Annotated in this window: 43 protein-coding genes and 1 pseudogene (1 of these 44 only partly in view); 20 read left to right on the top strand and 24 right to left on the bottom strand. The window is 35.5% G+C overall.

From position 1 onward, the window contains the following. A pseudogene (locus tag GZ212_RS16080) lies at positions 1 to 2,243 on the bottom strand (hypothetical protein); the annotation flags it as partial. Between the two features lie 429 nt (positions 2,244 to 2,672). After that, positions 2,673 to 4,583 (bottom strand): molecular chaperone DnaK, encoded by a 1,911-nt coding sequence (dnaK, locus tag GZ212_RS07705; protein ID WP_166958721.1) that lies wholly within the window; start codon positions 4,581 to 4,583, stop codon positions 2,673 to 2,675. Positions 4,584 to 4,761: 178 nt separating this feature from the next. Here dnaK and GZ212_RS07710 point away from each other — a divergent pair, with 178 nt between their 5' ends. Next, the gene (locus GZ212_RS07710) at positions 4,762 to 5,271 is read left to right on the top strand and encodes a hypothetical protein (protein ID WP_166958723.1); all 510 of its coding nucleotides are present in this window, start codon (positions 4,762 to 4,764) and stop codon (positions 5,269 to 5,271) included. Between the two features lie 78 nt (positions 5,272 to 5,349). Next, positions 5,350 to 6,774, top strand: coding sequence for an L-serine ammonia-lyase (locus GZ212_RS07715; protein WP_166958725.1), 1,425 nt, complete (start codon positions 5,350 to 5,352; stop codon positions 6,772 to 6,774). Between the two features lie 28 nt (positions 6,775 to 6,802). On the opposite strand, the gene GZ212_RS07720 is transcribed toward GZ212_RS07715, so the two are convergent. Together GZ212_RS07720 and GZ212_RS07725 are read right to left on the bottom strand one after the other, a co-directional pair. Next, positions 6,803 to 7,999 (bottom strand): MFS transporter, encoded by a 1,197-nt coding sequence (locus tag GZ212_RS07720; protein ID WP_166958727.1) that lies wholly within the window; start codon positions 7,997 to 7,999, stop codon positions 6,803 to 6,805. Positions 8,000 to 8,146: 147 nt separating this feature from the next. Beyond that, a complete protein-coding gene (locus tag GZ212_RS07725; protein WP_166958729.1) occupies positions 8,147 to 8,608 on the bottom strand; it encodes a nuclear transport factor 2 family protein in 462 nt (153 codons plus the stop codon). A 122-nt stretch (positions 8,609 to 8,730) separates the two neighbouring features. On the opposite strand from GZ212_RS07725, the gene panB reads away from it, so the two are divergent. The 3 genes from panB to GZ212_RS07740 are packed head-to-tail and all read left to right on the top strand — an operon-like array spanning position 8,731 to position 10,697. Beyond that, a complete protein-coding gene (gene panB / locus GZ212_RS07730; RefSeq protein ID WP_053972027.1) occupies positions 8,731 to 9,549 on the top strand; it encodes a 3-methyl-2-oxobutanoate hydroxymethyltransferase in 819 nt (272 codons plus the stop codon). A 57-nt stretch (positions 9,550 to 9,606) separates the two neighbouring features. Next, entirely contained in the window at positions 9,607 to 9,963 is a 357-nt protein-coding gene (locus GZ212_RS07735; RefSeq protein WP_166958731.1) for a four helix bundle protein, read from the top strand. 26 nt (positions 9,964 to 9,989) lie between these two features. Then, on the top strand, positions 9,990 to 10,697 hold the full coding sequence (locus tag GZ212_RS07740; RefSeq protein WP_166958733.1) for an RluA family pseudouridine synthase: 708 nt from the start codon (positions 9,990 to 9,992) through the stop codon (positions 10,695 to 10,697). On the opposite strand, the gene GZ212_RS07745 is transcribed toward GZ212_RS07740, so the two are convergent. From GZ212_RS07745 to GZ212_RS07765, 5 genes are all read right to left on the bottom strand, one after another. Then, complete coding sequence (locus GZ212_RS07745; protein WP_240923784.1) at positions 10,660 to 11,550, bottom strand: sensor histidine kinase; 891 nt, start codon at positions 11,548 to 11,550, stop codon at positions 10,660 to 10,662. The genes GZ212_RS07740 and GZ212_RS07745 overlap by 38 nt on opposite strands. Before the next feature lie 663 nt (positions 11,551 to 12,213). Beyond that, on the bottom strand, positions 12,214 to 12,936 hold the full coding sequence (locus GZ212_RS07750; protein ID WP_166958735.1) for a hypothetical protein: 723 nt from the start codon (positions 12,934 to 12,936) through the stop codon (positions 12,214 to 12,216). 4 nt (positions 12,937 to 12,940) lie between these two features. Continuing rightward, on the bottom strand, positions 12,941 to 13,687 hold the full coding sequence (locus GZ212_RS07755; RefSeq protein WP_166958737.1) for a hypothetical protein: 747 nt from the start codon (positions 13,685 to 13,687) through the stop codon (positions 12,941 to 12,943). A gap of 9 nt (positions 13,688 to 13,696) precedes the next feature. Further along, positions 13,697 to 14,038, bottom strand: a complete 342-nt coding sequence (locus tag GZ212_RS07760) for a hypothetical protein (protein WP_166958739.1) — start codon at positions 14,036 to 14,038, stop codon at positions 13,697 to 13,699. Positions 14,039 to 14,083: 45 nt separating this feature from the next. Further along, on the bottom strand, positions 14,084 to 15,622 hold the full coding sequence (locus tag GZ212_RS07765; protein WP_166958741.1) for a YifB family Mg chelatase-like AAA ATPase: 1,539 nt from the start codon (positions 15,620 to 15,622) through the stop codon (positions 14,084 to 14,086). A 94-nt stretch (positions 15,623 to 15,716) separates the two neighbouring features. Here GZ212_RS07765 and GZ212_RS07770 point away from each other — a divergent pair, with 94 nt between their 5' ends. Continuing rightward, positions 15,717 to 17,186: a DASS family sodium-coupled anion symporter gene (locus tag GZ212_RS07770; protein WP_166958743.1), complete on the top strand. Its 1,470-nt coding sequence runs from the start codon at positions 15,717 to 15,719 to the stop codon at positions 17,184 to 17,186. Here the strand turns inward: GZ212_RS07770 and ade are convergent, their stop codons facing one another. The 4 genes from ade to pabB all read right to left on the bottom strand — a co-directional run bounded on the left by ade (position 17,187) and on the right by pabB (position 23,565). Beyond that, complete coding sequence (gene ade, locus GZ212_RS07775; RefSeq protein ID WP_166958745.1) at positions 17,187 to 18,809, bottom strand: adenine deaminase; 1,623 nt, start codon at positions 18,807 to 18,809, stop codon at positions 17,187 to 17,189. Between the two features lie 84 nt (positions 18,810 to 18,893). After that, on the bottom strand, positions 18,894 to 20,891 hold the full coding sequence (locus tag GZ212_RS07780; protein WP_166958747.1) for a thioredoxin family protein: 1,998 nt from the start codon (positions 20,889 to 20,891) through the stop codon (positions 18,894 to 18,896). Then, positions 20,891 to 22,219 carry a tRNA lysidine(34) synthetase TilS gene (gene tilS / locus GZ212_RS07785; protein ID WP_240923785.1) on the bottom strand — a complete coding sequence of 443 codons (1,329 nt, stop codon included), beginning with the start codon at positions 22,217 to 22,219 and terminating at the stop codon, positions 20,891 to 20,893. The genes GZ212_RS07780 and tilS overlap by 1 nt, the downstream gene beginning before the upstream one ends. 50 nt (positions 22,220 to 22,269) lie before the next feature. Next, on the bottom strand, positions 22,270 to 23,565 hold the full coding sequence (gene pabB, locus GZ212_RS07790; protein WP_166958749.1) for an aminodeoxychorismate synthase component I: 1,296 nt from the start codon (positions 23,563 to 23,565) through the stop codon (positions 22,270 to 22,272). Positions 23,566 to 23,913: 348 nt separating this feature from the next. Between pabB and GZ212_RS07795 the strand changes: the two genes are divergently transcribed. Then, on the top strand, positions 23,914 to 24,795 hold the full coding sequence (locus tag GZ212_RS07795; RefSeq protein WP_166958751.1) for an aldose 1-epimerase family protein: 882 nt from the start codon (positions 23,914 to 23,916) through the stop codon (positions 24,793 to 24,795). Between the two features lie 96 nt (positions 24,796 to 24,891). Then, on the top strand, positions 24,892 to 25,482 hold the full coding sequence (locus GZ212_RS07800) for a hypothetical protein (protein WP_166958753.1): 591 nt from the start codon (positions 24,892 to 24,894) through the stop codon (positions 25,480 to 25,482). Between the two features lie 32 nt (positions 25,483 to 25,514). Here GZ212_RS07800 and GZ212_RS07805 read toward each other — a convergent pair whose 3' ends face one another. Then, entirely contained in the window at positions 25,515 to 25,937 is a 423-nt protein-coding gene (locus tag GZ212_RS07805; RefSeq protein WP_053972013.1) for a MotA/TolQ/ExbB proton channel family protein, read from the bottom strand. A 185-nt stretch (positions 25,938 to 26,122) separates the two neighbouring features. Between GZ212_RS07805 and GZ212_RS07810 the strand changes: the two genes are divergently transcribed. Both GZ212_RS07810 and GZ212_RS07815 read left to right on the top strand, forming a co-directional pair. Then, positions 26,123 to 27,169, top strand: coding sequence for a sensor histidine kinase (locus tag GZ212_RS07810; protein ID WP_166958755.1), 1,047 nt, complete (start codon positions 26,123 to 26,125; stop codon positions 27,167 to 27,169). A 2-nt stretch (positions 27,170 to 27,171) separates the two neighbouring features. Continuing rightward, the gene (locus GZ212_RS07815; protein ID WP_166958757.1) at positions 27,172 to 27,888 is read left to right on the top strand and encodes a LytTR family DNA-binding domain-containing protein; all 717 of its coding nucleotides are present in this window, start codon (positions 27,172 to 27,174) and stop codon (positions 27,886 to 27,888) included. Between the two features lie 67 nt (positions 27,889 to 27,955). Here the strand turns inward: GZ212_RS07815 and lpdA are convergent, their stop codons facing one another. The 3 genes from lpdA to GZ212_RS07830 all read right to left on the bottom strand — a co-directional run bounded on the left by lpdA (position 27,956) and on the right by GZ212_RS07830 (position 30,540). Further along, the gene (lpdA, locus tag GZ212_RS07820; RefSeq protein WP_166958759.1) at positions 27,956 to 29,356 is read right to left on the bottom strand and encodes a dihydrolipoyl dehydrogenase; all 1,401 of its coding nucleotides are present in this window, start codon (positions 29,354 to 29,356) and stop codon (positions 27,956 to 27,958) included. A gap of 95 nt (positions 29,357 to 29,451) precedes the next feature. Continuing rightward, positions 29,452 to 30,078, bottom strand: coding sequence for a CPBP family intramembrane glutamic endopeptidase (locus GZ212_RS07825; protein ID WP_166958761.1), 627 nt, complete (start codon positions 30,076 to 30,078; stop codon positions 29,452 to 29,454). A gap of 3 nt (positions 30,079 to 30,081) precedes the next feature. Continuing rightward, on the bottom strand, positions 30,082 to 30,540 hold the full coding sequence (locus GZ212_RS07830) for an Lrp/AsnC family transcriptional regulator (protein ID WP_166958763.1): 459 nt from the start codon (positions 30,538 to 30,540) through the stop codon (positions 30,082 to 30,084). A 158-nt stretch (positions 30,541 to 30,698) separates the two neighbouring features. Here GZ212_RS07830 and GZ212_RS07835 point away from each other — a divergent pair, with 158 nt between their 5' ends. From GZ212_RS07835 to ribB, 10 genes are all read left to right on the top strand, one after another. After that, positions 30,699 to 31,898: an aminotransferase class I/II-fold pyridoxal phosphate-dependent enzyme gene (locus GZ212_RS07835; RefSeq protein WP_166958765.1), complete on the top strand. Its 1,200-nt coding sequence runs from the start codon at positions 30,699 to 30,701 to the stop codon at positions 31,896 to 31,898. Positions 31,899 to 32,017: 119 nt separating this feature from the next. Then, positions 32,018 to 33,505 carry a Na+/H+ antiporter NhaC gene (gene nhaC / locus GZ212_RS07840; RefSeq protein ID WP_053972007.1) on the top strand — a complete coding sequence of 496 codons (1,488 nt, stop codon included), beginning with the start codon at positions 32,018 to 32,020 and terminating at the stop codon, positions 33,503 to 33,505. Positions 33,506 to 33,717: 212 nt separating this feature from the next. Then, on the top strand, positions 33,718 to 34,356 hold the full coding sequence (locus GZ212_RS07845; protein WP_053972006.1) for a peroxiredoxin: 639 nt from the start codon (positions 33,718 to 33,720) through the stop codon (positions 34,354 to 34,356). Positions 34,357 to 34,433: 77 nt separating this feature from the next. Further along, the gene (locus tag GZ212_RS07850) at positions 34,434 to 34,742 is read left to right on the top strand and encodes a co-chaperone YbbN (protein WP_166958767.1); all 309 of its coding nucleotides are present in this window, start codon (positions 34,434 to 34,436) and stop codon (positions 34,740 to 34,742) included. A gap of 2 nt (positions 34,743 to 34,744) precedes the next feature. After that, entirely contained in the window at positions 34,745 to 35,002 is a 258-nt protein-coding gene (locus tag GZ212_RS07855; RefSeq protein ID WP_053972004.1) for a hypothetical protein, read from the top strand. 178 nt (positions 35,003 to 35,180) lie between these two features. Then, positions 35,181 to 35,549: a diacylglycerol kinase gene (locus tag GZ212_RS07860; RefSeq protein WP_166958769.1), complete on the top strand. Its 369-nt coding sequence runs from the start codon at positions 35,181 to 35,183 to the stop codon at positions 35,547 to 35,549. 61 nt (positions 35,550 to 35,610) lie between these two features. Next, complete coding sequence (locus GZ212_RS07865; RefSeq protein ID WP_166958771.1) at positions 35,611 to 38,001, top strand: DNA translocase FtsK; 2,391 nt, start codon at positions 35,611 to 35,613, stop codon at positions 37,999 to 38,001. Between the two features lie 16 nt (positions 38,002 to 38,017). Further along, positions 38,018 to 38,656, top strand: a complete 639-nt coding sequence (locus tag GZ212_RS07870) for an outer membrane lipoprotein carrier protein LolA (protein ID WP_053972001.1) — start codon at positions 38,018 to 38,020, stop codon at positions 38,654 to 38,656. 8 nt (positions 38,657 to 38,664) lie between these two features. Continuing rightward, positions 38,665 to 40,527, top strand: coding sequence for an LptF/LptG family permease (locus tag GZ212_RS07875; protein WP_166958773.1), 1,863 nt, complete (start codon positions 38,665 to 38,667; stop codon positions 40,525 to 40,527). Between the two features lie 16 nt (positions 40,528 to 40,543). Next, positions 40,544 to 41,698, top strand: a complete 1,155-nt coding sequence (gene ribB / locus GZ212_RS07880) for a 3,4-dihydroxy-2-butanone-4-phosphate synthase (RefSeq protein ID WP_053971999.1) — start codon at positions 40,544 to 40,546, stop codon at positions 41,696 to 41,698. Between the two features lie 14 nt (positions 41,699 to 41,712). Here ribB and GZ212_RS07885 read toward each other — a convergent pair whose 3' ends face one another. From GZ212_RS07885 to GZ212_RS07915, 7 genes are all read right to left on the bottom strand, one after another. Next, positions 41,713 to 45,462, bottom strand: coding sequence for a transglutaminase domain-containing protein (locus GZ212_RS07885; protein WP_166958775.1), 3,750 nt, complete (start codon positions 45,460 to 45,462; stop codon positions 41,713 to 41,715). Between the two features lie 247 nt (positions 45,463 to 45,709). Next, positions 45,710 to 46,687, bottom strand: coding sequence for a hypothetical protein (locus GZ212_RS07890; RefSeq protein WP_240923786.1), 978 nt, complete (start codon positions 46,685 to 46,687; stop codon positions 45,710 to 45,712). Between the two features lie 135 nt (positions 46,688 to 46,822). After that, the gene (locus tag GZ212_RS07895; RefSeq protein WP_166958777.1) at positions 46,823 to 47,785 is read right to left on the bottom strand and encodes a hypothetical protein; all 963 of its coding nucleotides are present in this window, start codon (positions 47,783 to 47,785) and stop codon (positions 46,823 to 46,825) included. Between the two features lie 25 nt (positions 47,786 to 47,810). Then, positions 47,811 to 51,644 carry a choice-of-anchor tandem repeat GloVer-containing protein gene (locus GZ212_RS07900; protein ID WP_166958779.1) on the bottom strand — a complete coding sequence of 1,278 codons (3,834 nt, stop codon included), beginning with the start codon at positions 51,642 to 51,644 and terminating at the stop codon, positions 47,811 to 47,813. 92 nt (positions 51,645 to 51,736) lie between these two features. Then, entirely contained in the window at positions 51,737 to 52,933 is a 1,197-nt protein-coding gene (locus GZ212_RS07905; protein WP_166958781.1) for a ScyD/ScyE family protein, read from the bottom strand. 389 nt (positions 52,934 to 53,322) lie between these two features. Continuing rightward, positions 53,323 to 57,225: a two-component regulator propeller domain-containing protein gene (locus GZ212_RS07910; protein WP_166958783.1), complete on the bottom strand. Its 3,903-nt coding sequence runs from the start codon at positions 57,223 to 57,225 to the stop codon at positions 53,323 to 53,325. 138 nt (positions 57,226 to 57,363) lie between these two features. Further along, on the bottom strand, positions 57,364 to 57,671 hold the end of the coding sequence (locus GZ212_RS07915; RefSeq protein ID WP_166958785.1) for a DegT/DnrJ/EryC1/StrS aminotransferase family protein. Its footprint extends 889 nt past the window's final position; 308 of the gene's 1,197 nt are visible here — the last part of the coding sequence; its start codon lies beyond the right edge, outside the window; it ends in the stop codon at positions 57,364 to 57,366.

Consider the following 57,671-nt stretch of genomic DNA (forward strand, 5'->3'; position numbering starts at 1 on the left):
GTTATCGTTAAATCTTCGGAAGTTCCTACCTCGGAACCACCAAAACTCCAACTGTAACCTACATAACCGGAAGGACCATCCAAGGTGATGTCCTCGCCCTCACAGTCTGACGCATCTCCAACAGATGGCTCTGGGTTGTCGTTCACTGTAATATTGAATTCCGTAGTTCCGACGCATATATTACCGTCACCTTTGTCAGATTCACTACGCACATATATAATATCATCAGCAGATAAATAACTTGCTGGTGTACCAATAGCGCTTTCGTCATTTTGTGCATCCGCCAATGATAAATGGTAACTTAGAGTTCCCCCACCGTCGTTTGTAATGGCTGATGTAAGGTCGAAGGTCGCTTTGCCTTCTTCCTCCTCACAAAGTTCTAAGTTGTTTGCTTCGGGGAATGGATTTATATAAATAGTAAGATCGAACTCTGTTGTGCCATAGCAAACATTACCGTTACCATTGTCAACCTCGCTACGAACATAGATTGTTTTATTTTGAAAAACAGAAAAGAATACAGTAGGATTGCCTATCGGGAGTGCACCGCTATCTGCTGTTGCTTGAGTGTTGTGGAAACTAATTGTTCCCCCACCGTCGTTTGTAATGGCTGATGTAAGGTCGAAGGTTGCCTGTATAACGCCCTGATCGCATAAGGCTAGATCGACGGCTGTTGGTACTGGGTTGTCGTTCACTGTAATATTGAATTCCGTAGTTCCGACGCATATATTACCGTCACCTTTGTCAGATTCACTACGCACATATATAATATCATCAGCAGATAAATAACTTGCTGGTGTACCAATAGCGCTTTCGTCATTTTGTGCATCCGCCAATGATAAATGGTAACTTAGAGTTCCCCCACCGTCGTTTGTAATGGCTGATGTAAGGTCGAAGGTCGCTTTGCCTTCTTCCTCCTCACAAAGTTCTAAGTTGTTTGCTTCGGGGAATGGATTTATATAAATAGTAAGATCGAACTCTGTTGTGCCATAGCAAACATTACCGTTACCATTGTCAACCTCGCTACGAACATAGATTGTTTTATTTTGAAAAACAGAAAAGAATACAGTAGGATTGCCTATCGGGAGTGCACCGCTATCTGCTGTTGCTTGAGTGTTGTGGAAACTAATTGTTCCCCCACCGTCGTTTGTAATGGCTGATGTAAGGTCGAAGGTTGCCTGTATAACGCCCTGATCGCATAAGGCTAGATCGACGGCTGTTGGTACTGGGTTGTCATATATTATAATATTAGCTGAACAGGAAGTTATTGTTCCTCCACTTCCATTTACCAAGGAGTTAGTCAAGGTATAGGTTCCTGCTGCTAAACCTGCTATAGTTGAAGCAAATCCATCAAACGCTGTATTGATACCTTCGCCTGTTAAAGTCCAAGATAATGCATTTCCACAATCATTATTTGTAAAACCATTCAACCAAGTTTCAATAGCACCATTATCACTATCATCTCCACTTCCTTCACAAAAAGTTAAATCTGTTTGAGGACATTCTACTTCAGGTACACAGAAATCAATACTATCACAATCCTTAGTTTTAAAATTAATGTCTCCACCATTTTCAACACTTGATTGGTTATAAAATAAAGCTATGTAATAAACATTGACTACTCCAGCTTGCACAACAGCATCTTCATTTATCCATGTTTTCCATTGGTTTTGATTACTACAGGCACCTTCAACATAATCTAAAGAAGCAATAAGGCTATTACAGTCTCCAACCGGATTCGTAACATCTTGAGGGGCTGATGAACCCGCATAAAATACGGTCCATGCCTCCATTTGTCCTACACCTTGTAATTTGACGGAGTTAATAAACTCAGGAGTGGCAAACTTTATCCACTGCACATAATCATATGGCTGACCATCATCTGGATCAATATAACAACTTGATTCATTAGCTGGTATTTGATTTGAGAACAATGATAAATACCCAGAATTAGGAAAACCTGAAATTGGCGTCGTGGTTGTAACCCCACAACCATCTGTATCGGCAGCTTGTGTACAAGCTATAATTCCATTAGTAGTAGAACTACTGTTGGAGCAGTAAAGTTTAGCCTCACATGGGCTCGGTCCATTTCCAGCAGGATCTGCTTGACATTGAGGCTCCGAACACTGAGCATACAACTGATTACCTGAAAATAAAAAAGCTCCAAAAAATAAGAAACAATAAAAAACTCTTTGAATGAGAGTCTTTTTAAATAATAGCCACGAAGGCCGGGTAGAATTTTTCATGATTACTTTTGTTGATTAATAGCACATTGTTTATAACAAAAGTCATAATGAAAATGAATAGTTTGGGACTAATAAGTAATTGTCCTAACAAAAGTCATAATGAAAACAGGTAGTTTGGGATTAATATATTAGGTCTTGGGAAACCAGTTTTATAGCTATTAATCTTTATCGAGATAACTAAAAAAATTCAGAATATCTGTCTTATCTTAGGGATTGTAAGAGTTTAAAAAAGTAAAATTTCCATATCCTACCAATTACAAACTCCTAACATTTATTAACAAAGGATTACGAATTTAACATTTTTTTTTAAAAATCAAAACAAAAAAGCCAAAATACCTATTAAAGTATTTTGGCTTTTATAATTTTTATCAATTCTCAGTGATTATTTCACTTCTTCAAAGTCTATCTTTCGACTTCGCTCAAGACAGGCTACTTGACTTCTTCAAAGTCTACGTCTTCTACATCACTACCTTGGTTGCTCTCCCCTCCTTGATTTCCTTCCGGTTGGGCATCTGCAGCTCCATTGGCTTGAGCATCTTGTTGCGCTTTATACATTTCTTCACTGGCTACTTTCCAAGCTTCATTGATTTTCTCTAAAGCTGGATCTATTTGAGCCAAATCTTTAGATTCGTAAGCCGTTTTCAATTCAGCTAAAGCATCTTCAATTGGTTGTTTTTTATCAGCAGATAATTTATCACCAAATTCCTTCAATTGCTTTTCTGTTTGGAAAATCATAGCATCGGCACTGTTCAATTTCTCAGCAGTTTCCTTAGCCTTAGCATCAGCATCTGCATTAGCTTCTGCTTCTTGCTTCATTCTTTGGATTTCATCTTCGGTTAATCCTGAAGACGCTTCAATACGAATATCTTGAGACTTACCAGATGCTTTATCTGTAGCAGAGACATGAATAATACCGTTGGCATCAATATCAAAGGTCACTTCAATTTGAGGCATTCCTCTTGGTGCTGGTGGAATACCATCCAAATGGAAACGTCCGATGGTCTTATTGTCTGCCGCCATAGGTCTTTCACCTTGCAACACGTGAATTTCTACTGATGGCTGATTATCTGCAGCCGTTGAGAAAACTTGTGATTTCTTAGTAGGAATGGTTGTGTTTGACTCTATCAATCTGGTCATCACATTACCCATAGTTTCAATACCTAATGATAATGGAGTAACATCCAATAAAAGTACATCCTTAACATCTCCTGTTAAGACACCTCCTTGAATTCCTGCTCCCACAGCAACTACCTCATCTGGGTTAACTCCTTTACTTGGTTTTTTTCCGAAGAAGTTTTCAACTGCTTCTTGAACAGCAGGGATACGAGTAGAACCACCTACTAAGATGATTTCATCAATATCATTTTTGCTTAAACCAGCAGCTTTCATTGCTTTCTCACATGGTGTGATGGTTCTCTTCACCAAATCATCAATCAATTGCTCAAACTTAGCTCGAGTTAAAGTTCTTACCAAGTGTTTAGGTCCACTAGCTGTCGCTGTGATATAAGGCAAGTTGATTTCAGTTTGAGATGAAGAAGACAATTCAATCTTAGCCTTTTCAGCAGCTTCTTTAAGACGTTGCAAAGCCATAGCGTCTTTACGTAAGTCCATATCCTCTTCAGATTTAAACTCTTCTGCTAGCCAGTTGATAATTTTCTCATCAACGTCATCACCTCCCAAGTGGGTATCACCATCAGTTGCTAATACTTCAAATACACCGTCTCCTAATTCTAGGATAGACACGTCATGAGTACCACCACCAAAGTCAAATACTACAATTTTTTGATCAGATCCTTTTTTATCTAAACCATATGCTAAAGCAGCTGCAGTAGGTTCATTGATAATTCTTCTAACTTTTAATCCTGCAATCTCACCTGCCTCTTTAGTAGCTTGACGTTGTGAGTCATTAAAGTAAGCTGGAACAGTAATAACTGCTTCACTTACATCTTGTCCTAAATAGTCTTCAGCTGTTTTCTTCATTTTTTGAAGAATCATAGCTGACAACTCTTGAGGTGTATACAAACGACCATCAATATCTACTCTAGGTGTATCGTTGTCACCTTTTACTACTTTATATGGTACGCGTTCTGCCTCTCTTTGAGATTCAGAATATTTGTTACCCATAAAACGCTTGATGGAGTAAACCGTTTTATGTGGATTGGTTACTGCCTGACGTTTTGCTGGATCACCAACTTTAATCTCGCCTCCTTCAACAAAAGCGATTACAGATGGTGTGGTACGCTTACCTTCTGCGTTAGGGATTACCACTGGTTCATTACCTTCCATTACTGAAACGCATGAGTTGGTGGTTCCTAAGTCGATTCCAATAATTTTACTCATAATTCCTTTTTATACGTTTATAAATTGTGTTGAATAATCTTTTTTAATTCGTGTTGGATAAGTCAATGATTATGCCATGACAAAAAATATGACACGATGTCATATCTTAAAAAAATACCTCCTGGTCAAGACTATCAAAACAATTTGTAACTTTAAACAAACTTAAAATACCTTTATCATGAAAAAATTAACATCACTACTTTTATTATGTGTAGCCGCCTTCTTCATGTCTTGTGAAGGGGATCCCGGTCCTGTCGGACCACAAGGACCTCCTGGACCAGAAGGTGGAATTTTTGTTGCAAGTGCTTTTGAAATAGCTATTGACTTTACTGCTAATAATGGATATGAATATATCGAACCCTACGGTTTTGATGTATATCCTTCTGACGTAACGTTGGTTTATATCCTTTGGGAAGTGACACAAGGCTTTGAAGTTTGGAGGCTAACCCCTCAAACTACTGAATTTGAAGATGGAACAACCTTAACTTACAACTATGATTTTACAGATGTAGATGTAAGGTTTTTTCTCGATGGCACAACCGACTTTAGTACCTTAGGTTCGGCATGGACTCAAAATCAAATTTTTAGAGTAGTAGTGGTTCCAGCTGATAATGTGGATGCTTTGGATGTAAACAATTTGGATGAAGTCTTAAATGTGGCCAAAATAGATAAAATCATCAAAAAATAACGTTCAAATACCCTTAAAAACCCTTTTATCTTACCAACCAAAATGTATCTTTGCAGCCCAATGATAACGTTTTCGTAAATGGAATGCATTTCGGTATTTGATATGCTTAAAATAGGTGTGGGACCATCGAGTTCCCACACTTTAGGCCCTTGGAGAGCTGCAGAAAGATGGATCAAGGAGCTCAAGGAAAAAAACAGATTTTCAAAAGTTGAAAAAATATCCGTAGATCTCTATGGCTCCCTCTCTCTCACAGGCAAGGGACATGCTACTGATTATGCCGTCATGTTAGGCCTAAGTGGTGCGGACCCAGAACGGATTCCCACTGAACTTATTCAAGGTATTGTTGATCAAATAAAAAAAACCAATACCCTAAAATTCAATAACGAAATTGATATTGCCTTTAACTGCAATACGGATATTGTATTCAATAAAAAGTTTCTACCCTTCCATGCTAACGGCCTTACCTTTAGCGCAAAAATAAACGGACGCAATTATAAATCTACCTACTATTCCATAGGTGGTGGTTTTGTAGTGCAGGAAGAACGAAAAACGGCCAAAGCCAATAAAATCATTTTTTATTGTACTTATCCATACCCCGTTGAAAAAGGAACCGATCTCCTAAGGTTTTGTAAGGAATTAAACCTCCCTATATCGCAAGTGGTTCTTGAAAACGAAAAGTCCATCAAAGAGGAGGAGTGTATCAACTCAGAACTAGAACGCATTTGGAATACGATGCTAGAATGCATGTATATTGGTTGCCATACCGAAGGGGAACTTCCCGGTGGTCTCCAAGTAAGGCGTAGAGCCTTTGACATGCATGAAAAGTTGAAAGGTGATTTGCCATATAATTCACCGCAAGAATGGTTGCAGGTTATCCGAAAAACAGAGGTCAAGTTTAGACAAATCCTTAAGTGGGTTAGTTGTTTCGCTCTAGCTGTTAATGAGGTTAATGCCTCATTAGGACGTGTAGTTACGGCCCCAACTAACGGAAGTGCCGGAGTAATCCCAGCAGTTTTGATGTACTACCTAGTGATTGAAAATCATGATGCGGACTTTGAACAAATTAAAAAATTCTTGTTGGTTGCGGGAGAAATTGGTAGCATCTTTAAAAAAGGAGCTACCATATCAGCCGCTATGGGGGGATGTCAGGCAGAAATAGGTGTTTCCTCTGCCATGGCAGCAGGTGCGTTATGCGAATTGTTGGGTGGAACACCTGATCAAGTATTAATGGCTGCTGAAATCGCCATGGAACATCACTTAGGATTGACCTGTGATCCCATTGGTGGCTTGGTACAAGTACCTTGTATAGAACGAAATTCTATGGGTGCCATTAAAGCTATTAATGCTGCTGAACTCGCCTTGGAAAGTGACCCTACTAAAGCCAAAGTGCCTTTAGACAAGGTGGTAAACACCATGTGGGAGACTGCCAAAGACATGAATACTAAATACAAAGAAACAAGTGAAGGTGGATTGGCAGTGGGTGTCCATTTGACGGATTGCTAAACATACTGTAATAAGATTCCTTGTTTTCTTATCCAAAAAATTTTCTCTTTCGAGCCACGAACAAAATTGAGAAACAAATCAATCCAATTACCAAGTAGCCTGAGGCTATCCCAAGCTGAATTGAAGGTTGAAGGATAGCCACAAGTGCATAACTTATAGCCGATGTAATAATAAAAGTCACTCCGCCTACTAAACCACTGGCAATACCTGCAGCATTTGGAAAACGACTTAAGGAATAAGTAAAATAATTATTAAACAGAAAACCCGCTGCCAAATGCACCAAAAAAGCAAATGCCACCAAGGTAGCTAAATTGGACAACCAATAAGAACTCACCAACATCCCAACAATCACAAACAACTGCATACTATTGGCAAAACTTAACTTGGGCATAAATGGTTTCTCTATTAAAAATCTACCCGCAAAACCACCAAACATCCAAGCCAGTCCCATTACCAGTGAGGCATAACCCGTAACTATCGGCGAATAACCTAATGAGTGCTCAATAATAAAAGGACCTGTAAGACTGTAAAAAATCACAATCCCATAACTTAAACCACACATCAGGATAGCTGTAGAAAAATCTGGTGTCCGAAGCATGCTTTTAAATTCGGATACCAAAAAGTTTGGTTTAAATGGTCTAAACTCTTTAAGCGTTTCCCCAGAAAAAAACACTTCTAGGACAAAAAGCACTACACAAAAAATGGACAAGGCTGTAAAGTTAGCTTGCCAACCAAAATGTTCTTGTAGATACCCGCCTAAAAATGGAGCGATAATAGGTCCCAAAGACCATACAATTGTCATGATACTTAAATAATGTCTGCGTTCTTTGCCCTTATAAACATCAACAAAAAATGCTCTTTTAGCTACCACTACGGCTCCTGATAAAATTCCATGACAGACTCTCATAGCATATATCACATAGATATTTTCTGTTTTGGCGGTAATATAAAATGTGATGGCAAACAACAATAAAGACCAAGTAGAGAGGCGATATCTTCCAAAAGCATCAATTAAGGCCCCAGCAAAAAACTGCGTCACACCATAACTAACTAAAAAAATACTAATAGTTAATTGAATGCTGGATTCAGGTAGATTTAGAGACTCCGCCATACTGGGCATGGAAGGAATATAAATATCAGTAGCTAGACCAGAAATAGGCACTATAGCGAAGGCCAAAATAGTAGCAATCAACTGGTGACCTGCTTTTAGGGATTTATTGAGCATTGGTTTCAGGAAAAATAAGCGGTAAAATTAAAGCATCTTTCCTTAATGTAGTAGTTATTAACAATTAATTAATCCCGTCAATCAATACAAGGTCATGGATAGAATAAAAAAGGATATCGTCATTCAAACAAAATATTCCCAAATTTTTTAATCCCTACACCCTTGCTTCCTTCTTGTATCTATTAAATAAATGATTTTCCAATCGCCGTCCTCCTGGAATAGTTGAAACGAATTAACTCCACAATGACTAAACTGTCCGTTGAACCAAAATTCATAAGGTGTCCAGGCATGAGCCATGTTGCCATCTACTTGAATTTTATAATCCAGCAATCGTTCATCCCATTTTTGGTCAGCAGGACGATTACCTATGGCTAGGGTTAATTCCATAAGCTCTTCTGTTAAAAGCTTGTCCTTACCTTGACGATCTTTGACAGCCGTTTGTAGAACTATTTTATCGCTCAAAACAGACTTCATCAAAATGGTGTCCCCTTTATGGAAACCTTCAAAAAATGTGTCAATTGTTTTTTTAACCTCTAACTCAGGATTACTAGTTTGCCCAACGGCAACTGAAACAACTAAAAATGCTATGTAACGTAAAAATCGAATCATATAAAAAAGTATTGAGAAAACTAAAATAGTAGAATGTGACTTTCATTCTTATGAAATATAGAAAAGTTTAACACAGAACCCATGCTATTTTATTAATTTTACAACCCTTAAAATACATATCTATGTCTGTCGCAAAAAAAGAATACAAGCGCGTTACCGTTAAATCTATTCAAGAGATGAAAGAACGTGGAGAAAAAATCTCCATGTTAACGGCCTATGATTACACCATGGCCAAAATAGTGGATTCTGCAGGAACAGACGTAATCTTAGTGGGTGACTCTGCTAGTAATGTCATGGCCGGTCATGAGACCACCTTACCTATTACCCTCGACCAAATGATCTATCATGCCTCATCAGTCATACGTGGTGTTGACAGAGCCTTGGTCGTTGTTGACCTCCCTTTTGGGTCCTATCAAAGTGATCCTAAGGAAGCTTTGAGATCGGCTATTAGAATTATGAAAGAAAGCGGCGGACATGCAGTAAAACTTGAAGGCGGTAAAGAAATAAAGGAATCCATAAAACGCATTCTAAACGCTGGAATTCCGGTCATGGGCCATTTGGGTTTAACACCTCAATCCATTTATAAATTTGGAACCTATACTGTAAGGGCTAAGGAGGAAGAAGAAGCCCATCAATTAATTACAAACGCTAAAGCACTTGAAAAAATGGGATGCTTTGCGATTGTTCTTGAAAAAATTCCAGCCAAATTAGCCAAACAAGTAGCTGAAGAGTTAACTATTCCCGTTATAGGTATTGGAGCTGGCAATGGTGTTGACGGACAAGTATTGGTGGTACATGATATGTTAGGAATGACCCATGAATTCAATCCAAGATTTTTAAGAAGATACCTTCACCTATATGATGAAATGACTTCTGCCATCACACAATATGTAGATGATGTTAAAGCTCTGGATTTTCCAAATGAAAATGAGATGTACTAGATTAGACAAGTTAGATTTATAGAAAAACAGATCATTAGATAGCTTAGAGATTTAGACATGCACAGATTTAAGGAACTGGAAATTTGGAAAAGAAGTAGAATCTTTTGTTCAAATGTTTATGATTTAACTTCCAAATTTCCACAATCTGAAACCTTTGGCTTGACAAATCAATTACGAAGAGCATCGGTATCTTTGCCTTCAAATATAGCTGAAGGTTCCTCTAGATCTTCCAATAAAGAGTTTTCTAGATTTTTGGAAATAACCCTAGGGTCAGCCTATGAAATAGAAACCCAACTTTTAATTGCGTTTGATTTAAATTTCATCGAAGAAACTGAAATGGATGATTTACTAAAGGAACTTCAAGAAATCATCAAAATGGTTTCAAAATTCAAAACCACTCTAAAACAAGCATAGATATCTAACAGGTCTAATAATTCAACATGTCTAACAAATCTAACAGATCTAACAAAGACAACCTTCAAATACTTTTTGAAGACAACCATATCATTGTTGTCAACAAACGGGCAGGTGACATCGTGCAAGGGGATAAAACTGGTGACAAGCCCTTAAGTGAGGTAGTAAAAAGCTACATCAAGGAAACATACAACAAACCTGGAAATGTCTATCTGGGTGTCGTACATCGCTTAGATCGTCCAACTACAGGCATAGTGCTTTTTTCAAAAACCAGTAAGGCCCTACCCAGATTAAACAAACTGTTTGCCGAAAAGGAGGCCAAGAAAACTTATTGGGCCTTGGTGAAACAAGCACCACAAAAAAGTTCTGACAGATTAGTTCATTGGTTAAAAAAGAATCCGAAGAATAATAAATCAACAGCTTTTACAAAAGAAATTCAAGACGGCAAGAAAGCCATTTTGAATTATAGAACTTTAAAGACACTTGATAACTACACGCTTTTAGAAATTGATTTGGAAACGGGACGGCATCATCAAATTCGGTCACAATTGGCAAGCATTGGTTGCCCTATCAAGGGAGATTTGAAATATGGTTTTGACAGAAGCAATGCAGATGCCAGCATTCACCTTCATGCCCGAAAACTGGAATTTGAGCACCCTGTTAAAAAAGATTGGGTCGCTATTGAAGCACCCCTTCCTAATGATCCACTTTGGCAGGCTTGCCAGGGCAATTAACCGAATAAATCAAATTTAATTGACTGCCTTGACCGGGTTGAGACTTTAAATCAAATTTGGCTTGAATCAATTCGGCCCTACTTTTCATATTCAAAAGTCCAGAACCCATCTCGATAGTGGACATATCAAACCCTTTACCATTATCACGTGCCTGAATAACCAAATTATCGTGTGAATAATCAAGATGAACATGAAGCTCCTTAGCTTCAGAGTACTTGACTGAATTAGAGAAAAACTCCTGTAATATCCTGAATAAAATGACCTCATGCTTTTTGTCTTCAAGCGGTTTAACCTCTCCAGTCACATCAAATTCAACCAAATCAAACTTCATTTTCCTCAATCTTTTTACTTCATTTCTAATAGACTTCTCTAATCCCATATTCAACAAAGCTTCATTGTTCAAGGACTTTGATAACGCCCTTACCTCTTCCAAACTCTGCTTTATGATCTCTGATGTAGCCTTTACTGTTGGTTTGATTTTTTCGTCAACTTGGGTGTTGAGCATATTCATTTGCATATTGGCATAAGCTAAAAGCTGCCCCACATTATCGTGCAATTCCCAACCAATATTTTTAAGAGTTTGTTCTTGAATTTCGGTTTGGGCTTGCTGCATTTCCTTATCAAAAGCTTGCTGCTGTTTAATTTTATCAATCAACAATTGATTTTTACGCCTTTGGAACACTATGAAGAATAAAATAAAGAGGCCTGTTAATAAAACCACTACTCCAATCATATAACCAATTAAATAGCGTTGGGCAGGTGTAGTCACTGGTCTTTGTTCGGCTTGCAGTAGATTAGTGCAAAACCAAAAATAGAATACATAAAGAAATTTGCTGCTAAATAGATTTGCCATTTTAAAATAATAAAGTTCCAATCGGCGGTTGTGAAATACGCATTATAAAAATTAAGGGGTGAAATTATTAACCACCAAATTAAAACAACTGTACTAATATAGAAATTAATTGATTTATGAAAATATAAGATACTCTCAGATTTCAACATTTCTACAAAATACATTATTGTACATAAGATAATAATAAATGAAGCCAAAAGAACCATTGGGGTGTACAAAGGCCTAGTGAATAAGTACTTGATGTTGAAAACATAGTAAATTAAGAAAAAGGCAACTAAAATTAAAGTCAAACTCCAAATGATCCTCTTAAACCGTACTGTTTTCAAAATCTTCCTGAAATAAAACGAATAAAATAAAGCACTCCCCAACTTCCAAAAAATATTAAATAACCAATAATTAGTTTCAATTAAAGTTCCATGTAATTTTACCCTAACCTGACTCAAAAAGGCATATGTAACTACATAAGAAGGATAACTACCTATCAATTCTAAAGCAGCCACGGCTATTAAGAAATAGATAAAATACTTAACATCACTATCTTTAAACTTTTTAAAATTAAAGATGGCAATTAAAGCAGCTATAATCTCAACTGATCTTGTTAGAAATGCATAATTTTCTTTGAAGAATTCTTCCAAAATTTTTAATAGTAAAGCTCTATAATTATCAATTATCCTTAATTCGTGGTTGACAAAAGATTAAGGCAAATGTAAACGACAGGTACATCATCACGTTTATTATTAAATATATAAGCCATTGTAAGGTAATAAAATCTATATCATTAATATGAAAGTACTCATTAAAGAAATTTATTGGGGTACTAATTAACCACCAAATTAAAATGACCGTACTGATATAAAAATTGATGGATCGATAAAAATAAACTATCTTATCAGATTGCATGAGTTCCATTAAATATAGAATGGAACAAGTTGCAACAAGTACTGCTGAAAATATATCTACTGGAATAAATATAAAATCGGAAAATAGTTTTTCAAAATGAGTGGCATAGTAAATAGCAAAAGACAAAATGAATAAAACCGTCAAATACTTTACAATCCTTTTATGTTTCTCATTTTGAAAATTCAATCTAAAATAATATGAAAAAAACAAGCTACCACCTAAGGTCCAAAAAATGGAATAAAGCCAATGATTACTTTGCAAGATCAATCCCCATAAAGAACCTTGATGTTTTTTAATAAAATCATCTTTGATAAAAGATGGATACATGGATATTATCTCTAATAAAGCTACACCTACTAAAAAGAAAACGAACCATCTGGTGTTATCATTTTTATATTTCTTATAAGTAAAAATACCAGTGAGTGCAGCTAAAATTTCCACACCACTGGTAAAAAAACTGTAATACCCCTCCAAGAATTCCTTCAACCTGCTATGTATTGGTGGAAATATTTTCTTTGAGTTGACTTTGCGGCTTACATTTAATCAAAGCAATAATAAAGGTTACATACAACAAAACATTGCAAAACAATATCAAAAACCTTCTAAAATTCACAAAAGCCGTATCTGTTCCATTGTAATATATTTGATAAAAAGTAATTGGGGTTCTAATTAGAAAAAACACAAAAAAAGCGGCCGCCACATAAAAATGAAAGGATTTATAAAAAGCCATGATTTTTTCACTCATTAAAATTTCCGAAAAGTAAAGCAGGACACATAACATAATTTGAAGGGTCCCGCCAACAATAATGACATTATCTCTTTCATTAGTAAAATACCCCTCCACATTAAACATTAACCTTAAGGAGCTTATAAATAAAAATAAAATTCCGCCAAATTTGATTATGGTCTTAAACCTTTTATTTTCTATGACTTTAAAAAAATAAAAAGTAACAAATAAGGCACATCCAATATTCCAAAACACGGTATACCAAAGTAAATTCTCTTCAAATCTGGTACCTTTGGTTAATACAGGTATCCATTGCAGCCAACTAATTTTCTCAGAATAATTGGGATAATACCCTAGAAGTTCAATAAATACGATATATATTAAAAAATAGATAAAATATTTAACCCGGGATTTTTTAAACTTTGGATAAGAAAGAGCTGCTATCAAACCGGCCAAAACAATTAAACCTTCATTAATGACGAAAAAATTATCAAGAATAAATTTACCCATTGTTCATTTTTATTGCGGATAATTAGCATTTGGGGGATGTCCAGGTTCTCCACTATTTAATCCATCTGCACCTGGAATATCTTTATTGTTGCCATTTGAACTTTCTGTTGGCACCATAAATACAGTTGACAATCCACGATCGGACTTGGCTCCTAGATATACCCGAACTCCATTCATATTACCATGTTCCTTTTGGGCATCATCAATGAATCCTTTTAAATCATCTAAATCAAACCACACCGATCGGTTATCTGGCGTGCCTGTTATTTGTAACGAAATTACAGAGTGTCTAGAGTCAAAAGCTGTATCAAGCGCACTGGCCTGAGTTGGAGAAATCTTTCCGTTGTACATAATAAATTGATTTTATAAAATTAATTAATAGTTTACTTGTTTGGTTTATCCCAACCAACCATCCCTATCCAAGCTTCGGTATTGAATGGCTTCTGAAATATGGGATCCTTGAATATCATCTGCGCCTTCCAGATCTGAAATTGTTCGAGCGACCTTTAAAATCCTGTCATAGGCTCGTGCCGACAAATTGAGCCGCTCCATGGCTGTTTTAAGTAGTTTCTTAGAGGAGTCATCTAATATACAATATTTTCTAATTTGTTTGGTACCCATTTGGGCATTATAATGAATATGATCAAAAGCCTCAAAGCGCTTCGTCTGAATTTCCCTAGCCTCAGTAACCCGTTTTCTGATATCTACCGAAGATTCTCCCTTTCTGTCATCAGATAATTTATCAAAAGGCACTGGAGTCACTTCTATATGGATATCGATTCGGTCTAACAACGGGCCAGATATCTTACTTAAATACCTTTGCATTTCAGCCGGAGATGACGTGACCGGAGCATCAGGATCATTAAAATAACCTCCCGGACTGGGATTCATACTCGCTACCAACATAAATGAAGATGGATAAGTTACTGTAAATTTAGCTCTTGAAATAGTAACCTCCCTATCCTCCAACGGCTGCCTCATAACTTCCAAAACGGTACGTTTAAACTCTGGTAATTCATCCAAAAACAGAACACCATTATGTGCCAAGGAAATCTCACCCGGTTGGGGATAAGTCCCTCCTCCTACCAAAGCTACGTCTGAAATCGTGTGATGCGGACTTCTAAAGGGCCTTTGGGCCATTAATCCGGTATGTTCCTTGACCCGTCCAACAACTGAATGAATTTTTGTTGTTTCCAAAGCTTCATGCAGGGTCATAGGTGGTAAAATACTAGGCAAACGTTTAGCCAACATGGTTTTACCCGCCCCAGGTGGACCAATTAAAATAATATTATGTCCTCCAGCAGCAGCTATTTCCATACAACGCTTGATACTTTCTTGTCCTTTGACATCGGCAAAATCATGTTCCGGAAAGTCTAAGTTTTTGTAAAATTCTTCTCTAGTGTTAATAATAGTTTGCTCAAGAGGCTCCCCTTTATCAAAGTGATTTATGACCTGCTTAATATTTTCAACACCATAAACATTTAAATTATTGACTATAGCAGCTTCCTTGGCATTTTGAATAGGGAGAATAAAATTTTTAAACCCTTCTTCCCTTGCCTTTACAGCTATGGGCAAAGCTCCTTTTATGGGTTGCAAGGAACCATCTAAGGACAATTCCCCCATAATTAAATATTCCTCGAGATTTTCAGTTTTAATTTGATTGGATGCCGCTAGAATTCCAATGGCCAAAGTAACATCATAAGCACTTCCCTCCTTTCTTAAGTCGGCTGGTGACATATTGACAATGATTTTCTTTCCTGGAATTTTATACCCATTGTTTTGTAGTGCCGCCGCGATTCTAAAATTGCTTTCCTTAATAGCATTATCTGGTAAACCAACCAAGTGATAGCCAATGCCACTATCAACGTTTACCTCAACGGTTATCGTAGTAGCTTCGACACCAAAAACTGCACTTCCAAAAACTTTTTTAAGCATCCTTTCAAGTTGGTTTGTTTAAATGTAAGAAAAATATGCTGATTATAAATTCAATTAATTTCACTAATATTACCTCAAATCAATTTTACACCAAATGAATTTCACCAAACGATTAGGTTTTATCTTAGGTCCTATATTGTTTATTGTCACTAAATTATATTTTCACCCAACCGGATTAAATGACGAAGCCAATGGTGTTTTAGCTACAACGTTATGGATTGCCGTTTGGTGGATTACCGAAGCCATACCTATAGCAGCCACAGCATTGCTTCCCATCATTTTATTTCCGCTTAATGGAAGTTTAGACATTGGAACCACCACGGCTTCTTATGGTCATAAATATGTATTCCTTTACATGGGTGGCTTTATCATTGCTATTGCTATTGAAAAATGGAATCTGCACAAACGAATTGCCCTAAATATTATAAACATCATTGGGTCCAACATCAGAAAGATTATTTTGGGTTTTATGGTGGCCACCGCTTTTTTATCCATGTGGATTTCAAATACGGCAACTTCTGTAATGATGTTACCCATTGGAATGGCCATCATCCATCAGTTAAAAGATAATCCCCAAACATTAAAAAATGAAAACGATCTTTTTGGCAAAGCTCTGATGCTAGCTATAGCTTATAGTGCATCCATCGGTGGTTTAGCAACTTTAATTGGTACGCCACCCAACCTTGTTTTGGCGGGTATTGTAAAAAGTACCTATGACTACGAAATCACTTTTTTACAATGGTTTTTGTTTGGCTTCCCCATATCTGTTCTACTCATATTTATTTGTTGGAAATATCTCACCAAAATAGCTTTCCGCTTTGAACAAAAAGAATTTCCTGGAGGAAAACAAGAAATTAAACGGCTTTTGAGTGAATTAGGAACCGTATCACGTGAGGAAAAATGGGTAACCTTTGTATTTGGCGCTACCGCTTTCTGTTGGATTACCCGCTCTTTTTTATTGCAAAATTGGCTCCCAAATCTAGATGACACCATCATTGCTATTTTCTTTGCAATTATCCTATTTATCCTGCCCACAAGTAAACCGGGCTATCGGTTAATGACATGGGACGACACCAAAAAACTACCCTGGGGCATCATCATTCTATTTGGTGGTGGAATGGCGCTAGCCAAAGGTTTTGAAAGTAGTGGGTTAGCATTATGGATTGGAAACCAAATGACTTCTCTAGTGGGTGTCACAACCATCATTTTAATACTATTACTTATAGCCGCCGTCAATTTCTTAACGGAAATCACGTCCAATTTAGCTACCACTGCCATGTTACTACCAGTTTTGGCTCCAATGGCTCTCACTGTAGATATACATCCTTTTGTTCTCATGGTAGCTGCGGCTGTGGCAGCCTCATGTGCTTTTATGCTACCTGTGGCAACACCTCCAAACGCGGTAGTATTTGGTTCGGGGTATTTAAGGATTCCGGATATGGTAAACAAAGGATTGATTATGAATCTTCTTTCCATAATCATTCTGACTCTTTTTGTTTATTTTTTACTTCCTGTTCTGTGGGATATTGATATTGTTGGTTTCCCAGATAACTTCAAAAAATAATCAATCGGAATACACCGAAGTAAACTGAAAGGCATTACCATCAAAAAGTCCTTTATCACTGAGTTTTAAGGATGGTATGACTAACAACCCCATAAAGGATAAGGTCATAAAAGGAGCTGAAAGTTGGCTACCCAATTCCTTAGCTTTTTTATCTAATTGTTGGTAGGTTTCCCCAACCGCTTCTGCATCTTGATCGCTCATGATTCCGGCCACTGGCAAAGGCATTACCCAACTATCCTCTTCCAAAACAACACAAATACCTCCTTTGTTTTCAATGACCGTATTGACAGCTCGACATATAGAAGTATCATCGGCTCCTACCGCTATGATATTATGAGAATCATGACCTACGGAACTAGCTATCGCTCCTTTTTTTAATCCGAAATTTTTAATAAATCCCAAGGCTGGATTGTCATTTTGATAGCGATTAACAACGGCCATTTTCAAGACATCATTTGAAATATCGGAAATAACGTTATCATACTTAACTAAGGGTTCCTTAATAATCTCTCGCGTTACCAATTCGCCATCCAAAGCCTCAATAACTCTAATTCTATTAGCATTATTAGGAACAATAAAATCGGACACCAACTTTTTATTTGCTTTAAACTGGTTTGGCTTCTCAAAATTTACTGGATTTATAAAAGATTGGCCATTTTCACTTACCAACTGTCCGTTGATAAAAGTTTGCAAAACTTTAAATTCCTTAAGATCCTCTACTACTAAAAAATCTGCCGAATCACCCAATTCCAATAATCCAACATCCAAATCATAATGGTTTACAGGATTCACACAAGCCATTTGAAGCACTTTAAACACATTCACTCCTTTCTTCACAGCTCTAGCACAAAGTTGATTGATATGCCCCAACAACAAATCGTCTGGGTGCTTGTCATCACTACAGAACATCATGTTCTCAAAATGGTCTCCAGCCAATCCTATCAAAGCCTCAAAATTCTTGGCTGCACTTCCTTCTCTAATCAAAATCTTCATGCCTTTTTGAAGTTTTTCCAAAGCCTCCTCTTGAGTAAAACACTCATGATCGGTAGTGATTCCTTCTGAAATATATTTTGAAACTTGGTCGCCTCTTAATCCCGGTGCATGACCATCTACTGGTTTATTATAAACCTTGGCCCAATGAATTTTTTTAAGTACTTCCTCATCATCAAAAATCACCCCCGGGTAGTTCATCATTTCGGCCAAATATTTGATATCAGGATTTGAAAGCAATTCCTTTATGCCCTCGGAATCAATGGTGGCACCCGACGATTCAAAAGTAGTAGCTGGGACACAAGACGGAGCACCAAAATTGAATTTGAAAGGTGTCTGTTTTCCGTTTTCAATCATAAAACGAACACCTTCCATTCCTAAAACATTGGCAATTTCATGAGGATCTGAAACAGTGGAAACCGTACCGTGGTTTACTGCAACTCTAGCGAATTCACTCGGAACCAACATAGAACTTTCAATATGGATATGGGCATCCACAAACCCAGGAAGAATATAGGTCTCAATATCATGATCCTTTTCTTCTACAGCTTTTATTTTTCCTTGCTCAACGGTAATTTCACCTTTAAAGATTTTTCGGTTTAAGATATCTACAATATTTCCTCGTATAGTCATCCCATGATTTTTAGTAAAGCTAACATTTTTCCATAAAAAAAGCGACCCAGTCTAAGGATCGCTTTTTGATTATGACTTTTCGTTCTATTTATCTCCCTTAAAGGCTTTGACACCATCCACTAACCAATTATAATACTCCAAAGGATCTGGTGTGTATCCCACTGGCAAACTGATGTCATTACCTTCGGTATCCTGTAACACATATAATGGTTGGGCATTGGTGTTATATTTTGTTTGTTGATATTCCAACCATTTTTGCCCATAAGTTCTGATGGTGTTTCCTGAAAATTCTGACTCGTATTGCTCATCTTTTGGCAACTTGGTCCTATCATCTACATAAAGCGAAATTAGAACCACTTCGTTATTTAAAACGCCAAAAACACGATCTTCTACCCAAACCTGTTCTTCCATTTTTCTACAGTTTACACAAGTAATTCCCGTAAAATCAAGCATTACAGGCTTATTAACCGATTTGGCATAAGCCAATCCCGTTTCATAGTCATGAAATGCAATTAAATCTTGAGGTCCTAGATGAGCACCTTCTGGCAATTCTTTCATAGCTGATTTTGAATCCAGTTGAGTCGTCTGCTTCTTAGTGTAACCTACACCATACGGGGATTCGCTATTGGTTGTTAATGGTGGTGGGAACCCGCTAATTAATTTCAAAGGTGCACCCCACAGTCCAGGAACCATATAAAGGGTAAATGCCAATGCTATGATTGCCAAACTTAATCTACCTACTGAAATATGCTCCATTGGTGAGTCATGTGGCAATTTGATTTTCCCTAATAAATACAATCCCAAGCATCCAAAAATGGCAATCCAAATGGCCAAGAAAACCTCTCTTTCCAAGAAATGCCACTCCAAAACCAAATCAATCATAGAAAGGAACTTAAAGGCAAAAGCTAGTTCTAAAAAGCCCAACACTACTTTAACGGTATTAAGCCAACCTCCAGATTTTGGCAACGAATTTAACCAACTTGGGAAAAAGGCAAAAAGGGCAAATGGTAAAGCTACAGCAGATGAAAATCCTAACATACTCATCACTGGGGCAATTCCACCTTTTGTGGCAGCATCCAATAATGCTGTACCTGCAATAGGAAATGTACATGAAAATGATACCACCGCTAATGCCAAGGCCATAAAGAAAATTCCCATAATACCACCTCTGCTTGCTCCTTGATCTACCTTATTCACCCAGGAGTTTGGCAACATAATTTCAAACGCTCCCAAGAATGAAAAAGCGAACAAAACCAAAACGATAAACATTATAGAATTGAACAGCACTCCTGTAGAGAACTCATACATGGCGTTACTACCGAATAATGCCGAAACCGCAGTTCCTAAAAGCGTGTATATGACAATAATAAAAAACCCATACAACAAGGCGTTTCTAATTCCTTGACCTCTTGTTTTACTTTGCTTTGTAAAAAAGCTAACGGTCATTGGGATCATTGGGAACACACAAGGTGTTAACAATACCAAGAATCCGAGAAAAAATGAAGTAAAAAATATTGATAGCAGGCCATCGCTTTCTTCTGAACTGTCTGTTTCTGCTTGCTTGACAACCAAACCTTCTTCTTGTGGCTCTTCAAAAGTCACCTCAGATTCAGAGACTTTTTTAGCTTTGGTTAAATCAAAGGTCATATTATAAAACTTGTAAATACACCTAGCATCATCACAAGCTTGATAGGAAATTTCAGAATTGATGGTTTCCAAATCCTTATTAGTCAATTCTATTTTTTGTGTAAATGTGGCTTGGGAATCAAAAAAAGTCATATCCATTTCAAATACTTTATCATATTTGGTAATGGACTTACTTTCTGAGGCTTTTCCAACCAATTTAAAATTGTTTGCCATTTGGATGGAGTCATATACAAACTCTGTTGGTAGTGCTCCTCCCTCTGGTAAATTTTGAGAATAGAGATGCCAATGATCATCTATATCCGCTTGGTAAACCAATTCGTATTCTGTTTCTGAAATTTTATGGACTTCACCACTCCATTTGACGGGGTCCAAAACTTGTGAATTAACTTGTAGGGCTGTTATAAAAAATAAACAAGCAGTTATGAATGACTTCATTAGCAAAGCTTTATTTTAAGTATTTGTTTTGTTGTTTTAGTTACTTTAAACCTATTGTCCGCTCTTAAATTAATGACCCAAACCACATCGGGTCCTGAACAGAGTAAATAGATTTTTTCCTTAGTTCGCAAAGATAGCTTTTCATCTTTTAAAAGCTTGCTTATTTTCTTTTTTCCTTGCATACCAAAAGGGTAAAAATAGTCGCCTTTTTTCCATGGTCTTACGGTCAAAGGAAAATTTAACAAATCTTTATCAACATAGATAGTATCTTTGGTAGCGTCAATTATTTCACCTACTAAGCCCATAGAAATTACACCTAGATCTGTTATTATTTCAGTATCTAGTTGGGATGCTTCTATTACAATGGTTTTAACTTCACTTTTGGAAATTTCTGATAGTATTAAGCGCTCCCTATCCCTTAGCAAAACATAATCTTTTGAAAAAAATTGTTTTCCTGTTTGGGCATCCAAAAGCGCCACCATATCATTCCAATTTGAAAAACCATATTCCTTGAAAATTTGATACAAATAGGCCTTAGGGCTTGATAAGGATTTTAACTTCTCTATGTTGAATTGAATATGATTTGGTGAAATTTCATTTGCCACATATTCAAAAATATCATCAATCTGGTCCTCAATAATCAACTGGCTTTCCTTTAAATGTTCTTGGGTCTTATTGAAATTTTGAAGGAACTCTGGATTAATTTCCTTAAGTAAAGGAACCACATGATGTCTTAATTGATTGCGCACATATTTATCTGAAGCATTGCTACTGTCTTCTCTCCATGCCATATGTTCTTCTTGGGCATAAGTCTCTAAATCCGCTCTAGAAAAATTCAAAAGCGGTCTTATTACCTTTCCATTCACACTTGGAATTCCAGTTAATCCATCAAGTCCCGTTCCACGGGAAAGATTGATCAAAAAAGTTTCTAGATTGTCATCAGCATGATGAGCAGTCAGGATATAATCAAAATTGAAAGTAGTAGCTAATTCCTCAAACCAATGATATCGAAGCTCTCTAGCAGCCAATTGGGTGGATAGTTTTTGTTCTGAGGCATATTCTGACGTATTAAAACTTTCCAGAAACACCTCCACATCCAAAGTTTCAGCCAATTCAAGCACAAAAGTTTCATCTGCGTCACTTTCGGCACCACGTAAATTGAAATTACAATGCGCCAAACTAATGTTTAATCCTAATTTATAGCTTAGGTGAGTTAAGACCACACTATCTAATCCACCTGAAATGGCGATTAATAGTTTAGCATCCTTTAGGAAAGGAAAATTATCATTGATATGTTCTTGAAACTTTGGGAACAAACGCGCTAACATTTTTCAAATATACAGCATGAAAAGTAAGAATTATGTAATATCGGTTACATTTAACCTTCAAGAACCTCCCTCATGGCCTTGGCTTTTACCAAACATTCCTCATACTCTTTGTGTGGATCACTTTTAGACGTGATGGCACCTCCAACGGAATAGGATACATATTGGCGACTTGCATTATACAGAATACTGCGAATGACCACATTAAAATCAAAATCTCCATTCGGTTTAAAATAACCTACAGCACCCGAGTAAAGACCTCTTTTCGTTTCTTCATATTCCTCAATGATTTTCATAGCCGAAACTTTAGGGGCCCCTGTCATACTCCCCATTGGGAATGTTGATTGAATCAAATCTACAGAGTTGACACTTTCTGGGACTTCAGAAGTAATGGTAGAAATCATTTGATGCACCTGCGGAAATGTATAAACCTCACACAATTCCTCTACTTTTACACTCCCTTTTATTGCTGTTTTGGATAAGTCATTACGAACTAAATCCACAATCATAATGTTCTCACTGCGCTCCTTTTCATCTTCCTTTAACCCTTTTTTCAAAGCTTGATCTTCTTCTGAATCCTTTGACCTTTTGGCTGTACCTTTAATAGGTTGTGAAGTTAATTTACTCCCAGATCTTTTCAGGTAACGCTCTGGTGATGCTGACATCAGGTATTTATCTGAAATTTTTAAAAAGCTAGCAAATGGCGGCTTTGAAATGGCATCCAACTTTAAATACGTTTCCAAAGGATTTATTAGAGTCTGTTCAGCATAAAACTCCTGACAGAAATTCATTTCATAAATATCGCCTCTATGAATGTGGTCTAAAATATGTGAAAGCTTATCAAAGTATTCATCCTTATGGATTCTCAACTTGATTTTCACCGGCTCATCAATTCTATGGTTTGACAAAGTTTCAGAAGTTTGACTGATAGCCCTAAAATCACTTTCAACCTCACCTGCACAAGCTTCCTCGTAAAGAAATTCGACTTGCTCTCCTTTGATTAAAATAATTTTCTTTGGTTGAAAAAAATACAAATCGGGAAACTCCAATTGGTCTAAATTATCAGATTTTAAATCCTCAATATCATTTTTTAAATCATAAGTCAAATAACCGAACATCCAATCCTGAATGTTTTCTTGATAAGCCTTTAATTTTTCAAAAGCATTCATACTGTCCGTCTTTAAAAAAGACATGGCATCGACTGCTAGGAGAGCATCATAGCTTGAATATTTCTCAATATAATTGTTTGAATCCAACCATGAAATTTCATTAAACCTCAAACTCCAGTTTAAAAGTTTTTTTTTGAAGATTTCCAGCTCCTCTAATTGATATGTAACGTGACTTCTCAAGCAACCAATTTATGGTAACAAATTTCAAAATAAATAGGAGAGTCTACAAGTTTAAATTCTAAAAAGAAAAATCCCTTTCCAAAACTTGAAAAGGGATACAATAATCGCTTGTATATCAAAACCTTCCTAACAATAACTTTTTTAACCTAAGTTTTAGCTTTGATTCAATTGATTATTTTGCTTCCAATTATTTAATGACTAAAACGACATTTTAGATTGATTCGTATCTTAATTATCCGTGATACCTTAATTTTACAGTGTAATACCTTTTTACTAATGAAAAAGGTCATTTTGCAAATTACATAAGAAAAACATTTAAACACTGTAAATCAGTCATATTTCGATAAAATGAAGGTTTTAAAAAATAGTTTTATTCAAATTCAGGTCAATCCAGTTGGTGCTGAACTTAGTAGTATAAAAGGTCAAAAATCCCATACAGAATTGATGTGGAGTGGTGATTCCAATATTTGGAATGGGATCTCACCCATTCTTTTTCCCATTGTTGGGGGTTTAAAGAATGACTCCTTCACTCATGATGGTAAAAGCTACCAATTACCTCGTCATGGTTTTGCGAGAAGAAATGACCAATTTACTCTGGTGGAAGAATCAAATTCGAAACTGACATTTTCATTGACCAGTAACGAGGACACTAGAAAAAAATACCCTTTCGAATTTGATTTTTTCATCACATATGAACTAAAGGACAATGAAATAACCATTACCTATAAAACCGTCAATAAAGGGAACAGCAACATGTTTTTTTCCATTGGGGCCCATCCAGCTTTTATGTGTCCCGTTTTTGAAGGCGAAACCTATCAAGATTACGTCTTAGAATTTAACCATGAGGAATCTTCAAAACGCCAATTACTTAACCATTATGGTTTGTACAATTTGGAAACCGAACACGTCTTCACAACCCCTAATTCGATTGAGCTAACAAAGGACCTATTCAACAAAGACGCTCTGGTTTTTACAGATTTGAAATCGGATGTGATTACTTTAAAGAGCAAAATTAATGGTGATATTTTGAGTGTTAAATTTAGTGGATGGCCTTACATGGGGATTTGGGCCAAACCCAACGCGCCTTTTGTTTGTATTGAGCCATGGTTAGGGTTGGCAGACCACATTAACACCAATCAAGAGCTATCAGAAAAGCTAGGAATAATTACTTTAAAAGAAAAAGACAGTCATACGGCTTCATATTCTATTATTATCAACAATAAATTTTAACCTAAAATCGTTTAAATGATACTTTTAGGCTAATGGATTAAATTTTTTAAAAATTCCTTATTATATTAGAAAGGTTATCTCTTGATTCTACTTTAAATGAACAGTTCTATTTTTCAAATATTACCTACATTGGAGCCTTTTGATTATACCCAACATTTTGAGGGACAATTTAAAGACAAGGAATGGGTATTGATAAATGGCATTAATGACAAGAAAGTAACCTATATATTCAAACCTAATAACGTATTGAAAATTGTTGATAGCGGAACTACTATCAAAACAACCTGGAGTTTTATTAATTCCAATTTTCTTTCCATTCAAAGTGAAGATGGCATTCAGCTCGTTAAAATTTATTATAAAGGTCAAGATATGATGGTCATGAACCAGAGAGGCTCTGATGACTATGTTATGTTTGTGAACCAAACAAACTATGATGAAGATTTGGAGACCGAAGAAGATTTAAGACGCTTTTTACACAAAAAATATGTGCAAAGGGCTTCTGAACTTATTAAAAAACATCAGTTTTACTACATTCAAAATTCCGAAGAATTTGGACCTTTTACCGTTGAAGAATTAAACATCAAAGTTCAAAAAAATGAGTTGAGTCATCACTGCTTTGTAAGGGACATTAATGAAGACGATTATAGCAGTAGATTACGGATTAGGGATTTACTGAGAGAAATATAAATAAAAAAAGCGATCCTTTGGGATCGCTTTTTTTATTCTACATGACCTGCCTTCTGTAAACTTCTTAAAATTAAGATGCCTATTCTTGAGACTATAAAGACAAAACTTCCGAAAATAGCCGTCAAAAAAGACACTTTGAGTCCGCCAGCAATCATGGCAGAATTCAATTCTTGATTGAATCCTTCTATGGCGTCAAAAGCTTGAACCATCCCTATAATAGAACCCAAGAATCCCAATACTAGACCAAGTAAACTCACATCGCTCACAAGCCTCAAATATTTTTTAACCTTCAAGGGTTCGGTTTTGAGAACTAAACCTCCTTTTATGATAAAAAAAGCTGCCAATAAAAGACAAATTAAAATTAAAGACATAAAAAATGGACCTCCCTCCATAAAACGATCCACAAAAGGACCTGATAAAATAAGTAACATAGCTACACAGATTTTAATATTCATGTTTGTTTGATTTTGTTTAGCAAACTTAAAAGGTAAATCCCTTCAAAAAATAGAATTGCGACCGATGACCAATTTAAAGACGGTTTTAACCGAAATGTCAAATCCCTTCCTAATCTGGTTATTTGTCTATAAAAAAACTTTTGCCAATAAATTTACCTTAATATTGTTAATGAAATAGTGCATCAATGAATTTCCCCTTATTAAAACTCTTAGGTCGTTTCTTTATACACGGCATATTTTGGTGTGGTGTGCTTCTGTTTTACACCTACTTTTTTGGAGTGGGAACGGATGATTTCACCTATGTGCTTTCATTTTCGCTATTCTTAATGCCTATCACTATTGCCGCCACTTACGTAAGTATTTACAAGCTTATCCCTGACTTTTTGATAACTAAAAAATATGGCTTATTTGCTTTATACAGTATTTATACCTTAATCATTTCAGGCTATCTTATTGTGCTCTCTGTTATGTTTGGCCTCACTTATTTGTCCAATTTCAACTATGAAAACATGGCCCCAATTAGCAAAAGTCTGCTTTTTGTGATGGTCGCCGTTTATTTGGTAGTGGTCGTAGTAAGTGCTTTCAAACTCCTAAAATTAAATTTTAAACAGGTGCAACTTAACAGCAACCTTCAGCAAAAAATACTAGAAACCCAATTACAGATTAAAGAGCAGGAGTTGCACTACCTCAAGATGCAAATCCACCCTCATTTTTTATTTAATACGCTAAATACCATTTATGGCTTCGCTTTAAAACAATCTGATGCGACTCCAGAAATGATTATCAAACTTTCAAATATCTTGGATTATATCTTATACCAGGTCCAGAAACCTAGTGTTCCTATTAACGAAGAGCTATTGCATATACAGGATTATATAGATTTGGAGAAAATTCGATTTCACGATAGTTTATCGGTAAGCTTTGAGAAACAAATCCAAAATGAACATTTGAATATTCCCCCCATGCTCCTACTCCCCTTTGTTGAAAATAGTTTTAAGCATGGTAGCATCATTAATGGTATTTTAAGAATCAAAATAGACATAACATTCCAAGATAAATCCCTTAAATTTTATATCGAAAACAGCTCATTAAATAACAACCAGTCTAAATCTGGTATTGGCTTGGAGAACATTAAAAAACGTTTAAATTTATTATATCCCAATCAATTCGATTTGAATATCAAAAATGAAAACAACATTTTCACCGTCCATTTGGAAATCCATAATCTATAACCATGGCAAAACCTCATAACATATCCTGCCTAATTGTAGATGATGAATCCATGGCCCGAGAAATCATTAGGAATCATTTATCTAAAATCGACAATATAACTGTAGTTGCCGAATGCAAAAATGCCATGGAGGCGTTCAATTATCTGAATAGCCTGCACATTGATTTGATTTTCCTTGACATTCAAATGCCAGAGATAAGCGGTATTTCCTTTGCCAAATCCATCAATCCAGAAACTAAAATCATTTTTACTACTGCTTTTAGAGATTATGCGGTAGAAGGTTTTGAATTAAAAGCCGTGGATTACCTCTTAAAGCCTATAACCTTTGAGCGTTTACTAAAAGCAATCAACACCTATTTTGAGGTATATTCTTCAATTCCTTCCTCAATTAAAAAAGAACCTGAAACCAATCAATTTATGTTTGTACGATCTGATCGTAGAATGCTTAAAATTGATTTTGACGCCATTTATTTCATTGAAAGCTTTAGTGATTATCTTAAAATCCATTTAGAAAATGAGGTGGTGGTAACACGTGAGAACATTAGTACTATGGAAGGCAAATTACCTCAAAAGCAATTTATCAGGATTCATAGATCCTTTATTGTGGCTTTAAATAAAATGGATTCATATACCAACGACTATGTGATTATTCAAAACAAATCTTTAACCATAAGTCGGAGTTATAAAAAGGATGTTTTGGAACAATTAGAAGCATACTAAAAAAGCACCTTAAAAAGGTGCTTTTTTTCAAGATTCTGAATCAAGTTCAGAATGACAATTAATTTTATTAAACATGTAAAGCTCTATCGTCAGTAGCTGCTAAAGCTGCTTCTTTTATAGCTTCTGTAAATGTTGGGTGTGCATGACTCATTCTTGATACATCCTCTGCAGAAGCTCTGTATTCCATAGCGACTACCGCTTCAGCAATCATATCAGCTGCACGGGCACCAATCATGTGTACCCCAAGGATTTCATCTGTAGATTTATCTGCAAGTATTTTTACAAAACCATCCAAATCCATACTGGCTCTAGATCTACCCAAAGCTCTCATAGGAAACTGTCCCACTTTATAGGCAACGCCTTTATCCTTTAATTGCTCCTCAGTTTGACCTACAGCAGCCACTTCTGGCCAAGTATAAACCACACCAGGAATTAAATTATAATCGATATGTGGTTTTTGTCCGGCTATAGTTTCAGCTACAAATACACCTTCTTCTTCGGCTTTATGTGCCAACATAGCGCCTTTAACCACATCACCAATCGCATAAATATTAGATACGCTTGTTTGAAGGTGATCATTCACTTCTATTTGACCTCTATCAGTGATTTTTACTCCAGCGGCTTCAGGGTTCAAACCATCAGTAAATGGACGTCTACCAACAGATACCAAGCAATAGTCTCCTCTTAATTCAACTTCTTCACCCTTTTTATTATCTGCCTTCACAACCACTTCATCTCCTACTCTTTCAACAGATTTGACTTTGTGAGAGGTATTGATGGTGAATTTTTGTTTCTTCAACACTTTATTAAGCTCCTTGGATAATCCACTATCCATGGTTGGGATAATGCGATCCATGTACTCCACGACAGTTACTTCAGCTCCTAAACGCTTATAAACTTGACCTAATTCCAAACCAATAACACCACCTCCAATTACAATAAGATGTTTTGGAACTTCTTTAAGTTTCAACGCTTCAGTTGAAGTTATAACCCGCTCTTTATCAATATTTATAAATGGTAAACTTGAAGGTTTACTTCCTGTAGCGATTATCGTGTTTTTAGCTTCAATTTCTTCTTCCTTCTCTCCTGAAATAACGATATGGGTTGCATCTTTAAAGCTTCCAACACCTTGATAAACATCTATATTATTCTTCTTCATCAAGAAATCAATACCGCCAGTAGTTTGATCTACTACAGATTGTTTTCTAGCAACCATTTTTTCAAGATTGACTTTGATTTCCCCTGGAATATCTATTCCGTGGTCTTCAAAATGCTTGACAGCATCTTCATAGTGATGGGACGAATCTAAAAGCGCTTTACTCGGGATACATCCTACATTTAAGCAGGTACCACCAAGTGTGGAATATTTTTCTATGATAGCAGTTTTCATTCCTAGTTGGGCACATCGTATTGCGGCCACATAACCACCAGGTCCAGAACCTATTACAGCTACATCGTATGAATTCATAAGAAAGGTTTTGATTAATTTGAAATAAAACGGTAACAAAAATACAATTTTGAATTCCAAATACCGAAATATGCTTTGCTAATTTTTTATACTTATTAGGTAGGAAATCCTAACATACCTCCCATGCCAACCATAAATAGCCAACTGCCATACAAGGCATGCTCAATGGAGACCAATAAAGTGGATTTGGTTCTTTGATAAGTCAGCGCAAAAATGACTCCACCAATAAAGGTAAGGACATGAACCATGGTATTTCTAAAGAATAAATGAGCCAAAGAAAATAGAATGGCATTCATAAAAATCAGGAGGGCTTCACTCTTGAAAAAATCAGAATACCTTTTAAAGAAAAACGTTCGATATAAAAGCTCTTGAGGATATACCGAGAAAAGGATATAAACCAAAGTAAACAAAAACCAATAAAGTGGTTTTTCCATCATAAAAGTAAATAAATGCTCTCTATCGGTTAGAAGCACAAAAATGATTGTAAATACAGCAAGGACAAAAAACTTAACAAGGGTACGCTTTATAAAAACACTCCAATGAATTTCCTTTTGAATAAAAAAAGTTACTCCTTCAAGTTTGATCATCACCCACAACACATATAAAAAACCTAAAACACCCAAACTCACTTTTATTGCAACCGGATAATCCATGGCAAAGCTTACTGGAAAAATCACAAACAGAATAAAAAACTCGATGAGCCTAAAGGTTTTTTCTTTCATAATCTAAATATTTACAGCCGTAGTATGCTTCACTTCATTGATGACAAACATACTGTGGGTGCTTCCAATATGATGAATCGAGGTCAACTTATTCACAATAAATTCCCTAAATTCGGCCATATCTGCCACAACTACTTTTAACAGATAATCATAATCCCCACTCACATGGAAACACGCTACCACCTCTTTAAGCGTAGTCACATTTTTTTCAAAATCAACTACAAAATCGTGTGAATGCTGAGTAAGTTTGATATGGCAAAAGGCAACAAAAGATTTATTAATCTTTTCTTTATTAACCAAGGCCACATACTTTTTGATGACCTCATTTTTTTCTAACTTTTTAATGCGTTCATAAACTGCCGTAACCGACAGGTTTAATTTCAAGGACAATTGTTTGTTTGTTAATTTACAATCTTCCTGAAGCAATTTCAATAATTCCCTATCAATTTTGTCAAATTCCATTTTTTGAAAATTTTTCTAATAAATCATTTGGCAGCTATGTGCTTCAAACAAAACATCTACAATACGCATTAAATTTAGTGTTATTTTCTAAATAATACCATATATATTGATTTTTAGTCTTTATTTTATGAATTTTGACTAATTAAAAACTATATACAATGGCATTTAAACCTGCAAACAACATACAAGATTTACAATATTTTGGAGAATTTGGCGGTGTAAACCCGTCTATCTCAGACTCCTCAACCTACACCTTTCTATCGGCCAAAACCATGTTTGATACCTTTGAAGGTAATGCTGATGGATGCTACCTATATTCCAGACACTCATCACCTTCCAACCTTTATTTAGGCGAAGCTTTATCTGCTATGGAGGGAACAGAAACTGCCAATGTTACGGCATCTGGTATGGGAGCTATTACGCCTGTAATCCTACAACTTTGTGGAGCTGGAGATCACGTTGTTTCCAGTAGAACTATTTACGGTGGGACTTATGCATTCTTGAAAAACTTCACACCAAAATTACAAATAGAGACCACCTTTGTAGACATCACTAAATTGGATGTGGTTGAAGCTGCCATCAAACCCAACACAAAAATCCTTTACTGCGAAAGCGTGAGCAACCCTTTACTTGAAGTTGCTGATATTAAGGGTCTTTCGGAATTGGCTAAAAAGCACGGATTAAAATTGGTTGTCGATAACACCTTTTCCCCACTTAGCATTTCACCTGCCAAATTAGGAGCCGATATTGTTGTTCACAGTTTAACCAAATTCATTAATGGTGCTTCTGATACTGTGGGTGGTGTCGTTTGCGGGACCCAAGAGTTTATTGATAACTTAAGAAACGTTAATGATGGGGCATGCATGCTATTAGGATCTACTATGGACAGCCTTAGAGCCGCTTCCATTTTAAAGAACCTAAGAACCCTTCATATCAGAATGCAACAACACAGCAAAAATGCTATGTATCTGGCTCAAAAATTTGAAGCAGATGGTCTAAAAACCGTTTACCCTGGGTTAGAGTCGCACCCGTCACATGAATTATTTAAATCCATGATGAACGAAACCTATGGTTTTGGAGGCATGATGACTGTTGACGTGGGATCCTTGGAAAAAGCAAATGAATTAATGGAATTAATGCAAACCAAAAATTTAGGGTATTTAGCCGTTAGTTTAGGATTCTACAAAACTCTATTCTCTGCCCCTGGGACATCAACTTCTTCTGAAATTCCAGAAGAAGAGCAAAAAGATATGGGATTGAGCGATGGTTTGATACGATTTTCAATAGGATTGGATGCCGATATCGAAAGAACTTATACGTTAATGAAGTCTTGCATGACCGATCTAAACATTTTATAAAACCCAACAAACTACAACCAACTTGGAACACCCGATTTAAAATCGGGTGTTTTTTTTTGAATTTGCATAGCTTTTTTGAAAATCGTAACATTACAACTCAAAAATTCTAACATAACTAAATGGAAAGCCAAAACATCAAACCTAGACATCCAGAAGACGAACATATAGTAGAAAATAAGGAACTCAATATATGGGAAGCCTTAATTCCAGTATTTGCCTTGGTGGCCATGTTGTTTTACAATGTCTTTTTTGTTTTTGGTGATGACGCCCTAAGTGGAAGCAATCAGTTTATTCTTTTATTAGGAGCAGCGGTAGCCGCCATTGTAGGTTTTTTCAATAAAGTTTCCTATGAGCAAATGCTCGAAGAAGTTGCCGAAAACATAAAATCGACATCAGGTGCTATACTCATATTATTAATGGTAGGAGCTTTAGCTGGAACCTGGCTTATTAGCGGCATTATTCCTTCCATGATTTATTATGGACTGCAAATATTAAATCCAACCATATTTTTGGCTGCCAGTGTTATTATTTGTGCCATTATATCCATAGCCACGGGAAGTAGTTGGACCACTTCTGCGACAGTTGGTATAGCCTTGATTGGCATTGGGAATACATTGGGTATCTCTGCAGGGATGACCGCTGGAGCCGTTTTATCTGGTGCTTATTTTGGAGATAAAATGTCTCCTTTAAGTGATACTACCAATTTAGCTCCTGCTATGGCCGGAGCAGGGTTGTTTGAGCACATAAAATATATGGCCCTGACCACGGTTCCCACCATTACCATTACTCTCATTGTTTTTATCATTATTGGTTTGAATTTGGACACCCACGGTACCGCCAATGTAACAGATAAACTGACTGCAATTGATGGAGCATTCAATATTTCACCTTGGTTGTTTGTTGTCCCAGTTTTAGTCATATTTATGATTATCAAAAAAACACCACCTTTAATCGCTCTACTTGTAGGAACTTTATTAGGTGGTATTACCGCTTTAATTGCACAACCTCAAATTGTAACACATTTAGCAGGAGCAGAAAGCCTTACTTTTGAATCAGCATACAAAGGTGTTATGAATGCCATTACCGTTGGAGGATCTGTAGAAACTTCAAGTGCCGAATTAAATGATCTATTCAGCTCTAGCGGTATGGAAGGCATGCTGGGAACCATTTGGTTAATTATTTGTGCCATGGTTTTTGGAGGCGTCATGGATGCTATTGGAGCTTTAGCTAGAATCAGTAAAGCATTACTAAGTTTGGCTTCATCAACTTTCGGGTTGTTTGCCAGTACTGTAGCAAGCTGTTTAGCTTTGAATGCTACGGCTTCAGATCAATACTTAGCATTGGTCGTTCCTGGTAAAATGTTTAAAAAAGCCTATGATGACAAAGGTCTAGCCCCTGAAAACTTAAGTAGAACTTTGGAAGACTCTGGAACGGTAACCTCTGTCTTAGTTCCATGGAATACTTGCGGCGCCTACCAAAGTAGTGTACTAGGTGTAGATGTAGCTCATTATGCCTACTATGCCATTTTTAACTGGCTAAGCCCTATAATGACCTTGATATTTGCTGGTTTCCAAATTAAAATTAAACAAGCTACAGGCAAACTATAATAAATAATCAAGACTTTCACATATTAATTACAAATCACATAGTTATTAATGATGAAAATTAAACTATTAGCAATTTAAACACCTCTTTATTATTGCGATATCTGAAACCTATTTTGTAATAAGAATATATAATAAATTGTTATAGTGATTTCCCTCAATGATTGAGTATTTTTGCACTAGAAATTAATTGTAAAATCTTAAACATTATACATATGTCATTTGTAGGAAAAAAATTCCCAAATTTAAATGTTGACGCCATGAATGAAATGGGTGATACTTTCAAAGTCAATGTTCTTGAAGAAGCTATCAACAACAACAAAAAAGTAGTTTTGTTTTGGTATCCAAAGGACTTTACTTTTGTTTGTCCAACAGAATTACACGCATTCCAAGCAGCTATTGGAGAATTTGAAAAGAGAAACACTATTGTGATTGGTGCTTCTTGTGACACTCCTGAAGTTCACTTTGCATGGTTAAACACTGCTAAAGATAATGGTGGTATCGAAGGTGTTACTTACCCAATCTTAGCAGATTCTAACAGAAACCTTGCTTCTACTTTAGGTATTTTAGATATCACTAACGAAACTTACAACGAAGAAACAGGAGTTGTAACAGTTGAAGGTGATAATGTGACTTATAGAGCTACTTACATCATTGATGAAGAAGGAGTTGTTCAACACGAGAGTATCAACAACATGCCACTAGGTAGAAATGTTGGTGAATACCTAAGATTAGTAGATGCTTTAACTCACGTTCAAGAAAAAGGTGAGGTATGTCCAGCAAACTGGGAAGAAGGTAAAGATGCTATGAACGCCAACAGAGATGGTGTTGCTTCTTATTTAGCTTCACACTAATTAAACTTCATTTAAATTAAATAAATTGTTCCCCAAGTTCCTATTTATGAACTTGGGGAGTTAAATCCCCTTAAATTATGGTACAGGAATTAGATCAAGATAATTTACAGGAAATCATTTCACAAAATGACACTGTAGTTGTACAGTATTCTGCCACTTGGTGTGGAAACTGTAGAATTATGAAGCCTAAGTTTAAAAAATTGGCTACAGAAAATGAAACCATGGCATTTGTAATTGCAGATGCAGAAAAATTTCCTGAGTCAAGAAAATTGGCTACTGTAGATAATTTACCTACGTTTGCTACGTTCAAAAATGGTACGTTTGTAGAACAAACGCAAACAAATAAATTTGAAGTATTGAAGGAATTGGTTGATCAAGTGAAATAATTATGAAATTACCTGTTATTAAACATTTAACCCAATTCATTGAAGAAAACGACGAAGATTACGTTGTTGAAACCATTGAAACACTTGAAGCTTTAACCGAGGTCCCATCACTAAAGGACGAGGAGCTTGATGTTATTGGAGAATTAATTTCCAATATGTATGGAGCTGTAGAAGTTAACAAAATGATCAAGAGCGGAACGCCTAAAAAAGAAGCTTTAAATGCGTTTATGAAACGTGTTATGGGTTCCATAGACAATTGATATATCCCTAGTTACTAATTAATAGTAATGCTTGAAGGCTCCTTGGATTATTCTTTGGAGCCTTTTTTATGAAATATTACACCAAAGCATTTACGCTTCCTTTTATTTATTGCTACTTTTAACTTCCTAAAACTATTTCATTAGGTATCGAAAACTTCAGAAGTACATTTTTATAAGAATGGATAAAAAGGAATCTCTTTTAATAAATAGATTAAAAAGTATTAAGTACGCTTTTAAGGGCGCTTGGATTCTGGTAACAACAGAATCCAGTATCCAAATTCAAGTGTTTATTGGCATTATCATGACCATCTTAGGTTTTGTATTTGACTTATCTGCAACAGAATGGATGATACAAACATTAACTATAGGCATCATCATATCCATAGAAGGAATAAATACCGCCATAGAAGAAATCGCCAATTTTGTACATCCACAAATTCACCCTAAAATTGGACTCATAAAAGATTTAGCAGCAGGGGCTGTTTTTATTTTTGCTATTACAGCTATAATTGTTGGTTGTTTTATATATTTCCCTAAGATTTTTTAAATTTCTTAACTTTAGGAATAACCCGAGTAATTTGTATTTTTGCCCATATAAGCACCCATGAATGGCTAAGAAGAAAACCAAGTCTAAAACAACCACGAAACCAAAATTTAAAGCGCCTAGTTTCAAGTTATCTAGTCAGCAAAAATTGGTGTTTGGTAGCTTTTTAATCATTTTGGGCATTTTGCTTTTTGTTGCCTTTATTTCCTATTTCTTTACCGGGAATGCAGATCAAAGTACGCTATCTGAATTTGCTTCTAGAGAGGTGAAAACAAAAAACTGGGCCAGTAAAACTGGGGCTTGGTTAAGTGAGTTTTTCATCAGAAAAGGATTTGGGGTTTCATCCTTTATTTTCGCTGGTCTTATTTTTCTCTCCGGAGTATATGTCGTTTTGGACTCCAACAAAGCCAAACTGAAAAAATATTGGTTCTGGGGCACCTATTTAGTGATATGGTTCTCTATTGCTCTCGGTTTTTTTACCAGTCATATAGATATTTTGGGTGGAACTATAGGATATGAAGTGAATACCTTTATACAGGACTATTTAGGAAAAGTTGGCACAATCCTCCTATTGGTTTTTGGCTTTATTATTTATTTAGCCATTAGGTTTAGGGTTACTGCCGAAACCATTGGAAACCTATTTACTTCTGCAAAAAAAGAAATAAAAGACGAATTCCCAGTTTCTGAAAATAATACAGACACCCCGATTATTGATAATGATTTAACTGCTGAAGCTGAAGATATTAAATCTGCTTTTGACTTATCTGTAGAAACAAGCAGGGAAGTAAAACAAACGGAAGACATTCCGGAGCCAGTTCTTAAGCAAGTTGAGCCCATCAAAGAAGAACCACAGTCTCATGAAAATGAAGTGACTATTGAAGTTGAGGAACATGAAGAGGAAGAAGCCGAGACGGACAATTTGGCAAATAAATTAGTTGAAGATTTTGGGCAATTTGACCCTACCCTTGAATTAAGCAAATATCAATTCCCTTCTCTGGATCTATTGAAGAAATATGAATCTGAAGGAATTACCATCAATCAAGAGGAATTAGAGGAAAACAAGAATCGTATCGTTGAGACTCTAAACAATTACAAAATTGGCATTTCAAGTATTAAGGCTACAATTGGACCAACTGTCACGCTTTATGAAATTGTTCCCGAAGCGGGAGTGCGAATTTCCAAAATCAAAAACTTGGAAGATGACATTGCCTTGTCTCTTTCAGCATTAGGAATTCGAATTATTGCCCCAATACCTGGAAAAGGAACTATAGGTATTGAGGTTCCCAATAAAAACTCAACCATCGTTTCCATGCGATCGGTTATTGCATCCCAAAAGTTCCAAAAATCGGAAATGCAACTTCCTATTGCTCTTGGGAAAACAATTAGCAACGAAACCTTTGTTGTTGATTTAGCAAAAATGCCACACATGTTAATGGCTGGTGCGACAGGTCAAGGAAAATCGGTAGGTTTAAATGCTGTTTTGACCTCCTTATTGTATAAAAAACATCCGGCAGAGGTCAAATTTGTTTTGGTTGACCCTAAAAAGGTGGAATTAACGCTTTTTAATAAAATTGAACGTCATTATCTAGCGAAACTACCTGACTCTGAAGATGCCATCATAACAGACAACACCAAGGTAATCAATACATTGAATTCCCTTTGTATTGAAATGGATAACCGTTATGAATTACTAAAAAATGCCCTTTGTAGAAATATTGCTGAATACAACGCCAAATTTAAAGCCAGAAAACTAAACCCGAATGATGGTCATAGGTTCTTACCTTACATTGTTTTGGTGGTTGACGAATTTGCAGATTTAATTATGACTGCTGGCAAAGAGGTAGAAACCCCTATAGCCCGTTTGGCACAGTTAGCTAGAGCCATTGGTATTCACTTAATTATTGCTACTCAAAGACCTTCTGTAAATGTGATTACGGGTATCATTAAAGCCAATTTCCCTGCCAGAATAGCATTCAGGGTGACTTCAAAAATAGATTCCAGAACCATTTTAGATGGCTCGGGAGCAGACCAACTTATTGGTCGTGGAGATATGTTATATACCCAGGGTAATGATATGATTAGACTGCAATGTGCCTTTGTGGATACTCCGGAAGTGGAGCAAATCACAGAATTTATTGGGTCACAAAAAGCTTACCCTGATGCCTACCTTCTGCCAGAATATGTAGGGGAAGAAAGTGGCACAAGTATTGATATAGATTTGGGCGACCGCGACGACCTATTCCGTGAGGCTGCAGAAATCATTGTAACCGCCCAACAAGGATCAGCCTCCTTGTTACAACGTAAACTTAAATTAGGGTACAATCGAGCTGGTAGAATCATCGATCAGCTAGAAGCCGCAGGTATCGTTGGTGGATTTGAAGGAAGTAAAGCGAGACAAGTTTTAGTTCCTGATTTAATTGCTTTAGAGCAGTTTTTAAACGAAGAAAATAGTTAAAGAGAAACAATACAACATGAAACATTTAACCCTCATTTTAGCCCTTTTAATTGGTACTCTTGGATTTGCACAAGACAGTAAAGCCAAAGCGCTTCTTGATGAAGTATCCAAAAAGGCTAAAAGCTATGAGAACATCAGTTTGGATTTTAAATATGCCCTGGAAAACCTTTCAGAAAACATCAACCAAGAAACTCGAGGTGATGTAGTTTTACAAGGAAACAAATATCGATTAAACATCTTAGGAGCCACTAGAATTTATGATGGCAAGACTTTATACAGCATCAGCCCTGATGATGAAGAAGTTACCATTTCAAAACAAGATGCCAATGACGAAAACAGCATCACTCCAAATAAAATGTTGACCTTTTATGAGGATGGCTATACCTATAAAATGGATATCGATCAAACCGTAAAGGGAAGAAAGATTCAATATGTAAAATTGACTCCGATTGATTCTAAATCTGAAATAAAATATGTGTTATTGGGAATTGATGCCCAAACCAAACACATTTACAATTTGATGGAAATTGGAAAGAATGGAACAAAAACAACCCTTACCGTTAATTCTTTCAAAACAAATCAACCCATTTCAAAAAGCTTATTTACTTTTGACGAGAGTAAATACAAAGATTACTACATCAACAGATTGGATTAGTTGACCCTTTGAAAATTCTTGACAGGTACATATTAACCACCTATTTAAAAACTTTTATCAGTGTGTTCGTTATACTCATGCTGATTTTTGTTTTACAAACCATTTGGCTCTATATCAAGGAGCTGGCTGGTAAGGATTTGGATATTGTTGTTGTTGGTAAATTCTTAATTTATTTCTCCCCAAGATTGGTAACATTGGTATTACCATTAACCATTCTTTTGTCTTCAATCATGGTATTTGGAAGCTTTGCAGAGAATTATGAGTTTGCCGCCATGAAATCTACGGGCATATCCTTACAAAGAGCCATGGCTGGATTAAGTGCCTTTATTGTTCTTTTGGCTTTTTTAACCTTCATTTTTGCAAATACAGTCATTCCGTGGGGGGAATATAATTCCTTAAACCTAAGGAAAAACATCGCCAAACTTAAACCGGCAATGGTAATAGCTGAAGGGCAATTTAACGATGTCATAGACTACAATATTAAAGTGGATAAAAAATCTGGTGATCGTGGTCAATTTTTAGATGGTGTCCTTATTCATAAAAAAAACAACAAAAATAGTAGAGGTAATCATACTACCATAGTGGCTAAAAATGGTGAATTAGTTGGAAGTGAAGAATCCAATGTTTTGAAATTAATTCTTCATGAAGGGTATTTTTATGATGATTCCCCGCCTAAAGATTACAAAGATCGCCAAAAAAGACCCATGACTAAGAGTTCGTTTGAAACTTATACCATCAACATTGACCTTTCCGGCTTCAACAATCAGGATATGGATGAAAAAGAAGTATCCAATAAATACAGCATGTTGAGCATGAAGGATCTTAGCTATACCATTGATTCCTTAAAAACTGATATTGCTAAAGTTCATAGCGAATTTTCTGAGAACTTATATTCTCGAACCAATCTACCTGTTATGAATTCGGGAATTAAGGCCAAAAAGGACACCATATATACGGGAGACATATTGGATTTATTTGATACCCGTAAAAAAGTTCAATTGATAGATTTAGCTACAAACTCCATAAAAAGTACCAAGCAAATAGTCAAAGTAAAAAAGGAAGGCTTTAAGCAGAAGAAAATATGGATGTACAAACACGTCTTAGCTTACCATGATAAGGTCGCATTGGGATTTGCTTGTGTTATTCTATTTTTTGTCGGGGCGCCATTAGGAGCTCTAATCAGAAAAGGAGGATTGGGCTTACCTATGGTAGTTGCCATTCTATTATTTTTAACCTACCATTTTATTGGGATTTTTGCTAAGGAAAGTTCTGAAGGGGGCGCCATGAATCCTGCTTTAGCTCCTTGGGTGTCAACATTGATCATGTTTCCTTTAAGTATCTATCTTACCAGAAGAGCCACACAAGATAGAGGATTGTTTGAATTTGACCACCTGATTGAACCCATTAAAAAACTGCTTAAAATTAAGCCAAAAGAAGAAAAGGCAAGAAAGGAACTTCCCAATGAAGTTGCTGAAATCATGGCTAATAGAGAGCTTGCTCCTGAAAAAATAGATTCAAAAAATGTCATTCAGGTAACTAAATTACAAGAGGATTTTACTGTTTTTTCCAAGTTCAGTTTTATTTTTTATATCGCGGCTGCCATTTTGGTTCCACTCTTCTTTATTCTGAAAAACAATAAATTTCCTGAGCTTGCTTTAGTAAGCTTGCAACTGGGGATAATTGCCTTGTTTATATGTCTTGTATACTATGTCGTATCGACCATAGTCAGTTTTAAGCTTTATAGACATGTGCCCAAATCTAGCTTTTCAAAAAATCCTGTCAGTTTAATTTTAGGATACCTATTTTATCCTTTAAGTCACTTTCTTAGAAAGAATAAAATAAATCAAGACATTTCAGTTAGTTTAAAATAAGCCATATCTTTGCATCATGACAGAAGAATTGACCCTAGAACGTCCTATGATACAGTTAAATACCATCCAAGAAGCCATTGAAGATATTAGAAATGGCAAGGTAATTATTGTTGTTGATGATGCCGACCGAGAGAATGAAGGTGATTTTTTGGCAGCTGCTGAAATGGTAACCCCAGAAATGATCAATTTCATGGCTACTCATGGACGTGGATTAATCTGCGCCCCATTGACTGAAAAACGTTGTAAGGAACTGGAACTTCATATGATGGTCAATAATAATACCGACCCTATGGAAACGGCCTTTACCGTTTCGGTGGATTTAAGAGGTAAAGGTGTAACCACCGGTATTTCTGCAAGTGATAGAGCTAAAACCGTAAAAGCTCTTATCGATCATGACACGAGACCTTTTGAATTGGCCAGACCTGGACACATATTCCCATTGGTAGCTAAAGAAGGTGGTGTTTTAAGGCGAACTGGCCATACTGAAGCCGCTATTGATTTCGCAAGATTGGCAGGTTTGAAACCTGGTGGTGTTATTGTTGAAATCATGAACGAAGATGGGACTATGGCTCGCTTACCACAATTGATGGAAGTGGCCAAAAAGTTTGATCTTAAAATTGTTTCTATTGAAGATTTGGTTGCTTATAGAATGCAACATGACTCTTTGATTGAAAAGAAAGAAGATTTTGATATTGTAACACGTTTTGGCTCTTTTAGGTTGCGAGCATATCAACAAACAACCAATAGCCAAGTACATATTGCACTTACTAAAGGAAGTTGGAAGGCTGATGAACCAGTCCTTACAAGAGTTAATTCAACTTTAGTAAATAATGACATTTTAGGAACGTTAACTAACAATGCTGATAAAAAATTGGACGACATGTTCAAGTTAGTCAGCGAAGTAGGAAAAGGTGCCATTATCTTTATAAATCAACAGAACCAATCCACTAATTTATTAAATAGGCTCTCTGAGTTAAAAGTTGCTCAAAATGCCAAAGACGTTATCAAGGCTCCTGGAATTAAAATGGATAATAAAGACTTTGGTATTGGTGCTCAAATTCTTCATGATCTAAACATCCACAAACTTCGTTTGGTCTCCAACAGTGAGCAGACCAAACGAGTGGGAATGATAGGTTATGGTTTAGAGATTGTTGATTATGTTAATTACTAAGTGATTAATTAAATTTATTTGTAACCAATAAGCTGTTTCTCTGCTTCCAATATCTTTTTCACGTATTCTTTAAACTCAAGGTAATCGCTAGTAGAAACTACTTCTAGAGAAGGTTTTGCATAAATATAGGCCTTCAAATGATTAGCACTTATTTTCACAAAGGTTAATTTGTAAACATGGCTTTTGAAAGATAGATTGATATTTTCAGGTATTTCCTGAAAGTTCTGTCCCTCATCTAGATATATATCATAAGTTGTTTTATACTCATCAACATTCTCGTATCTAGAATATTCAATGGGATAATTCCTTTCATTTTCGTTTATTAAATCACTTGTATAAGGGTTTGAGACAATAGGCAGTTGCATAATTTTCATTGAGCCTAGAGTCTTGGGCTTACTTTTCAATGTAATCCATGATGTGTACTTCACCATCTTATTTTTATCAATTGTCTCTATACTTCCTAAACTATCCAGTGTAAAATCGCCTTCAAAGGAACCTTCAAAAAGTTCGGAAATGGACTTTTTAACCACATCATGGTTGGGCTCAACAAATATGCTCTCATAACCAGAAGCTACATGACCGCTTATTTTGGTTTCCACCTTCAATGAAGAGGAATTGTTCCCCAAATTTAAACTTAAGTGATTTTCTACAACACCTTTATTTCTTTCTAAATTGGTTAACTTAAATAATTCATATTGAGCATTTGAGTTATTGCTATCATAAGGAATTTCAAGTGCATTTGCATTATATAAAGAAGTAGGCAAAGAACCAAAAGGTAAATATTTATCGGTGAGTTCGATAAATCTTACTTTATTATTAATCTTTAAATTAACGATACAATGATTAAAATCTTGACTAGGTAATATTAATGCGTTATCACCATGATCAGATGTAAGCACTAGAATCAAATTAGAATCCAAGTTGGCCATGTGACCAAGAGCAACGAATAAGGTGGAAAAATCTTTACAATCTCCTAATTTGGTCAAAATCGTTTTGGATGGCCTTTGCGGAACAAATCCACTTTGTTTGAAACTAACATGACTGTATGTAAAATTGGAAGTGATATATTCATATATTTTCTCTGCCCTTTCCAACTCCTGAAATTGCTCAAAGCCATCAGGGAAAATTTCATTAAAGGCATCTTTCACTGTACTATTAATTTCAATTCTAGACCTCGTTAAATCAGAATACCAATTTGAAATTGTATTCCAATCTGGAATCGTGCTTAGATGAAGATTTGATGCTAAATCAATGGTATATGGCATATAATTCTCAGCTTGTGGCAAACCATCGTCATTCCATAATTCCCATTTATATAGTGTGTATTCTTTATTAGTTTCCTTTTTAAATGGCACCTCACCGTTAATCAATTTATAGTTAAATGGTATTGCATTTGGTACAATAATTTTAATCCCGCAATAGGTGGTTGGATGATAGGAATTAAATTGAAAATAATCTACATAATCTTTATAAAACCTCCCCGAACTAGAAAACGTATTTTGATAATCTACATAGACAACATCACCTATGGATAAACCGTTAAACACAAGGTTTGACCCGCTTCTTTCAGCTGGGACAATGGAACCATTTGATTTAACAATTTCAGATTTAATCAGAATATAATTTCCTGATAGACCCAAATTATATTCCTTAAAATTCTCTATCCCAGAATCTGAAGTAATTTCATAAGCAGCTAAAAAACGGTATACCCCTCCACCTTCAGGATACAATTCTATATTGCCTTCATCCAATAAAATATTATACCCATAATTATTAGTCTTTATTTTGCCTTTATTTTCGGAAATAAATGTATATGCGTCCTCTAGAACCAAACCATCCAATAAGTTTGGTTCATTTTTTAAATCCTTTATTTTCTTTCTTAAATCTTGATTATTAGGATTGTGTCTTAATGATTCTTCAAAGGCTATAATGGCTTCTTCTTTCTTTCCTAATTGTAATAAAGATTCACCTTTGTACTCTAAAAATTTAAAAGAATAAGGGTAGTTTTCAAGTCCTTTATTTATGAACTTTAACGACTCCTCATGATTTTGATATGATTGATTTTTATCAATTAAATATCTTAGGTAATAATTATCCTTTTCTAAGGCATCTATATTTTTCAAAAATACATTCAGTGCACCTTTTTTATTCCCTTGCTGCTCATAATAGGATGAAAGAGAAGAAATGGCTTTGGTATAGAAATATTCATTATTTAAATCTTCTAAAATTTTAAGAGTTGTTTTTTCGTCTTTAAAAACGGATTTATAAAATGGTGCATATGTCATTGTAAGCTTAGGATTCCCCTCGGCAATTTTAACCAACTTATCTAAATTCTTCTTCATGGCAATTTTATCACCATTTCGAGCATTTAAGTAAATATCTGCAGAAACCTCTATTAGCTTTAAATCAATAGTACTTTTTAATTTGTTAAGGAAGTCTTCCATTTCATTTAAACTCATCCTTCCCATTTTATCTGAATCCAAAAGTTTTAGAATAAGAGGAAAGTAGTAATCACTATCATCTAATTCAATATTTTCAATAATTTCAGTATAAGTGGTATTATCCTTTTCTAATAAATAGATTTTCAACAAAATTCTACGCAAAAACGAACTCTTTGGATATTCAGAATACAAGTGCAAAATAATCTCTTTCGCCTTTTTGTAATTCTCATTTCTTAAATAGGTATTAATCAGACAATATTTAAGAAATATATCATTCGGATTCTTTTTTAATTCGTTTATAAAATAGGTTTCAAAACTATTTTCTAAAGGCTTAACATTAAGTTCTTTCAAATTGCTTTTTTGGTAGGAGTTCACTTTTTGGCTAAAAGGGAATTTTACAACTTGATTATCCTTTATAAATTGAATTTGAAAGTAACTAACACTTGAACTTTCTGCATTCTTGATTAGCAATCTATTATCGCCCTCAGGAATAGTCAATTCAACTTGATAGGCATTTAATTCAGTGGTTACATCTTGTCTATTTTCCAAAACCAAAACATCATTTAACCAAATTTTAAATGCAGACCCATTACCTACTCTTAAAATAACTCTTTTGGATTCCTTGGCATTGAAAAAAGTTTGAGCATAGTGCACTCCAGAGCCATATTCAGAATGGTTGGTAAAAAATTGATAAGCCTCTCCCGTATTGAAAGAATTGTACCAATTAACTTTACCATTACTTTCTGCATTGAATAATTCTGAACTACTTGGTTTTAATTCAGGCTCATAAACTCGATCCAAACCACTTTCATTCAGGTTTTCAAATACCCCACAATATTGCCACTCTCCTATGGCCTCTATACTTTTGTTTAATTGGTAGTACGTATCCCAATTATTTTTATGTCTTTCAACCAATGATTTCAGATAAGTTAGGGCATGTCTTAGATCTATGTTATCACTTCCCTTAGCAAAGGCATTATTCACATTATCTACGATTTCGGAATTGAATCCTTTATCAAAATAATCATCAAACACAAAAGGCTCTTTCCATAAAGCGTATAGATAATAATCGTAATTAGGTTTATTTAAGAAGCTTTCAAAAAAGTCCTCATTATGGGAAAGTTTTCCACGTTCTACCCGTAAAATTTCATTGATAACAAGATCCTCTAACTGATTTAAATCCTTTTTGGAGTTAAATTCAACAAAAGCATCTTCTCTTTCATTTGATAATAATAAGTCCCAAAACTTATCAAATTTAGATTGCGAAAAAGAGGTTAAAAAAGATAAAAAAAGAGTAATTGAAAGTAAAAAGTATTTGTTCATTAGTAGATTGGAATTTAGTTATTCCAAAATAGCAATAAATTTAACTTTTAACAATTTTATATTGTTCTAAGCCTCAATACAAAAGGGATTTATTCTTGACTAAAATCTAATGGAACAGTCTAAAAAACCTGATTTTACAAAGCAAAAACACCTAAAATCTAAAACTTCGTTTGGTCTCCAACAGTGAGCAGACCAAACGAGTGGGAATGATAGGTTATGGTTTAGAGATTGTTGATTATGTTAATTACTAATTATCAAATACCACAAACTCTTTTAAGAGCCCTTTTTGCTTTGATTTAGGTACTTCTGAAATAAAGGCATATTTACCCGGCTTTAAATCAACATAGAAGTAACCCTTACTCCCTGCTGGCATATCGTTGACACCTCCTAGGAAAGTACATCCTTCAGGAACTGGCGTGATTAATCCCTTGGGATCGGACCAATCCATCCACGATTCAAGTGCTTCTATACTTGCTCCTTGATCTAGTCGAACAAGATTGATATCATGCCAAATGTAATTTTCATGAGGTTTTTGATCCTTTACAAAAACAGAAAAAATTTGTTTTCCCTTTTTTATTGGAGTTGGAAAGCTAATCCCTTCCTCACCAGAAAGTGTTATTTCTACGGTTGGTTCTGGTGGCGAATTACCACTATCTTCATCTGTGATTATAATACCCTTTGCCATTCCCATTAATGTGTGAAATTTACCATTGGGCATTTTCACATAACACTCCATAATGTAATATCCTGGGTCCAATTTTACGGTTGTTATGGCTGTATGTTTTGGCGCTATGAGCCCAGTTCCACCAGAAAAAACAATATCACCATACCATGCAGGCAACTTACCAAAAGCGGCAAATCCTTCTTCTGGTTTCCCTTCATTAATTAAATCCATCCCTTCCCCAAAAACTGGTGCAATCTCTGTAATGGCATTTTCCTCAGTTTTTCCCTCCGGGTATTTATCCAAAAGGAAAAAATGGGTTTCGTTGGACTGATTTTGATATTTAAACGTATTCCATCCTGAGGGAATGGTATCAGCACAGATAAACTCCATACTTTTAGTGATGACATTTATGACCTTTTCTGGTTCTGGCACCGTTTCCTCTACGACCAAAACTTCAGTTTCTGTAACTGGGTTCTTTTTTTCGTTTTTACAATTAAAAAGAAATAAGATTCCCACCAAGGAAATCACGATTTTTGAATAGTTAGTTTTCAAACAAGTCATATGTAATTGGTTTTAAGATATTTAAGTTAATAAATTTTTATCAAAGCAAATCAATTAGGATTCATTTATTAATGAGTGCGCTATGAAATATAATGTCTTCTCAAGAAGATTCTTTACAATTTTTGTCCATCCGTTTCAATACACTTTAAAAACTTTATACATGTTTCTCTCCAATGCCTTGGGAATCTCAGAAATCAGCACATAATTTCCCTTTTCCAATTTGGCCTTGAAATAACCTGTTTCACCGGCTTCTAAATCTTCAACACCTCCAAGGAAAGTTAGCCCTTTTGGAACAGGAGTTTTAAAAGCTTTGATATTAGAAGCATCAATCCAAGTACCCAGCGAATCCAGCAGTTTCATATCATCTAATTTTACGAGATTAATATCGTGCCCCAATAGCGTTTCATATAGTTTTTGATCCTCAAACCTTACTGCCATTTGGTACTCTCCCGCTTTTATGGAATCCATAAAAGTGATTCCTTTTTTACTTGAAAGGTGAATATCAAAATCTGATTTAGGTTCTTTATTTTCATTTGCTGTCTCAGATACTACAATTTCCTTTAACATACCATAAAATGCATGTGGCATCCCGTTTGGCATTCTAACATAACACTCCATTACATAGGTGCCTGGTTTCAAGTAAACTGTAGTTTCGGCTGAACTTCTTGGTGCTATTAAACCAACGCCCCCACCCAATTTGACATCCTGCCACCAAGATGGAATTTTTTCAAATTCCTTCATAGCCTCCTCTATTTTGTTTTCGTTTAAATAGGTGAAAGCAGCCTTAAATGGAGGCACCAATTCATTTTTATAATTGTCAATGGTTATTCCCTCGGGCATTTTCTCGAAAATAAAGAAATGTGTTTCTCCAGATTTGTTATTATATTTAAAGGTCGTCCATCCAGACTGGAGTTGCGTTGGAATCTCAAAGTCCATAATATTGGTAGTCACCTCAACGACATTTCGTTTGTTTTCAATTGAAACAACACTTGCAAGTTTCTGTTTGCTCTCCTTACTTTCATTTTTGCAACTCATGGAAAAACATAGAACTAAAAGTATCCATAGATTGACTTTATAAATTTTAATAATGGTACTCATAATTATGGTGTTTAATTGTTTTAATTTATTTTCTTTTAACGATAATTTTTTTGGTTACTTGACCTTCATTAGTAACTATTTTAAGTAGATACAGTCCATCCTCAAAATCGGTAATGTCAATCTCGTTGGTTACACCTTCTGAAAAGACCTCTCGCCCTTTTAAATCAAACAATGAGACATTTTCAATTTTATGCAGCGAAGTGATGTTCAGTATTTCTGAAGCTGGATTTGGATATACTTTCACTCCCAAATCTGTTCTGAAATTTTGAGCATTTTCTTGTTTACATCTTACATTTTCTTGTGGTGAAAAGCTCCCCGATTGATTACATGCTCCACAATCTACTTCACATACAACTGCATGAGCTATCACATATATATCTGTATCCAAATCAGAAATATCAATAGGACCAACTTCAAATTCACTTAAGTTATTTAAACTCTGTTGAACAATGGTATATTGACCAGGTGCAACGGTATAATTTTTTCCTTTTTTTGGAAAAGGTGTACAACCTACATAGACATGAGCTTCTTTCAATACAAACCCTGGATATAAATTGTAGATGACCAAAAGATTATTTACTTGATAATCGACGGTTACAGTCCCAGACAATACACCATTATCTAAATTACATCCACCAGCACCAGCATATAAATCTAAACTATAAATACCTTCTTGATCAAACTGATTGGTCCAGCCCCAATTGTTAAATCCACTATCAATAAAGCAAACATTGCTATTTCCTTTAGCATAAGCTGTTTCGCATACCAACTCATCTTCACAACCATCTGGAATTCCATCACCATCTGCATCTGCCAAATCATTATAGCCAGGGCAAATATCCTCACAATCTGGAACGGTATCGTTGTCACTATCTGGAAGTACTCCTGAACAACCACAATCCTTGTCGTAAACATCGTCAATGGTACATGGATCGCCATCATCACAAGATGTTCCTACCAGCGAATTATCACAGCCATCATCACAACCATCAGGTATTCCATCGCCATCTGCATCGGCAGTATCATTAGAACCTGGACAGATATCATTGCAATCTGCTATACCATCTCCATCGGAATCCAAATCTGCAACACCGCAACCACAGTCTCCTGGTTCTACCTTGCCTGGGTCGTTTGGACACAAGTCATTACAATCTGGTGTACCATCGCCATCAGCATCTGTATCAGGAACTCCACAACCACAATCACCTGGTGCTATTTTATCCGGATCATTTGGACAGAGGTCATTACAATCTGGTGTACCATCACCATCTGTATCAACAAGATCATTACATGGATCACAACCATCTGGAATACCATCAGCATCAACATCTGCTAAATCATCAAAGTCTGGGCAAACATCCTCACAGTCAGGTACCGTATCGTTGTCACTATCTGGCAATGTACCTTCACAGCCACAGTCTGTGGTATACACATCGTCTATGGTGCAAGGATTTCCATCGTCACATGAGATGCCCACCAACGTGCTATCACAATCGTCTTTGCAGTCCGGTATACCGTCGCCATCGGTATCTAAAAGCACTTCAGATATACTACTGAAAGGTGCACTACCATTTTCTCCTGTAAACTGATTCACAATTGTTGCATTTGGATTATCAATATTTAAATCAAACTCAAAAAGTGCTCCATTACCATAAGTTCCTGTTGAAAAATTCAATTCAAAAGATGACACATATACTTTATCCTCAACTATACTGCCTACTCCTGTTGGAAAAAGCCCTGAAAAGCTATGAACTAGTGCAAATGAATCTGTATTTAAATCAAATTGATATAGAGTTCCAAAATTATTAGTACCACCTCTAATGGTAGATCCATATAACTGTTCTTCTTTAATTATTATTTCTCCTGAAGGAGATCTTGAACTTGAACCTCCTGTAAAATCATAACGATCTATATATGTGTCCGTATTAATATCATATTCATAAATAATTCCAGCACCAAATGATCCTCCTGAAGAAGTTGTACCATATAGATTTCCATTTGAACCCAAAACTAATCCAGTTGGCTCATAACCTTCATTAGAGTTTAAATCAAAATCTTTAATAATAGAATACGAATTAGTAGTTAAATTATATTGATATAATACACCTCCTGGAAATTGACCATGTTGAGTAGTCACCCCGTATATACTATTATTATACTCTGCTAAAAAAGTTGGCATATTTCCATTTGTATAATCAAACTGTACCAATTTTGTAAAAACACTTGTTTCTATATTGTACTGGTACAAAACACCTCTATCTCCTTCACCACCGCCTTCTGTTGTGCCATATAAGTTACCGTTAGAAGCTTGTATTAGATGAATTGGGCGGCTTCCGTGCTCGAAATATTGAAAATCCAGTAATTTAGTTGTAGTATTAGTTTCTGCATCATATTCAAAAAGGATTCCGTTATTATAATTTCCACCTCGCGTAGTTGTACCATAAGTCTTACAATTAGATGCCTGTACCAATTTACCTTTAGGGAGTCCACCATTAGGATCAGGTTTACCTATATACAACTTACAATTAAACGTTTGATCATCTACATCATATTCAAATAAGGTTCCAAAACCATCTCCGCCCCAAGATGTTGCTGAATCTGTAGTTAACCCATATAAATTTCCATTAGAAGAATGAACAAGTGTACCAAAACCATGATGTCCATTGATTACGGATTTAAAAGTTTCGATTACTGAATAAGAGAAATTACTCAATTCAAGTTCGAAAAGAGTTCCATTAGGGTTTATTAATGAATCATCTACGCCACCGTTCCATGTTAAACCATATAATTTAGTCCCTACTTGAACTAAATCTCCACTCGGATTAGTACCTGCTATACTATAAAAATCAAACCGTTTTGTATAAACATTGGTCACTGGATCAAACTCAAAAATTACACCATCATTATGAGTGCCGCCAAGTCTTGTTGTGGCATATAATTTACCATTTGATGCTTCCATAAAGCTTCCTTCTGGGTTTGCTCCTAATTCATCATCGTTGAATTCAATACCACTGTCAAAGTCAAAAAGTTTAGTGAATTCGTATGTGTCAATATTAAATTGAAAAATAACACCATTATTTACAGATCCTCCGTTATCGGTCATACCATACAACAACCCATTGCTAGCTTCAAACAAACTACCTTCTGGGGAATTTCCATCTATGTAAACATCTTCACTATTTCTAACAAAATCATATACTTTTATAATTGTCTCAGTTTCTATTGTGTATTCAAAGATTACACCCCCAGAACCTCCAATTGCATCACTTCCACCTGTTTGGGTCATTCCATATAACTTACCATTAGAAGCTTGAATCAAATTTCCTCTTGGAACGCCTCCAAAATTATTTGGATCGTTAACATCCATAAAATCAATTAGTTTTGTGATGGTATTCGTTTCCGGCACATATTCATAAATTGTTCCCCATCCATTTAGACCACCATTAGCACACATACCATACAATTTACCGTTATTTGCTTTTATCATACCTCCAATTGGTATTCCGCCAATATTTTGAAAGTCAAAATCAATTTTTTTGTTATAGGTATTTATATCCGGGTCATATTCAAAAATAGTTCCTCTATTATCAATTCCTCCAAAAGCCGTTAGGCCGTAGAGCTTTCCATTATTGGCTTCACAAAGATTTTTTGTTGTAGGAAAAGCACCATTATTTATTCTAAACTCTTTGAGAACTTGAGATGACCCTCCGGGTAAAGTTTGATAAATTACTCCGGCATCATCAATCCCTCCCTTTTCTGTAAGGCCAATCAGCTGCCCTTGTTGAGGGAATAGTGATATCGGGCACAAGTTTAATAGAAACAATAAAGCTTGGATTATTATTAATAATTTTGATTTCATAATTTTGAGATTTTAATTGATTAATAGCGTTTAAAATCATTATTGGTTATTTTCAAGAAATATCATACTACCAGATACTTCTCCTTATAACTTTAGTAAACCATTCTCACAGTCGGGTTGTTACCAGTAGCAAACGAGGTGCTGTTGTTTTCAAGAAGCCACAAATGACCTTTATTATCAAAAGTTACTGCACTTGGGTATTCTAAACCAGAAGCCACTACCCTATCTAAATTTCCGTCTAAATCATATGCTTTTATAGAACCTCCAACGGTTAAATTGGGGATGTATAAGGATAACCAACTGGTTTGGTCAAACTCAACCACATAAAGAAGATTGTCTGGACCTATCTCGATGTCGATTATAGAGGTTAGACCACTAATTATAGCCTCACAATCTTCTGAATCTTCAGAACATACTACATGGTTGGCTCCAGGTTGTATTTTCCAAATTCTAGAACGACCAATGGGTAAACCATCTGTATCGGCGAGAGCGCCCGTTAATTCCCCAACAAATACAGAACCATCATTTGCTACAGCTACTGAAGTTGGCACTGGTTGCACATAACAAGGAATATCTTCTTCAGCTCCCGTCTGCCAGCGAATCAAGTAATCACCATTTTCATCCAATGGAGGGGTCAAAATGGCTTTCCAATCAATTTCACCTGTTGATTTGGCCGATAAAACTGTATTTCCTGCGGCATCGGCGATAAGAAACTCATTTCCCGAAACAGCGGCCACCTTATAGGGATTATTTTGAGGACCCGCACTGTACCCGTCTATGGCTTCACATAATTGATCTTTCCATTGTGTTCCATAATTGGCATCTGGATCGTTCTCATATTCAAACGCTGCAAGATCCGCCACCATGGTTCCACCAGAAGGTGTCACCTTATATAGTTCTCCATTTTGGGCCAGATCTGACCCCCCTGTTGAAACATAGATATTCCCACTTCCAATAGAGGCTATTCCTTGTATATCTGTGGCTGCATCAAGAGTGGTCATCGTTTGGACGCTCCCATTTTTTATTAGGTCGACACGTTTGGACGCCCCATTATTGACTCCAACAAGAATGCCTCCATCCGGCGTGCTTGCAATATCAAACACAGATCCTTCAAATTCATATACCATTTGGTCATTAGTTTGCTTGAAGCTTTTGTTAGACATATTGTTATCATCTGACTGTATAAACTCTGAGGGTTCTTCACAACTTACTGCTAGCATGAGTAAAATTATGAGCATACCAATTGATGATTGACTTTTTTTGTTTCCTGTGAAAAATTGCGTTTTCATAAGTTATAGATTTTGATTAATAGCTTTTATTAGTATTTGTATATAACCTCCTAATTTCCTTTGCAAATAGTCAAGAGATTTTAATTACATAGGTAGTACATCTCTAAACTTGCATTCAGGATTTCGTAATTCTTATTGATTTAATAGCTTTCTTATTTTGCATGATATTAATAGTGTATTCACCAGTTTTTAAATGGTCGATATGAATAAAGATGTTCTTATCATCTTTTATTAATTTGTCTTTTTTAAACATGCTATTAAATAATTTCTCAGTAAGGAATTTTGAGAATATGGGTTGTCTACTTGTGTAAAGCTAGATTGATAAAAAAAGAAGAGGTATCACTCCTGTAACAAAGTATACCACTTATGTAACAAGTACTAAAAACTCTTTATTTATTGATGGTTTGAAGGTATTCTTTTGGTGTAGAATGGTATACTTCCTTAAAGCATTTAATAAAATAGGAAGGTGTATTAAAACCTGTTTTATAGGCTATTTCTGAAACAGTATCATCTGATTTTTCTAATAATGATACAGCCATTTTTAAACGTTCGTTGCGAATAAATTCTGATGTAGAAAGCCCAAAAAGGGCCTTTAATTTTCTATGTAATTGCATACGGCTCATTCGCATCTCTTGACTCAAGGTTTCCACCGTAAAATCAGATTGGGTCAAATTTTCTTTAATCGCCTCTTTAAGATTCGTAAAAAATTGCTCCTCTGTATTGGACACTTCCATTTCATAAAAATTCAACACATTGCTCTTTCCATAATATTCATGAAGCTTCTTACGTGTCTCTAGAAGTTTTTCAACTCTTATTTTGAGCTTTTCACTATTGAATGGTTTAGTTAAATAAGCATCAGCCCCTGTTCGTAAGCCTTCTATTTCGTTATGATCCCCTGATTTGGCCGTCAGTATAACGATAGGTATGTGACTGGTCTTAATGTCTTCCTTCAAGGTATTGCAAAGTTTGATGCCATCTACTTTTGGCATCATGACATCGCTTATAATGATGTCAGGCACATGCTTTATCGCCTTATCTATCCCTTCTTCCCCATTGGAAGCCTCTATTATTTTATAATGATCCTTCAATATGGATTTGACAAAGGTCCTTATATCGTCATCGTCCTCAACTATGAGTAATAAAGGTTTGACTGTTTTACCATTCAATGAAGCCTTGGAATCCTGTCTATTTTCTGAGTCTTCCTCTAGATCTGAAATGTTTAATGTAGGTTGTATTTCTGAATGATTATAATAACTTTTCTCAATTGGAAGACTAACCACAAACTGAATATCATTGTCATTCATGGAATGAGCGACGATTGTTCCATGTGACAAAACCGTAAGCTCTTTGACTAAGGACAAACCTATACCCACTCCTTCACTATGTGTATTGTTTTGATAATACCGTTGAAAAAGCTTAGGTAGTTCTTCATCCTTTAAACTATTGCCATTGTTAACAACTGTTACGGTTAAAAATCCATCATTTAAAGTAGCATCAAATTTAATATAACCTCCATCGGGTGTATACTTTACAGCATTACCCAATAAATTAGATACTATTTTTTCAACAACATCCCTATCAAACCATGCTTCATTCACATCGTCTATTTGATACGTAAATTCCAGATTCTTATCTTTCGCTTTAAACTCAAACCCAGTGACTATTTGCTTTAATAAAACAGACAAATTTCCTTGTACAACATTCAATTTTAAATTTCCCGTTTCTAACTTTGATAAATCTAGTAATTGATTAACCAAATTCAGTAAGCGCTTAGAGCTTCTCTTAATTAGATTTAATTCTTGTTTATCAGTTTCTGAAATATTGGGTTTACACAATTGGTTATCTACTGGTCCTGATATGAGTGTTAACGGGGTACGAAACTCATGAGAAATGTTATCGTATAACTTGGTTTTATATTCATCTAGTTTTTTTAATCTATCTGTCTCTCGGGTTTCCAACTCCAATTTCATTTTCATCTGCCACCTCCAATTTAAATACTTGTAAACGGCATAAATGATAAGTAACCCCAGCAAAACATAAATAAATTTTGCCAAACTACTAAGATACCATGGGTTTAATATCGTAAAGGAATAAGTAGCAGGTATTGTGTTCCAAAGACCATCATAATTACTGGAAATCACTTCAAACCTATAGTCATTTGGTGGCAAATTGACGTATCGGGCCAAATTATTATTGCCAGACTCCATCCATTCCTCATCATGATTAATCAATCGGTATTTAAAATTATTCCCTTTAGGTTTAGAAAAGTTTAAACTCTCAAATCTAATTGAAATGGTATTACTATCACTGGAAAAAGTATGGTCCTTTGAAAAATCAATTTCATTGTTAACAACTGTTATATCAGATATTATGGTTTTTGGAACGTTTGGGTTTTTGGTAATATTTTCTGGTTTAAACCAATTGACTCCTGCCAAACCTCCAAAATACATGACTCCTTGTTTGTCTTTATAATAAGCATTCGTATTAAATTCCAATGATTGTAAGCCATCATTAGTATTAAAGTTTTCAATTAAAAAATCATTACTTCCCTGATATCTAAACTTTACCAAGCCCCTATTGGTACTCATCCAAAGATTATTGGACTCATCAAATAAAACACCATAAATACAATTATCTGGAAAACCTTGATCAACCGAAAACACCTCCTTCTCTCTAGATTGAATATCATACCTAATTAGGCCATTTCCATTGGTACCAACCCACAAAATATTTTCATTAGTTGGGTCAAAAGCAATGCTTTTTATTTTTTTTGATTCTTTAAGGATTTGTTCCGCTTCTCCAGACTTTATATCGACTTTAAAAACTCCATCTGTATAGGTTGAAATCCATAGGGTTTTGTTGGAATCTTCAATAATACACGATACAGAATTAATTGAATTTAAAGTGGAGTCATCATTTGTATAATGGTATTTTTCAATGATACCATACTTCCTATCAAATTTAATCAAGCCATAATCACATGCCAGCCACATTTGTCCGTTTGAATCCCTAAAAATCTTGTTGATGTAATTAATATCCAAAGGCGTCTTTGAGGATGCATTGAAAACTTCATAACCTCCTTGATCATTAATAATGGTTAGACCTCCTTTTTTTCCTAATACAGTTCCATGTCCCACCCATAAATCACCATTTTCATAATACATGGCGTTTATGGCTGATGTGAGCAATGGTGAGTTTCTATCTGTTAGGGTTTTGAATTCATCTCTAACTTTGTTGTAAATTGTTAAACCATTAGTGGTACCAAAAAACACATTCTGTTCATTATCAGTTGCAATAGAGAGTACAACCTCAACATTCACGTCCTCTGGCACTTGACTAGATGTTAACACATTAAACTTAGAAAGGTATTCATCATAATATGCCAAACCCGAAACATTGGTTCCTAACCAAATAACACCATTGGAATCTTCATATAAAGTAAAAATCTCATTATCACTTAAGGCATATAAATTGCCTTTTTGAAACTTAAGTTTTTCAATTGTATTGGTACGAAGATCAAGGAGTAAAATACCTTGCTTAAGAGTACATATCCATAGTCTTTGATATTTGTCTTCGTGAAGGGAAAGAATATAAAGATTTTCTGGAAGTTTGGGATTGATTGTATTTGCAGATTGAAAATCAAAATCAGATTTTGATTTGTAATACAGACCATCTCCCAAAGTTCCCAACCATACGACACCATCTTGAGATTTTTCTAATACATGATTTCTAGATGAGTTCTTATTATGGATAATCTCATATGTATTTGATTTTAAACTGTACCTATAAATATCATTGAACGTCGTCAAATATAAATGTTCCGCTTCTTCCAGAAAATGATGTACAAATAGATCCTTTTTGGGAGGGTTAAATAGAACCGTGGTATCCTTATTCTTAGCACCAATAGTTATTACCTGACCATTATACATGCTGAAATACATATTGGAATAAGAGTCTTGAAAAATATTGACTACGGAATCATTAGGAAAAACTCTAAAAAAGGAATCTGTTTCCTTTTGATATTTCTCTAATTTACAGCCAGAAGATATAATCCATAAATTGTCCTGCCTGTCAACAAAAGTCCTTCCTAAAACCTTTCCTCTGCCCTTGGCCGTTGCATCAAACTGTTTATTGTAATGCTTAAAATTGTTGCCATCATACCTATCCAGTCCACTGCGAGTAGCAATCCAAAGATACCCCGTACTATCTTGTGCAATACCAATCACACTATTTTGTGACAAGCCATCTTCATTATTTAAATATCTAAATGTTACTTGCTTGAGATTGGTCAAATCAGGTTTTATTTCCTGAGCTTGTAATACACACAAACCAGAAAACACCCAACATATAAAAACCGATATAAAGATGTAACTTCTAATAATTCAGCATTTTAGTAAAAATACTAAACTAATTAGAATCAAGAAATTATCTTAGGTAAGAAGCTCAGAAATAACCATAACCATTTTTTCTGCTCTATTTTTCACCTCTTCCTCTGTCCATGACAATTTGATTAAACAAGAAATATTGCGTCCGATAAAGTGATCAGATTGGTCAAAGTTGGCATCATGCAGATACTTTAGACCTTCCCCCACATCTTGAGGAATCGGATAAAGAGTCTTCAATTCTTTAAGGTGTTCCCATTTCCTTATGTAATGCCAATTGTTATCATAATAATGAAAACAGCCATCAACCCCTTGGTCTTTAAATCCTTCCATAGTTTTTCTAGCTGCATCCAATG

This window comes from Mangrovimonas sp. CR14 (assembly GCF_011764015.1).
Classification (GTDB): Bacteria; Bacteroidota; Bacteroidia; order Flavobacteriales; family Flavobacteriaceae; genus Mangrovimonas; species Mangrovimonas futianensis.

What these genes read in the sequence shown, in the direction of transcription:
- GZ212_RS07715 (WP_166958725.1), top strand. Translation starts at nt 5,350, where the DNA reads ATGGAATGCATTTCGGTATTTGATATGCTTAAAATAGGTGTGGGACCA.
- lpdA (WP_166958759.1), bottom strand. Translation starts at nt 29,356, where the DNA reads ATGAATTCATACGATGTAGCTGTAATAGGTTCTGGACCTGGTGGTTAT.
- GZ212_RS07735 (WP_166958731.1), top strand. Translation starts at nt 9,607, where the DNA reads ATGCACAGATTTAAGGAACTGGAAATTTGGAAAAGAAGTAGAATCTTT.
- GZ212_RS07780 (WP_166958747.1), bottom strand. Translation starts at nt 20,891, where the DNA reads ATGAAGTCATTCATAACTGCTTGTTTATTTTTTATAACAGCCCTACAA.
- panB (WP_053972027.1), top strand. Translation starts at nt 8,731, where the DNA reads ATGTCTGTCGCAAAAAAAGAATACAAGCGCGTTACCGTTAAATCTATT.
- GZ212_RS07905 (WP_166958781.1), bottom strand. Translation starts at nt 52,933, where the DNA reads ATGAAAACGCAATTTTTCACAGGAAACAAAAAAAGTCAATCATCAATT.
- GZ212_RS07845 (WP_053972006.1), top strand. Translation starts at nt 33,718, where the DNA reads ATGTCATTTGTAGGAAAAAAATTCCCAAATTTAAATGTTGACGCCATG.
- nhaC (WP_053972007.1), top strand. Translation starts at nt 32,018, where the DNA reads ATGGAAAGCCAAAACATCAAACCTAGACATCCAGAAGACGAACATATA.
- GZ212_RS07765 (WP_166958741.1), bottom strand. Translation starts at nt 15,622, where the DNA reads ATGCTTAAAAAAGTTTTTGGAAGTGCAGTTTTTGGTGTCGAAGCTACT.
- GZ212_RS07855 (WP_053972004.1), top strand. Translation starts at nt 34,745, where the DNA reads ATGAAATTACCTGTTATTAAACATTTAACCCAATTCATTGAAGAAAAC.
- GZ212_RS07810 (WP_166958755.1), top strand. Translation starts at nt 26,123, where the DNA reads ATGAATTTCCCCTTATTAAAACTCTTAGGTCGTTTCTTTATACACGGC.
- GZ212_RS07830 (WP_166958763.1), bottom strand. Translation starts at nt 30,540, where the DNA reads ATGGAATTTGACAAAATTGATAGGGAATTATTGAAATTGCTTCAGGAA.
- GZ212_RS07890 (WP_240923786.1), bottom strand. Translation starts at nt 46,687, where the DNA reads ATGACTTGTTTGAAAACTAACTATTCAAAAATCGTGATTTCCTTGGTG.
- GZ212_RS07760 (WP_166958739.1), bottom strand. Translation starts at nt 14,038, where the DNA reads ATGTACAACGGAAAGATTTCTCCAACTCAGGCCAGTGCGCTTGATACA.
- GZ212_RS07725 (WP_166958729.1), bottom strand. Translation starts at nt 8,608, where the DNA reads ATGATTCGATTTTTACGTTACATAGCATTTTTAGTTGTTTCAGTTGCC.
- GZ212_RS07740 (WP_166958733.1), top strand. Translation starts at nt 9,990, where the DNA reads ATGTCTAACAAATCTAACAGATCTAACAAAGACAACCTTCAAATACTT.
- GZ212_RS07720 (WP_166958727.1), bottom strand. Translation starts at nt 7,999, where the DNA reads ATGCTCAATAAATCCCTAAAAGCAGGTCACCAGTTGATTGCTACTATT.
- ade (WP_166958745.1), bottom strand. Translation starts at nt 18,809, where the DNA reads ATGACTATACGAGGAAATATTGTAGATATCTTAAACCGAAAAATCTTT.
- GZ212_RS07755 (WP_166958737.1), bottom strand. Translation starts at nt 13,687, where the DNA reads ATGGGTAAATTTATTCTTGATAATTTTTTCGTCATTAATGAAGGTTTA.
- GZ212_RS07835 (WP_166958765.1), top strand. Translation starts at nt 30,699, where the DNA reads ATGGCATTTAAACCTGCAAACAACATACAAGATTTACAATATTTTGGA.
- GZ212_RS07710 (WP_166958723.1), top strand. Translation starts at nt 4,762, where the DNA reads ATGAAAAAATTAACATCACTACTTTTATTATGTGTAGCCGCCTTCTTC.
- GZ212_RS07895 (WP_166958777.1), bottom strand. Translation starts at nt 47,785, where the DNA reads ATGAGTACCATTATTAAAATTTATAAAGTCAATCTATGGATACTTTTA.
- GZ212_RS07850 (WP_166958767.1), top strand. Translation starts at nt 34,434, where the DNA reads ATGGTACAGGAATTAGATCAAGATAATTTACAGGAAATCATTTCACAA.
- GZ212_RS07805 (WP_053972013.1), bottom strand. Translation starts at nt 25,937, where the DNA reads ATGAATATTAAAATCTGTGTAGCTATGTTACTTATTTTATCAGGTCCT.
- tilS (WP_240923785.1), bottom strand. Translation starts at nt 22,219, where the DNA reads ATGTTAGCGCGTTTGTTCCCAAAGTTTCAAGAACATATCAATGATAAT.
- dnaK (WP_166958721.1), bottom strand. Translation starts at nt 4,583, where the DNA reads ATGAGTAAAATTATTGGAATCGACTTAGGAACCACCAACTCATGCGTT.
- GZ212_RS07795 (WP_166958751.1), top strand. Translation starts at nt 23,914, where the DNA reads ATGAAGGTTTTAAAAAATAGTTTTATTCAAATTCAGGTCAATCCAGTT.
- GZ212_RS07770 (WP_166958743.1), top strand. Translation starts at nt 15,717, where the DNA reads ATGAATTTCACCAAACGATTAGGTTTTATCTTAGGTCCTATATTGTTT.
- GZ212_RS07885 (WP_166958775.1), bottom strand. Translation starts at nt 45,462, where the DNA reads ATGAACAAATACTTTTTACTTTCAATTACTCTTTTTTTATCTTTTTTA.
- GZ212_RS07800 (WP_166958753.1), top strand. Translation starts at nt 24,892, where the DNA reads ATGAACAGTTCTATTTTTCAAATATTACCTACATTGGAGCCTTTTGAT.
- GZ212_RS07900 (WP_166958779.1), bottom strand. Translation starts at nt 51,644, where the DNA reads ATGAAATCAAAATTATTAATAATAATCCAAGCTTTATTGTTTCTATTA.
- GZ212_RS07825 (WP_166958761.1), bottom strand. Translation starts at nt 30,078, where the DNA reads ATGAAAGAAAAAACCTTTAGGCTCATCGAGTTTTTTATTCTGTTTGTG.
- ribB (WP_053971999.1), top strand. Translation starts at nt 40,544, where the DNA reads ATGACAGAAGAATTGACCCTAGAACGTCCTATGATACAGTTAAATACC.
- GZ212_RS07815 (WP_166958757.1), top strand. Translation starts at nt 27,172, where the DNA reads ATGGCAAAACCTCATAACATATCCTGCCTAATTGTAGATGATGAATCC.
- GZ212_RS07870 (WP_053972001.1), top strand. Translation starts at nt 38,018, where the DNA reads ATGAAACATTTAACCCTCATTTTAGCCCTTTTAATTGGTACTCTTGGA.
- GZ212_RS07860 (WP_166958769.1), top strand. Translation starts at nt 35,181, where the DNA reads ATGGATAAAAAGGAATCTCTTTTAATAAATAGATTAAAAAGTATTAAG.
- GZ212_RS07745 (WP_240923784.1), bottom strand. Translation starts at nt 11,550, where the DNA reads ATGGCAAATCTATTTAGCAGCAAATTTCTTTATGTATTCTATTTTTGG.
- GZ212_RS07865 (WP_166958771.1), top strand. Translation starts at nt 35,611, where the DNA reads ATGGCTAAGAAGAAAACCAAGTCTAAAACAACCACGAAACCAAAATTT.